Raw genomic sequence first — 57,671 nt, forward strand, 5'->3', positions numbered from 1 at the left:
CCCAGTGAGTCTCATTAAGATGCGTTGCGGTAAACATCCATCTGCGGGGTCCCCCCAGCCCCTCTATAAGCATAGCGATTTGGTCTGTATTTTTTATTGTTTAATCCAGGTTTATTCCATTTGGCAAATACTCCTTCTTTATGAACTAAGTATGTACTAGAAAGATGAAGTAAAGTTCATATTCAGTTCATAATGAGATTCTACTAATTATTAAGATTGATTAATACAATTTGCTGGATAGCCTTAAAGGGGCTATCCAGTTTTTTTTAACTTTCAAAGTATCAGTAAAATGAAATATCGAAATAGTGTCTGGGATCGTCAATCTGGGCTGATTACGGTCAACATAGATTCAGTTGCTTGTCATTGCCAGTCACTCACATCATGGGGATTTTTAATGGAAAAACCTTAGAGATAATGGAAAAACTAAATCACATTTTATAATTCATTGACGGAGAAAACCGCTCGGAATAAGATGGGAAAAAATGAGTCAAATGGGAATGACTGACGGAAAAAAATCATCGAAGGCAATTTTGACAGCGCTATCATTCTATAGTCCCATTCTGGGAAAGGGGAAGCATGCTTACATAAGCTTCAATATAAAAAATAGATAGAGAGCGAGGAGAAACAGTGAAAAATGTGAAAAAGGGCTTTTTGTGGCTGGTTTTCTTTTTGGGCATCTTTGTGATGGGGTTATCACCCAACACTAGCTATGCCAAACAGCCAGAATCATCTTATTGGTATCCCGAGCAATTATTAAATTGGACGCCAGAGAACGATCCAGATGCTGTGTTTAACCGCAGCCAAATTCCATTGGGCAAACGGGAAGTGTTATACAAAGTCAATGACAATGCCCAGTCAGATGCAAAGGTAGTAGCTTTGTCTGCACTCAACCCTACAACGAGTGGAGTACCGTCCCAAGGCGGGAAGGAATTTTTGGCGAATACCTTTAGTTATTGGCAATACGTCGACATCATGGTGTATTGGGCAGGTTCTTCCGGTGAAGGGATTATCGTGCCGCCAAGTGCAGACGTCATTGACGCTGCCCATAAAAATGGCGTACCGATTTTGGGAAACGTTTTCTTTCCACCGACCCACTATGGCGGAAAAGTTGCATGGCTGAACCAAATGTTGACCCAACGGGAGGACGGCTCATTCCCAGCGGCGGACAAGCTTCTTGAAGCGGCCCGCTATTACGGATTTGACGGCTGGTTTATTAACCAGGAAACCGAAGGAGGAGATGCCAAGACAGCTCAAAAAATGAAGGATTTCCTTGTCTATCTTCAGCAGCATAAGAGTGAAGGCATGCATATCATGTGGTACGATTCGATGACAAAGGACGGGAGGGTTAGCTGGCAAAATGCGTTGACCAATCAAAACAGCAGCTTCCTGCAGGATGGGGAGACACGTGTTTCTGACAGTATGTTTTTAAACTTCTGGTGGCGCAACCAGCAGTCTTCTGTTAATAAAGCTCAGGAAATTGGCAGAAGCCCGTATGATTTGTTTACCGGGATTGATGTGGAAGCAAATGGGACAAGCACTAACGTTCCTTGGGATGGGATATTCCCTGAGGGTAAAGCACCATTAACTTCTTTAGGCATTTATCGTCCGGATTGGGCCTTTAAAACGGCAAGCACTATGGAGGAGTTTTATCAGAAGGAGAATGAATTTTGGGTAGGAAAGTCCAAAAACCCTGCAGTAACCAGCAATAACGGGGCATGGAAAGGGATGGCCCATTATTTTACGGCTAAAACCGCGATCGAGGAGCTTCCTTTTGTGACGCATTTTAATACAGGAAGCGGCAAGTTTTTCGCTACAGATGGAACGACGGTAAGCAAACAGTCCTGGAATAACCGCAGTCTCCAGGATATCCTTCCGACCTGGCGCTGGCTGAAAGAGGGCGGGCAGGCTGTTAACGTCGATTTCGATTGGGATACAGCCTATTACGGCGGCAGCTCGTTAAAGCTTTCAGGAACAATCGAGGCAGATAACCCAACACATATTAAGCTTTATAAAACCAATCTGCCAATTCAAAAGGATACGGAAATCTCGCTGACATACAAAACAGATTTGAAAAAGCCAAACATGAAACTTGGAGTCAGCTTTACTGACAAACCCGACCAATTTGTGTTCTTTGATGTGAAAAAACTAACGGATCAACCGTGGACTACTGATTCATTCAAACTAAAAAAATACAGTGGTAAAAACATCGCAGCCATTTCGCTTTTGGTTGAAAGTGATAAGGATGAGAAAGATTTTACGACCAATATCGGAGAAATCAAGGTTTATAACAAACAGGAAAAGCACAATTCCATCCTTGCTCCGAACGATGCAAAGGTAAATAAAAATGAGTTTAATAAAGGAATCTATGCGGACGTTGCACTTACTTGGATGCCGTCTGATTCCGATGTGAGCCACTATGAAATTTACCGGAAGCTGCTGAACAATGAAAAAGAGTTTGTTGGTGCTACCCCTAATAAGGTGTATTACCTATCCAATCTGAAGAGAAGTGGCAAAGAAAGCAGCACCACGTTGGAAATTGTTGCGGTGAACAAAGAATTCAAACGCAGCGAACCGACATCGGTTACCTTCGATTGGCCGCCATATCCAAAGCCGGAAGCCGATTTTGGTGCCGATCAAACGGTAGCGGCTCCGGGGCAGGAAATTCATTTTCTTAATCGTTCATCAGAAGTAACAGAAGAGGTGGAATGGCACTTTGAAGGTGGAACCCCAGCAGTGAGTAATGAGGAAAATCCGGTCGTCACCTATGAAAAAGAAGGCGTCTACACGGTTACCCTGATCGCGAAAAACAGCGAGGGTGAAAGTGTCCTGACAAAAGAAGCGATGATTACCATTTCTGAAGCAGCCAAGGACATTCAAAATGTGGCATTGAATAAGACCGCGATCGCCAGTGGACAATGTGCTCCGTCTGAAGCAGCGAAGTATGCGTTCGATGGCAAAGACAACAGTAAATGGTGTGCATTGGGGAATGCTCCTCATTGGCTGCAGGTGGATCTGGGCGACCAGTTTGCCCTTTCCAAGTTTGTCATTCGCCATGCACAAGCGGGCGGGGAACCGCAAGCCTTTAACACCCAGGCATTTAGGATTGAAGTAAGCACGGATGGAGTCAATTGGACCGAAGCTGTTAAGGTTACGGATAATACAGCGGCTGTTTCAGAACACAGCATCGCGTTAACAAACGCACGCTATGTTCGTTTTTGGATTGACAAACCAACCCAAGGCGGCGATACGGCTGCGAGGATTTTTGAATTTGAAGTCCATGGATTTCTGAATCCATAACCATGACCATGTGGCCATGGGGACGGTTCCGCTAGCTTTTTCCAGGTGAACCTTGGGAGAAAGCCATGAGAACCGTCCCCGCGGCTTAATTAAGAGGAGGAGCAAGATGAGGAGAAATAGAAGCAAGTTGTTCGGCCGCATTTTATCTGTATCGGCTGCTTTCATGTTACTCGGTTCACTGGATGTCCCCGGGGCAAAAGCCGCCGTTAATGGGGACGGGACGGACATCGTCAATGAAAATTATGCGGACAGGCTCAGTCTAAAACCGCTGGCACCGGCCTTCAAGGTGGAAACACTTCTGAACTGGTCGCCTGAAAACGACCCGGATGCCGAAATAGACCGTGCCAGCATTCCGTTAAACAAAAATCGCTTTAAAGGTTCCCAGGTGAATCCGCTGGCTAATCCAAAGGCTGGCATCACCTCTGCTGCGATTACGAACTGGAATCATGATGAGGCCAGCTCTGTCGGAGGCAATGATTTTAATGTCTATGCTTTCGACAACTGGCAATTACTAGATTCCTATATTTACTGGTCAGGAACCAATGAAGGAATTTTTGCGATTCCTACACCGGATATCGTCGATGCCGCCCACCGGAATGGGGTGCCTGTTTATGCTACGCTTGGTTTCCCATGGGGCAAATCCGCTGAGGGAGTCGCCGAAATCGAAAAGTTCACACAGCAGAAACAGGATGGCAGTTTCCCAGTCGCTGACAAGATGATGGAAGTGGCGGAGTACTATGGTTTTGACGGCTATTTTTTCAATCAGGAAACGTCTGGTGTCAGCAAGGCCACTGCTGAACGCATGAATGAAATGATGCGCTATATTAAACGGAATTCCAACCTAAATGTCAGTTGGTATGACGCCCAAGACAATACGGGAGCCATCAACTATCAGGATTCCATCAACAGCAAAAATGACATGTATGTGAAACCGGCAGAAGATGGGGAATATGCCGTTGATGAGTTCTTTTTAAACTATAACTGGACAACCAGTAAGATTAACACCACCGTAGAGACGATGAAAGGCCATAATCGTAGCCCATTTGATGCCTATGCCGGTTTTGAAATTCAACAGAATTCATATAATACCAAAATTAATACCGATGCACTGCTCGATGAAAAGAAACAGCCGAAAGTTTCTATTGCCCTTTATGCGCCAAACTCGACCATGGGGTTAGCGGCTGATCCGGCTGACTTCCATGAAAAAGAAAAGAATTTATGGACAGGACCACAGGGAGATCCTACCCTGGCCAATGATTCGGCCGCTTGGAAAGGAATGGCGCGTTTTGTCACGGATGCATCTGTAATCCAATCCAAGCCATTTACAACAAACTTTAACAGCGGCCACGGAAAACAATACTTTGTGAACGGAAAAACTGCCAGCGGCCTTGAGTGGAATAACCGTTCCATCCAAGATATCATGCCGACGTGGCGCTGGTGGATCCGAGGTGAAGGCAGCAAAATCAAGGTTTCCTATGATTTTGATAAAGCCTATAACGGAGGCAATTCGCTGAAATTCAGCGGTGCGCTCGAAGCGGGTTCAGTCAATGACACGATGCTGTACAGCTCCAAACTTCCGGTTACGGACACAACCAAGGTCCGTGTTGTTTATCAAAACCAATCGGGAGCAGATGTGTCATTGGGTGTGGCCTATAGTGAAGACTATGCACAAAACAACATGAAATATTATCCGCTGCCTAAGTCGGGTGATGGCTGGCAGACAGCGGTTGTTGATCTTGGAAAGGATGCTGGGAAAACAGCCTATGCGCTAAGTCTGAAAGTCAACAACGCTGAAAAATTGGAAAACTACTCAATTCATTTAGGCGAGCTGTCCGTCTATGATGCCGCAGCAGCCGTGCTGACGAAACCTGCTGATGTGAAAATTATGGAAAAGATGCCGAAAACAGCCTTTGAGGCGGAAGCTCGCCTAAGCTGGTCCGAGCAGAAGAATGTCTTGCATTATGAGGTTTACCAGGAGAATGCTGATGGTGTGGAAACACTATTGGGCGTAACACCGAATAACTATTTCTATACACCAAATATTACGAGAACGATTGAAAATGCTTCGGCCGATAACATCACGAAACTGAAAGTGGTGCCGGTCAATCAGGATTATGTACGCGGTCAAGCCTCCACATTTTCTTTTGATTGGGGCATGGGGACGGATGCAACCGAGATTGAGAAAAACCCTACATCGCCGAATGTGGCGTTAAAGGCCAAGGTAACCTCTGTCTCAGCGGAAAATGCGGCAGAACCGGCCTCTAAAGCACTGGACGGAACAGCCCTCGCAAATAGTAAGTGGTGCGCAACCAATATGAAAACCGGTTATATGACGATTGATATTGGTGAAGAGAAAACGATCCGCCGCTGGCGTGTGGAGCATGCTGAATATGGCGGGGAAGCCAATAACATGAACACCGTGGATTTTGAGCTGCTTTATAAAAATCAAAACGGCGAATGGATCAGCGCCAAACGGATTACTGATAATACGAAAGCGGTGACAGATATAGTGCTTGATCAGCCGGTAACAGCAAGGGAATTCAAACTGCAGATTTATAACAGCGGTACTTCCCCTTGGGGAGCGATCCGTATCTATGATTGGCAAATGTTTGAAAGTGCTGCTTTGCCGAGAACAGAAAACGTGATGATGCATTTTGTAAAGGCGGAAAACACCGCAGGAGCTGAAGATAAGGTAACCATTGAAAGAGTGAAAAAAGGTCAAACCGTTCGATTATATAAGTCCTTGGATGCAAAGGATATTCTGGCAGAAAAGACGGCCGACCAAGACGGAACCATCGCCTTTGAACAGTTGGATTTCGGTACTGAGGCCGGAAGAATCTATTATACCGTCCAGCAGGAGGATGAAAGAGAAAGCCTAAGGTATAGTGCCGCTTACTTGAACGAAAAGGTAACGGAAGTCATTCGTCAAATCAATGCTCTTCCTGATGTGGATCAATTGACGTTAGCTGATAAGCATCGTGTCAACGACTGCAAAGTTGCCTACAACAAGCTTCATCCAACCTTAAGAAGCCAGGTTACAAACTATGACCGTCTAGTTCAATTAATGGATCGGATGGAGGAATTAAAAAAGGATTTTAATAATGGAAATTAAATAGAGAAGGGGGCAGCCTTCATTGCAGGAAAGCAATGAGCGGCTGCCCCCATTTTTCATGAACTATTTTTAGATACACTGTAAAATCCATAGGACTTACTTGTAATCTATTGCTCGAAAATCCTGGCTTGTTAAAATGAAATCAAAGAAAATGATAGCGTTTTCGTAAAACTTAAATAAAGGAAAGCGGGTAAGATTCAATGAAAAAAACTGCACATATTATCTCCCATTCCCACTGGGACAGGGAATGGTACTTGCCTTTTGAAAAGCACCGTTACTACTTCATAAAGCTGATGAATGAGTTGATCGACCAGTTCCAAAAAGAAGGAAATAGGTTTCAAGCGTTCCATCTTGATGGTCAGACCGTTCTTTTGGAAGATTATTTTGCCGTTCATCCGGAAAACCGGGAGACTGTCAAACAATTAATCGAACAGAAAAAGCTGCATATCGGACCGTGGTATGTTCTCCAGGATGCTTTTCTAACAAGCTCTGAAGCCAATGTCCGGAACCTGCAAATCGGTTTACATGATGCCAAAGCCTATGGGCCAGTCTCAAAAATTGGCTACTTTCCTGACACTTTCGGCATTTATGGGCAAGCGCCCCAGCTTTTAAAGCAAGCGGGGATTGATACGGCGGCCTTCGGAAGGGGCGTCAAACCGACCGGCTTTAATAACACGGTGTCGGATTCTCCTGATTATGAATCTCCTTATTCCGAGATGATCTGGAAATCACCGGACGGCTCGAATGTATTAGGCATTCTTTTTGCCAATTGGTACTCGAACGGAAATGAAATCCCGGTGGACGAAGCGGAAGCGAAGAAATTCTGGGATGTAAAGCTACGCGATGCCGAAAAGTATGCGTCCACCAATCAGTTATTGTTTATGAATGGATGCGACCACCAGCCGCTGCAAAAAACGATTCCGCAGGCGATTGAAACGGCAGCTAGTTTATATCCTGATTACACCTTTAAGCATTCCAGTTTTGATGAATATACAGAAGCGTTAAAAGAAGCACTTCCTGAGAAGTTGCAGGTCATTGAAGGCGAATTGCGCAATCAGCGGACCGATGGCTGGTCGACGCTTGTTAATACCGCATCCAGCCGGATTTATTTGAAGCAATGGAACAACCACTGTCAAACCCTTTTGGAAAAAATCGCCGAGCCGCTCGCGAGCATGGCCTTTTTAGCAGGCGGGACCTACCCGAGGGAATATCTCCGCTTTATGTGGAAGTCATTGATGAAGAATCACCCGCATGACAGCATTTGCGGCTGCAGCGTGGATGAGGTGCACCGCGAAATGGTGACCCGCTTTGAAACGGTTTCGCAAATGGGAGAGGTGTTTGTATCGGAGCAGGCATCGGAGCTTACTGGTAAAATTGATACCTCGAGCGCGCCAGAGGGCGGAATTCCCCTTGTTGTCTTGAATACAACGGGGTGGAGCAAAGACGAAGTCGTCACGAAAACAGTGGATCTGGAAAAGGTGTATTTTTCGCAAATGCATTTTGAAGAAATTCCAATCTATTTACAGGATAAAGAATTGCCTGCCTACAAGCTGGTCGATCAAGCCGGCAAGACCATCGAAAGTCAGCTTGAAAGCCCTGTGGTGGAGTTTGGCTATGATTTACCGGATGACAAGTTCCGCCAGCCGTTTTTTGCCAAATGGGCCAAGCTTTCCTTCTTTGCAGAAAATGTACCGGCATTCGGCTACAAGACCTTCTATCTTATTCCGCAGGAACAGCCGGACGGGCAGCGTCCAGAACACGCGGCGGATGGCGGCATGGAAATGGAAAATGAATATGTTCACCTTCTGTTTCATGAGGATGGCACCTATGATTTAACGAATAAAGCAACCGGCAGGACCTTCCATCGTCTAGGTATTTACGAGGACACAGGGGATGTCGGCAATGAATATATGTACAAGGAAGCAAAAGGACATGAGCCGATTATGACAAAGGATGTGCCGGCCGTATTCCGTTTGATTGAAAAATCACCGCTTCGAACCGAGCTTGAGTTTACGCATATGTTAACCATCCCGGTTTCAGCGGACGACCGATTAGCTATCGAACGGAACCGCTTGATTTGGCATAAGGAAAGAGAAGCAGGCAGATCGAAGGAAACGACGACCATTACACTGCGTACCGTTGCCACTCTCGAAAAAGGAATGAAGGGGCCGGCTTTCAAGCTGACCATTGACAATCAAGCAGCGGACCACCGCCTGCGTGTCCTTTTCCCAACAGGATTGCAGACGGAAACACACCAGGCCGACAGTATTTTCGAGGTTGTGACACGCCCGAATACACCGGAAAAGGAATGGGAAAATCCAAGCTTCTGTCATCACCAGCAGCGTTTCTCCAGCATTAACGGTGACGAAATGGGCTTAACCGTGGCCACGGACGGCCTTCAGGAATATGAAATCCTGCCAGCGGATGGAACAATTGCCCTCACCGTACTTCGTTCGGTTGCCGAGCTTGGCGACTGGGGCTACTTCCCGACACCGGAGGCCCAGTGCATCGGGATTCAAACAGCCGAGTGGCAAGTGCTCATGCATGAAAAAGATGTGGTTGCATCAGAAGCATTTGTGGAGGCTTATCAATATAAAGCTCCCCTTCAGGTTATTCAGACAAGCGCCCATGAAGGGACATTGCCAGCTGACCATCAGTTTGTGAACTGGGAGTCCGAGGGCCTTGCGTGGTCATCGATGAAAGTGGCGGAAGAATGTGATGACGTGATGATTCGCTGGTTCAATCCGGCGCCAACTAGTAAAAGTCTTACGGCATTCATCCCCACCCAGAAGGATTTTACATCTTACAAGAGTACGATACTTGAAGAACAAACCAATGATTCTAGCGATCAGTATGAAGTCACAGGCTATGAAATTATCACACTAGGTTTTCAACATAAGCGATAGGAGAGGGAAAAATGACAGTAGTAATTCCAGAATCGATGCAAAAACTGATCCAACATGTGAAGGAATGCTTTCCTGGGGACGAAAAATTACACCATATGTTCGAGCAATGCTTTGTTAATACGTATACCACGACGCTGAAAAAGCTGGAAGATGGAAAAACCTTTGTCGTCACCGGCGACATTCCTGCGATGTGGTTAAGAGACTCTGCGGCACAAGTGCGCCCCTATTTGCTGGCTGCAGAGGAGGATGAGGAGCTGGCCGAATTACTCGAAGGGGTGATTCGCCAGCAATTCGCCTTTATCCTGCATGACCCTTATGCCAATGCGTTTAATGAAACGGAGAATGGCAGGGGCCATCAAACCGATCTTACCGAAATGACTCCCCATATTTGGGAACGGAAATACGAAATAGACTCGTTATGCTATCCAATCCAGCTTGCTTATCTGTTTTGGAAGTCAACCGGCCGTACGGCTTATATAAAAGAAACGCTCCAAGAAGTGCTGGAGACGATCATTCATGTTTGGAGAACGGAGCAGGATCATGAAAACAAGTCTCCTTACCGGTTTGAACGGGCCGATGTGCGCCAGTCCGATACCTTGACCCGAGAAGGAAAAGGGGGGCGTGTGGTTCCGACGGGAATGACCTGGAGCGCCTTCCGCCCAAGTGATGATGCCTGCACATACGGATACCTGGTCCCAGCAAATATGTTTGCCGTTGTCGTGTTAGGGTATGCGGCTGAAATGTGTGATGAGGTGTTAAAGGATTCTTCCTTAAAAGAAGAATGCTTAAAGCTTCGTGAGGAAATCAGGGAGGGGATTGAACAATATGCGAAATTGGATCATCCGATCTACGGTGATATGTATGTCTATGAAACTGATGGGGAAGGCCGCGTTAATTTAATGGATGACGCCAATGTGCCAAGTTTGCTTGCGGCCCCGTATTTAGGGTACCAGCCATTTGATGATGAGACGTATCTCAATACACGCGAGTTTCTTTTGAGCAGGGATAATCCCTATTATTACGAGGGTAAATATGCAAATGGCATCGGCAGCCCGCATACGCCAGATCACTATATTTGGCATATTGCCTTGGCCATCCAGGGGATGACATCGGTAAGCGAAGCGGAGAAACAACAAATTTTGTCTTATTTTAAAAACACCGATGGCGGTACGGATTTTATGCACGAAGGCTTTAACGCCGACTGTCCGGAGGAATTTACAAGAGATTGGTTCGCGTGGGCCAACACGATGTTCAGTGAATTCGTGCTGAGTTTAACCGGTAAAGCTGTAAAAGGAAGTCCGCTTTATCATCATTTAATGAAAAATAACAGCAAGTTGGTTTAAGTTCATTGGAAAGGGTGGTGCCGTATGAAAAATGGTTCATGGATGATTGTTATTTGTGAATGGATATGGAGGGCAATCTCAGCAAATTTATGCTGGATTGCCTTTACCGCCTTGGGAATCGGGGTATTTGGCTTTTTCCCGGCAACGGTTGCCCTGTTTACAATCGTCCGTAAATGGCTGAGAAAAGATACCGATGTACATGTTTGGAAGACGTTTAAGCAGGTGTATTTTAAAGAATGGAAGAGAAGCAATGGAATAGGCCTTGTTTTTTACGGCATCGGCCTTTTTCTTTTTATCGATATCAGGATTACAGAGACCTTTATGTCGGGTGTTTTTGCCAGCTTCCTTTCAATCATCCTTTACATCCTGTTGATCATCCTAATATTGGCAGTCGGCCATTTCTTTGCCGTCTATGTCCATTATGTGCTTTCAAGTAGGGAATACATCAAACAGTCCTTTCTCATCACCTTAACGGGGCTGCCTTCAACTATCTGGATTGGCGCCGGTTTTTTGGTAATTGGCTACCTGATCAATCAGGTTCCCGGCCTCATCCCGTTTATTTCTGCGGTTGCCCCTGCTTATTGGATGATGAAGGTTTGTCTTATCCGGTTTTCTCGTTTAGAAAGGGTCTGTTAAAGGTAAAATGGTAGCGATTTCCGATTCGCTGATAAAAGTGTGAAATTCGCTGATAAATGCTCCGGATTCGCTGATAAAATCAAAAATTCGCCGATAAAACATAAAAATTCGCCGATAAATCTATCAAACTAGTTTTTCTAGTGTAAAAATACACTTTTATTTCGCGTTTTTGTAGTTAAAAACAACAAATTTGACGAAAAAAGCATGAACCAGATTGGAATTCGGAGAAAAAAGGGGGAATACAAGTGGAACTGTACTTAAAGGGGGACATATCTGCTGTCGCAGATGGTCTTGAGCTTGTTTCTAAACGATTAAAGATTCAACGATCTACTGATGGATATCCAATACAAGTGAAACATCAGCAAGGGCCGTTAAGGGTTGTGAATAGAAGCGGCCAGGGAGAAATTTCATTCGAAAAGCCGGTTCATTTTTTCCGGGCGATTGGATTGTGGCTGGAGAATCATCAAAAAAGCAGCGAATTCGATATAACCGAGAATCCACAGTTTAACATGAGTGGCGTGATGCTGGATGCATCGAGAAATGCGGTTCCCACCGTTGCTGACGTAGAGAAGCTTCTGCAGCACATGGCCGTCATGGGATTAGACACCCTGATGCTTTATACGGAGGATACGTACGAGGTGAAGGAATATCCTTATTTTGGATATATGCGCGGAAGATATACATTTGAGGAGCTCCAAGCATGTGATGAATATGCCGAAAAGCTCGGGATCGAAATGATCCCTTGCATTCAAACCTTGGGCCACCTGCGGGAAGCCCTGAAATGGAATTATGCCTCAAAGATCAAAGACACCGATGATATCCTGCTCGTGGATGAGCCCAAAACGTATGATTTTTTAGAGAGCTGTCTAAAAGCGGCCTCCGAGCCATTTCGGACCAAACGGATTCATATTGGCATGGACGAGACATTTCAGCTTGGCCTAGGAAAATATTTGGAGAAGCGTGGCTATGAAAAGCATATTGATCTCATGAATAGGCATCTGCAAAAGGTAATCGCTATCACCGATAAGCTAGGTTTGAAACCGATGATTTGGAGCGATATGTACTTACCGCTGTTTGCCGAAAACAGCCCTTATAAGGATGAAAGCGGCAGCATTCGGGAGGATATTCTTGAAGGGATTCCGGAGGTCGAGCTTGTTTATTGGAACTATTACCAGAAAGAACAAGAAGTGTATGAACGAGATTTTCAAAAACATAAGCTGCTCGGCTCCACGCCGATTTTTGCCGGCGGGGCTTGGACATGGAATGGACTGGCGCCGAACTATGGCAAGGCGATTGCGACAACAGAAGCGGCACTGGCTGCCTGTAAACAGGAAGGGATCGGCGAAATCTTTGTCACATTGTGGGGGGATAACGGAGCAGAAACGCCTTTTGCAACAGCTTACCCGATCATGCAATTATTTGCCGAACACACTTACCAAAAGGAAGTGTCTATTGAAAGGGTATCAGAGCGCTTTGAATTTTGCAGTGAGGGGCATTTTGCCGATTTTATGAATCTGAAATTATTGGATGAAACTCCGGGTGTCATGGAGGATAACATGAATACCTCGATGACATCGAAAGTGCTGCTTTACCAAGATAGTTTAATAGGCTTATATGATGAGAATGTCCGCGGTCTTTCTTTAGGGAAGCACTATCAGCAGCTGGTACCCGTGCTTGAAAAAGCCAAACAGGAGAATCCAGCCTGGGAAGCCCTGTTTGATTTATATGAACAGCTGGCGAGGGTGCTGTCTGACAAAGCGGAAATCGGCCTCAAGATTCTAGCGGCGTATCAGAACAACGATTTTGAACAAATGAAATCCATTCTTATGATTTTGGATCGAATCCAAGCGAATGTGGATCTTTTAAGGCAAAAGCACCGAAACGTCTGGTTTTCAGCGTATAAGCCATTTGGCTGGGAAGTGATCGATATTCGTTATGGCGGCGTCATTACCCGGATTGATTCCGTCAAATACCGGATTCAGGAGTGGCTTGAGGGAAGGATTCCCCGGATCGAGGAATTGGAAGAAAAACGGCTGCACCATGATGGGCCATGGGAAATCGTGGATGGGCTGGTAGGCGGTAATGTCTATCATCGGATCGTCACTGCAGGCAACTTTTCATTATAAAAACTAGTTATAACGAGGTGAAAGCATGTTTTTAACAGAAAGAAAATTTGAAGAGCGCATCAGGGAATTAGAGGGTTACCGGTACCGAGACCTTAAGGGAATTCATCAATTTTTCGCCCAGGAGGATGATGGTTCAATTGGTGCCTATCCACCGGCTGCGTATGATGAACAAAAGGTGATGAATATCGGTGACTACTGGAAAGGCCGCGATCGCTATATTTGGCTTCATGCCGAGATCGATTCTCATTTGCCATCTGCCGATCAGCAGATTGTAGGACTATTCTCGTTTGGAAAAACGGGCGGGGGCAATAATTCAGGCTTTGAATCCCTTTTATTTGTCAATGGTAAACCCTATCAGGGTGTCGATTCCAACCATGAAGAAGTACTCTTCGATGACCAAACGGCCAAGGGGCCGATGCGTTTGGATTTCAGGCTCTGGTCAGGACTTGAGGGTGGAGGAGTTCCGACAGAAAATGAATTTAAGCTGCAAATGGCCGCGATCGGCTGGCTGGATCGCCGGGTAGATAATCTCTATTACACCCTATTAGCTGCTTATGAAGTGATAAAAGAAACAAGTGAGTCGGATTCCGCCTATACCATTTTAAAAAAGTTGATTTCGGATGCCCTTCATTTGATTAATTGGACCGAGCCCGGCAGCCCTGAATTTTATCAGTCCTGTTATGCGGCGGAGGAAAGCCTGACAGAGGCGATTCAGTCCTTCACCAAATCATCAGACATCACCATCCATACTGTCGGCCATACCCATATTGATGTGGCTTGGCTTTGGCGGTTAAAAAATACACGGGAGAAGTCTGCTCGTTCTTTTTCAACGGTCTTGCATTTAATGAATCAATTCCCTGAATATTTATTTTTGCAAACACAGCCTCAGCTCTATGACTATATCAAAACGGATTATCCCGAGATTTACGCTCAAATAAAGGACAGAGTGGCTGAAGGCAAATGGGAAGCTGGCGGAGCGATGTGGCTTGAGTCGGACTGTAATATTCCGAGCGGCGAATCGCTTGTCCGCCAAATCCTGCACGGGAAGAACTTTTTTAAAGAAGAGTTTGGCGTCGATTGCGAGTATTTATGGCTACCGGATGTGTTCGGCTACAGTTGGGCGCTGCCACAGATCTTAACAAAATCAGGCATTAAAACAATGATGACGACCAAAATTAGCTGGAATCAGTATAACCGGATGCCGCATGATACCTTTTACTGGAAAGGAATCGATGGTACCGAGATTTTAACGCATTTTATTACGACGCCGGAGCCATGGAATTCTCCGGACTCTTGGTTCTATACGTATAATGGTTATATTTCCGCGAAAACGGTGAATGGCGCTTGGAAGGGCTATCGTGATAAGGAGTTATCGAAAGATTTGCTTCTTTCCTATGGATATGGTGATGGCGGCGGCGGCGTCAACCGGCATATGCTTGAAATGCGCCGCAGATTTGATGCGCTGCCAGGGATGCCGAAGGTGAAAACGTCGACAGCCGGGGAATTTTTTAACAAGCTTCACGAGAATGTTGCCGAATCGGATGGCTATATCCATAAATGGGATGGCGAGCTGTACCTCGAGTACCACCGGGGCACTTATACCAGCCAGGCGTTTATGAAGCAGATGAATCGAAAATTGGAGCTTCTATACCGACGGGCGGAATTCCTCACATCATGGCTTTCTGAAAACGGCCAATGGATGGGAACGGACGAGCTGAAAAATGGCTGGAAGATCATTTTACGCAATCAATTCCATGATATTATTCCTGGTTCCTCTATCCATGAGGTGTATGAGGATGCTAAAGAAGAATACAAGGAAGCGCACGAGCTAGTTCGAAACGTGGAATCCCGTATCATTGAGCACGGAATCGAACAGGATGACCGTTCTGTCGTGCTCTTTAATGCCACTCACCACCAGGGGAAGAAAAATGTGGCGGTCCAGCAATTTGCCGATTTTGCCGGAGGCGTTTGGAAAAACAGCAAGGGAGAAATTTTAACCCATCAAAAACGGGATAACGGCTGGCTGATTGAGGTCGATACCCTTCCTTCCTTTGGGGCCAAGACGTTATATTTTGAGCCGGTGGCAGCCGTTCAGGAAATGAATTCGAATTTCAGCTATCAGGACCGGAAATTGGAAACGCCGTATTACCGAGTTGAATGGAATGAATTTGGCCAAATGACGTCCCTCTTTGATAAGGAAGCAGGCCGTGGGGTTCTCGCTGAGAATCAAAAGGGGAATATCTTGCAAATTTTCGAAGATAAGCCGCTTGCCCATGATGCTTGGGATATCGATCTCTTTTATCAAGAAAAAATGGAAGAAATCCGTGATTTAATCAGATTTGAAGTCGTGGAAAATGGGGAATTGACGTTTACGATTCTTGCTAAGTGGACTTATCATCATTCTGAAATCTCCCAGCGGATTGTCTTTTATCAAAATGATCGCCGCATTGATTTTGAAACAACGGTGGACTGGCATGAAAAGAGAAAACTGCTGAAGGCTGCTTTCCCAGTGGATATCCGTGCCACCGAGGCCACTTATGATATTCAATATGGAAATGTGAAGCGCCCGACTCATTGGAATACAAGCTGGGATATGGCTAAATTTGAAACGGTCGGCCATCAGTGGGCCGACCTGTCAGAACCAGACTATGGGGTAAGCCTACTGAACGATTCCAAATATGGCTACGACATTAAAGAACATATCATGCGTATCACCCTATTAAAATCAGCGATTCATCCTGATCCACAAGCAGATCAGGGAACCCATTCGTTCGTTTATTCGCTTTACCCGCATATCGGGGAATGGCGCAAAGCGAAAACGGTGGAGACAGCGTGGGATTTGAACGATCCTGTTGTGGCTTCTGAAGGGAAATGGGCAAAGGAAGAGTCTTTCCTCGAAATGGATTCGGACCATGTTTGGATTGATTCTATTAAGCCGGCCTATGATGGCAACGGCATCATTATCCGCTTGCACGAATATGAAGGACGAAGAGGCAAGGTTTCTCTGGATGTTGCCAGAGGCATCACCTCATGGGTGGAGACCAATTTGATGGAAGAACCAATCGGAGAAGAATCGGCATCACCTATTGAGGTTGAAATCAAACCGTATGAGATTAAGACTTTTCGAGTTTTATAGGTTTGGAAATCCGAGAGCAAGTGACGGTAACACAATGTTTTAACTGTTTTTGCTATGTAACGAGCTCAAATGGTCAACGACTGTTTAAGGAGGTGGCTAATGAGGTTAAAGAAAGTTCTGAATAACAATGCTGTCTTAGTAACCGATGGCGATGGGGAGAAGGTCGCGTTTGGAGCTGGAATTGCGTATGGAAAGAGGAAAAATGATCTGATTCATTTTCAGAAGGTTGAAAAGCTGTTTGTCATGAAGGAAAATGAAAAGCTGCAACAACTCTTGAGTCGTATTCCAGAAGAACACTTTATTATTTCAGAAGAGATTATCTCCTATGCAGAACAATACCTTGGCAGCAAACTGAGTGAGCACATTCATATCGCTTTAACGGATCATGTGTCATTTACAATAGAGCGCATAAAGCAAGGCATTCATTTAAAAAACGAATTATTAAATGAAATAAAAATCTTATATAGCAAAGAATATGAAATTGGTCTTTGGGCAATAAACCGAATTAAGGAAAAGTGTAATATTGATGTGACAGTGGATGAAGCGGCTTTTATAGCTCTTCATATCTATACAATGAGGCTTCAAGGAGCGGAGTGATATTAATTCCACTCAATAATTTGAACATATTTCCTTATTTTTGAAAAATAGGATGTTTGACCCTATGAACCTTATACACTATTGTCTATAATGCCCCATATAGGGACGAATAACGATTTCGCATGTTACTGATACGATCAGGCAGGGCGACGCTTTGTAAGGAGGACTTCCTCCTTGCTTGGTGTTGTCCTGCTTTTTTTTGTCGAATCGATGGAAGCGGTTACTAATAAACCGGAACATCTTGAAATACGAGATTCGTCCCTAAGAATTCAAAATGATAGAAGAAGAGGTGGCAAAGGTGGCAAAAAGTAAAGCATTAAAGGCAGTTGTTTCAGCCTGTTTGGTATCAGGGTTATTGGTCCCGCTGAATATTCAAGCAGCAGGAAAAGCAAAGGCAAGTGAAACCTACGAAATGACTGTATCCCCCATCCCGAAATCGTTAGAACAAACAGACAAAGGTTTCCCGCTGAATCCAAAAGTAGGATTGGTTACTGAAAGAGGAACCGATCCTGCGGCGATTGCTGAATTGAAGCAAGCCCTAAAGGAGGCAGGTGTTACCACCATTGTGGAGAGTGATATCAAGTCCCCTAATCTCCAGGCACCCGTCATCATTTGGTTGGGGGAATTCTCCGACCCGGACGAGCTGAAAACCATTCAGCAGTCCACTGGCCTGGAGGATTTGGTAATGACAAAAAAAGAGGGGTATATTGTCTCCTCCAAGCACGGCACCAAGGATAAAAAACATATTGTTATTTCCGGACATGATGAGGCAGGGACGTATTACGGGACCCAAACCTTCGAACAAATCATTGTCGAACGGAAAGGAACTGATTGGATTCCTGAGGTGGAAATTAAGGACTGGCCTACGATGCCAATCAGGGGCTCAATAGAAGGCTTTTATGGTGCGCCATGGTCACACGAGGATCGCTTGCGTCAGATCGCATTTTACGGTGAGCATAAGATGAACAGCTATATTTATGCTCCGAAGGATGACCCTTACCACCGGGAAAAATGGAAGGAGCCGTATCCTGCGGATAAGATAGCGGAGCTTACCGAACTAGTCCAGGCCGCACAAGAAAACCATGTCGCCTTTACATTCGCAATTTCGCCGGGGAATACAATCACATATTCCAGTGAGTCGGACCTGAAGGCATTGATTCAAAAGGCCCAAGCCATGTGGGATATCGGCGTGAGATCGTTTGCCTTATACCTTGATGATATTGACCCGAGCCTCCATTCCCCTGAAGACAGGGCGATGTTTGGCGGAGATCCGAACCCGCCGGCAGCGGCACAGGCGTATCTATTAAATCGATTTAACGAAGAATTTATTAAAAAACACAACGGTGCGGAGCGCTTAATCACGGTTCCGACAGACTATTATCAGGCGGGAACCACTCCTTACCGGACACGTTTTGCTGAGCTGGTTCAGTCTGACATTATTGTTCAATGGACAGGAATTGGTGTCGTGGCTCCTACGATTACGTCACAGGATGCCGATAAAATTCATGCGATTTTTAAACACGATTTGCTGATTTGGGATAACTACCCGGTGAATGATTTTGATCGCAACCGCTTGTTCCTAGCGCCGCTGACGGGTCGGGATTCGGATTTAACGCCTGAACATGGTGTGATTGGCTTAACAGCCAATCCAATGAATGAGGCAGAAGCTTCAAAAATTCCACTGTTTACCGTTGCCGATTATACGTGGAACCCTGAAGCCTATGACCCGGCTGATTCGCTGAAGCGGAGTCTGAAGGAATTTGCCGGAGCAGCCTATGAACCTTTAAATCTCTTTGTGGAAGCCTCGTATGCTACGAGTCTCAATAACAACCGGGAGCCGGTTTCGGAAAGAGTAAAGCCGCTAATCGAGCAATTTTGGCTGGCAGAGGAAGCAAAGGACAGTCAGGCAGTTTCCGTTGCTGGCAAGGCCTTGTTACAGGAATTCGGCAAGATGGAGCAGGCCGCTAAGCAGCTGCGGGAGCAGGTGGATAATCCGAACTTCTTGAAGGAGGTCGCCGGGTATTTAAATAAGCTGGAGCTATATGGACAAGCAGGTGAGTCGGCCGTTAACATGGTGCTGGCGGGGCAGAGTGGGGATACGGCTATGGCTGCTGCGGAGCGCATGGTGCTCCACCAATCGATGACAGCGATAAACGAAATCCCGCAGAAGCTGAGTATAGGCGTGGTTCCGACCTTTCTGGAGCGGGCGCTTAACGGGAAAAATATAGCGGAAGGGAAAAAAGCTGACGCTTCTTCGAGTGAAGTCAGCTGGCTGACGCCAAACCTGGCCGTAGACGGGAACAACAATACTAGATGGGCCTCCTTGTACACTGATAATCAATGGCTCAGCGTCGACCTTGGGCAAGTGTATTCCATTGATAAAGTGAAATTATACTGGGAATCTGCCTATGGAAAACAATATAAAATTCAAGTGTCAAACGACGGAAGTCAGTGGACAGATGTTTACACAGAGCTAAACAGCAACGGAGGAACCGATGAAATTCAGTTCCCTGCCGTCGAAGCTCGATACGTTAAAATGCAAGGCATCAAACGTTCAAGCAGCTGGGGCTACTCTCTGTACGAATTCAGCGTCTTTGCATCACAAAACTAAGATATGGTAACGTGGGGGACGGTTCAAGAACCGTCCTTACGGGAAGCGATTTGAGGAGGATAAACAGTATGTCTTTTTTTAAACATGGAAAACAGGTGATAGCGGTTTGTGTTACGTTCGGGCTGTGTACTCTGTCAGCGTTTCCAAATGGAACCGGACAGGCTTCGGCGGCAGGCAGAGGAGACCTTGCCTTGAATCCAACACCGCAGGAGCTAAAAATATCAGATAAAGGGTTTCCCCTGACACCAAGTGTCGGAATTGTGGTAGGCAAGAAAACGGATGAACAAGCTATCAACGAAGTTGTTGAGGCATTGGAGGCTGCGGACGTAAAACATATTGTCCGTATTCATGCCGGGGAGAAGGTAACAACCCCTGTTACCATCTGGGTCGGCGGGCCTTCGGAAAATAAGGATTCAGACGCTGTCTTAGATCAGATGGGAGTAGTAGGACCTGAATCTTTAAAGGATGAGGGATATGTACTGGTATCCAAGCAAAAAGGAAAGAATCAGATTGTTCTTGCCGGGAAGGACAAGGCGGGAACGTATTATGCGGCCAAAACGTTCAAACACTTGATTCAAAAGCGGGAAGGAAGAGATTGGATTCCGGAGGCAGAAATTCATGACTGGCCGGAAATGCCGATTCGTGGCTCCATCGAAGGGTTCTATGGCCCGCCATGGACACATGAGGACAGAATCTCCCAGCTGGAATTCTACGGAGAAAATAAACTGAATACGTATATTTACGCTCCGAAGGATGATCCTTATCATCGCGAGAACTGGCGTGATCCTTACCCAGAGGCGGAATTAGCGGAAATTACCGAGCTGATTGAAAAGGCCAAAGAGAATCATGTGAAATTCACCTTCTCGCTGTCCCCTGGTCAATCCATCTGCTATTCCGGGGATCAAGATTTCGCCTTGCTAGAAAAGAAGATGGACACGATGTGGGACTTGGGTGTCCGCTCCTATGCGATTTTTCTAGATGATATTGATATGAACTTAAGCTGTCAGCAAGATCGGGAAAAATTTGCAGGAGATACAAATCCGGTTGCTGCTGCACATGCTTATCTGTTAAATCGGTTTACAGAAGAATTTATCAATACCCATGAGGGGGCCGAGCGGTTGATAACCGTTCCGACGGATTATTCCGGAAACGGGCCATCTCCTTACCGTGATCGATTTGCTGAATTACTTGACAAGGACACGGTTGTTATGTGGACAGGTCAAAAGGTTGTGTCAGAGCAGGTCGCTGCCCAAGAAGCGGATGAGGTTCACGGAGTATTTAAACACGATATGTTATTATGGGACAATTACCCAGTAAACGACTATGACCGGAATAGCTTGTTCCTCGGTCCCCTTGTAGGACGTGATACTGATTTATCCAAGCATGGAGTTGCAGGGTTAACGGCAAATCCAATGAACGAAGCCGAAGCTTCCAAAATTCCTTTGTACACGATTGCGGATTATACTTGGAATCCGGAGGCCTATGACCCAATCGATTCATGGAAGCGCAGTATTCAATCCTTTGGTGGAGAGGCCGGAGAAACGCTTAAAACCGTAGCGGAGAATATGTATTCCTCACCGATTAATACCACAGAGTCCCTTACTTTAACGCCATTGATCGATGCGTTCTGGAAGGCCTATGTGGCAGGTGATGCCGATCAAGCAGCAGAACAGTTAATCGCTGAATTTAAAAAGATTCAGCATGCTCCAGCTAAACTTCAGCAGGAAATGGACAATAAAAAGTTCCTTCAGGAAATAGAACCTTATTTAGAAAAAGTAAATATCTATGGTAAGGCGGGGGAAACGGCTGTTCAATATATGATGGCTCAGAAAAATGGCCATACCGACCAGGCTGCTGCATATAGGAAACAGCTGATTACCTTGTTCAATCAATCCGAGCAGATCCCTCAAAAGGTGGGGCAGGGTGTCATCAAACCATTCTTAGTGAAAAGTGCTTTAGTGGTACCGCCATTAGAACTTACACTGCGGCCGGTCATTGATCAGTTCTGGAAAGCGTATGATAGCGAGGGTGGCAGCCAAGAAGCCGAGCAGTTAATTACTGAATTTAAAGAGCTGCAGCAAATTCCAGAAACTATTCGAAAAGACATTGATAATGAAGCATTTTTAACTGCCATTGATCCTTACCTTCAGAATCTTACCGTCTATGGTGAAGCTGGAGAAGTTGCTGTTCACTATTTAATGGCTGACAAAAACGGACAGAACGATGAAGCTAATTCGTATAAAGATACCTTAAAAACCTTAATGATGCAGGCGTATCAACAACCGCAGGAAATTGGAAAAGAGGTTATTAAGCCGTTCTTAATCGATAGCATGTGGAGAGACCTTGATGTGGTCGATTATCGAATGTTAGATGGGGTAAATAAATCCCGTGGAGCTGGCCAGCTGATTCAGTATACGCCTGTCTATGGAGAGACGACCCGAACAAACCCATGGGGATATGAAATCACTGTAGAAGATGGGAAAGTGGTTAAAAGAGGTGGGAATAATTCTGCCATTCCGAAAAACGGATATGTCCTAAGCATTCACGCAAATGACTGGCTGCGGGACAATACCACGATCGGAACATCCATTCAAATCGAAAACGGTGTCGTTTTGGTTATATCCCCAGAAAAGACAAACTAGCAGCAGAAGCTGTTTAGTGGCAAGGTTTCTCTGGAGATGAAGACTTTTCGAGTTTTAGAGGAAAAAAATGAACCGACTGGGGCTGCCCCAGTCGGTTATTGACTTTTTTTGACTAAATGTTGTATGATTCTAAGATTTTTGCACCTAATCCCAAATTAGTCAACTATAATTAGGTCTCTTTTCCCTATAAAATAAAGGTATGGAAGTGCTTACATAACATTCGGAAGGAGGAGAAACATGAAAAGGATATTAAGTGATCTCTATAAAAATCGAGTTTGGCTGCTTATGGTGTTACCAGGAACAATTTGGCTGCTCCTATTTTCGTATTTGCCGATGTTTGGACAGGTATTGGCCTTTAAAAAGTTCCGAATTGATCCCGATGGATTTTTTGCCAGCGTCATGAATAGTGAATGGGTTGGCTTTGACAACTTCAAATATTTATTTAGTACAAATGATGCCTGGATCATTACCAGAAATACCATCCTCTACAATCTTGTCTTTATCATATTAGGGCTGGTAACGGCAGTTGCAACAGCTATCTTGCTCAGTGAGTTAATCAATAAGAGGCTGTCGAAGGTTTACCAAACTTCTATCTTGTTCCCGCATTTTATTTCATGGGTTATCGGCAGTTATTTTGTCTTCACTTTCTTAAGTACGGAACACGGCTTGTTAAATCATATTCTTGGCTGGTTGCATGTCGACCCTATATCGTGGTATAGCGAATCGAAATATTGGCCATTTATTCTCGTATTCATGAGCATGTGGAAGGGCGTTGGTTACGGCAGTATCGTTTACTTAGCCTCCATCGTCGGGATTGACCGGACGTATTATGAGGCAGCGATGATTGATGGCGCTTCAAAATGGAAGCAGATTAAACATGTTACCCTGCCAATGCTTAAGCCATTAATGATTATCCTGACCATCATGAATATTGGGCGGATCTTCAACTCAGATTTCGGATTGTTTTATCAAGTGCCAAGAGATTCGGGAGCTCTATATGGGGTGACAAATGTAATTGATACCTTCGTATACCGGGGTCTTATGAATCTGGGGGATATCGGCATGAGTACGGCTGCAGGTCTATACCAGTCGGCTGTTGGATTTATCCTCGTGATCATTACCAACTACATTGTCCGTAAAGTGGATGAGGAAAGTGCCTTGTTTTAATGTTCATTTCTTTACGAAGGGAGGAAAAGTCGCCCGGCGGCTAATGATATGCCAAAACTAGAACAAACCCAATCAACGCTTCTTATTTCAAAACCAGTAGAAGAAATAAAAGAGGGGAAGCCTAAGGTCATCAGGAAGAAGTATCGGAACCCTCAACATATGCATCCGGCCGCAAATGCTATTATTAGTGTGCTGCTTGGGATTCTCGCATTTACGTGTATCTTTCCTTTTATCTATGTCATAATCATTTCGTTTACCAGTGAGGAAAGTATAGTCAGGAACGGTTTTCAATTGATCCCGAAGGAATGGAGCTTGGATGCTTATCATTATCTCTGGGGTATGAAGGAGTCCTTTTTCCGCTCCTATGGTGTCACAATTTTTATTACAATTATCGGTACCATCATCAGTGTGTTCATGATTACCTTTTATGCCTACGCGATTTCCAGACCGCAATTTAAGTATCGAAGATTTTTCACGTTTCTAGCATTCTTTACGATGCTTTTCAGCGGCGGACTGGTGCCTACTTACATCGTTGTCACCCAGTTCCTGCATTTGAAAAATTCCGTTTGGGCACTGATTCTGCCCCTTGCGATGAATGCGTTTTACATTATCATCATGAGAACCTTCTTCTTAAAGTCCGTTTCTGAATCGATATTGGAATCGGCAAGAATCGATGGGGCAAGTGAATGGAGAATCTTCTTCCAAATCATCTTCCCGCTTTCCTTACCGGGAATTGCCACAATTGCCTTGTTCAGTACACTGGGTTATTGGAATGACTGGTTTACAGCCTTGCTTTATATTGATAACCCTAATCTGGTGCCGCTTCAAGCTTTACTCATGAAAATTGAGGCAAATCTTGAATTTATGAGAAAAAATATGGATGTCGCTATCATGCAGACAAGTTTATTTGATACGATTCCGCAAGAATCAGCCAAAATGGCTATGGTTGTAATCGCCACCTTACCGATCGCAGTCTCGTACCCGTTCTTCCAAAAGTACTTTATTAGCGGACTGACGATTGGCGGCGTTAAAGAATAATCAACAGAAAGAGGAGAAGAGGAATGAACAAAAAGAAGTTAGGCATTATGCTCGCATCCCTACTGGCAGCTGGAACCCTTCTATCTGCCTGCACCAGCAAAGACAGTGCCACATCCGAAAAAAGCGGTAAAAATGGCCAGCCTTATGAAATTAATTGGTACACCATTGGAACCCCGCAAAAAGATACTGAAAAAGTCTTTGCAGAAGTCAACAAGTACACAAAGAAAAAAATCAATGCCACAGTGAAAATGACGCAGATTGACTGGGGTGATTGGGATCAAAAATCACAGGTGATGATCAATTCAGGGGAACCGTTTGACATTATTTTTACTAATGGTACCTCTTACGTTCAAAATGCCCAAAAAGGTGCCTTTAAGGACATTGACGGTATGTTAGAAAAAGAGGGCAAAGAGCTTAAAGAGGCTCTCAACCCGGCCCTGTTAGAAGGAATTAAGGTCAATGGAAAAATTTACGGCGTTCCTACTAATAAAGAGGCAGCAAGACAATCGGTTTATACCTTTAATAAACGCCTTGTAGAAAAATACCACTTTGATCTTTCAAAAGTAAAAACCTTGGAAGACCTTGAACCGATGCTAAAAACCATTAAAGAAAATGAACCTGGCGTCACTCCAATGGCAACATTCAAAGCCTATCTGCCATACGATTATATCTTTAATAATGAAATGCCATTTGCCTTTGCGATGGAAGGCGATCGTGACCATGTGATTAATCAATTTGAATCTGACTTAACCATGAAAACCTATAAAACCATGCATCAATATTATAAGGCTGGATTCCTTAAAGAAGATGCAGCGACAAGTAAAGACAGCTGGCCAATGGATGTAGAAAACTGGTTTGTCCGTATGGGTGATTCTCAGCCATATGCTGATTTATTATGGTCTCGCTCGGCTAAGTATGATGTTGTTTCTGTTCCGGCTGAAGATCCGACTACCATTAATGATTCTGTATCCGGTTCCATTCAGGCCATCTCAGCCACTTCCAAGAATCCTGAGAAAGCAATGGAGTTCCTGACACTGCTTAACACAGACCCATATCTTCGTAACCTTGTTGACAAAGGTATTGAAGGTGTTCATTACGAAAAAAATGACGACGGAACAATTAAAGACCTTCCAGCACGTATCGATCGTTATAATGTTCCATCTTATTCACTTGGAAACTTCTTTGTTTTGGATTTGTATGAAAATGATCCTAAAGATAAATGGGATAAATTCGAAGAGTTTAACAAATCTGCCAAAACAGCGCCAACCCTTGGTTTCCATTTTAACAGCGACTCAGTAAGATCTGAGCTTGCATCGATTACGAATATTTCAAAAGAATTCTATCCGGCATTGGCAACAGGTTCTGTTGACCCAGAAGAGTACTTGCCAAAATATAATAAGAAGTTAAAAGAAGCTGGAATTGACAAAGTCTTAAAAGAAATTCAAAAGCAATTTGACGAATGGAAGAGCAAGCAAAAATAAGAACAAAAAAGTCAAGCTGGGTGGGAAATCTCAGCTTGCTTTTATTTGAAACCGTAGGTTCCAGTGGTAGACTAGAAAAAAAAATAAGTATAATTTGAGGACATCAAAATGGGATTAAGAAGAAAAGGACGTTTTACTCAAAAAATATTTAATAAACTATTCTTGGCATCATCTATCACTATTATTTTAACCATCATTGTTTTAATCGTTACGATTACGAACTATTACTCCGAAGTGATTATTCAAAAAGAAGTGAACGTCAATACCAGAACGATGGAGCGGGTGGAGGATTATTTTTCCGCTAAAGATGCAGATATTAATCGATCCAAAAGGGATTTTTATGTTAAAGGGGAAGTCATTGATGATATGACCTTTGCCCTTCAAAACGGGTATGCGAAATATTTGGAATACCGTCTCAATAAATTTTCGGAGGGCAAGTCCTTTGTACCGAATAATATTGATACGTATTTCAATGCCTATTTCGGTCAAGATAGCGATATTAACGCGATTAGTTTACGTTCGTTGGAAACCCCTTCTGTAGAATACCTGCTCATTTTTCAAAATTTACGATGGAATAAAAGCATCATCGATCCTTCTAGGCATTTAGGCAGCCTGTATCTTTCAGAAGAGATTCCTAATCTTGGTGGGGATGTTATTCCACGAGGCAGGCAGCTAAAAGATACCTTTACCAAAAAGATTGTCGTTAACAATCCAGTGACCTTGAAAAAAATAGGTGAGATTACTATTTTTTATGCTACTAATCGTCTAGACAAAATGGTCAAAAAGCGCGATGGAGTGCCTGCTTCCTTTTTTATCATGGATGCTGAAGGCAAAATCATCTATTCCGTCAATAAGGGTGAAGTTCCCTTAGATATGATCAAACAGATCAAGCCTGAAACAAATGAGAAAAAAATAAAGTGGCAGAATGATCATTTTTATATCAGTACCATTGCGAACCAGGGGGATTATACGTATGTCAGTGTTATTCCCGATAGAGGGTGGCAAAAGCTGACGATCGTAAGGGGAACCATGTGGGGCGTCATTATATTCTTCATCGTTATTTCCATTTTAATATCCTATTCGTTTACTCGAAATTATTCAAGGCGTATTAATAAGATTGTTTCGATTATTCGTCAGGTTGAGAACGGAAATCTGGATGCCAGGATACCGGGATCCAAGCATGAAGATGAATTATCAAGGATTGCTGTCAATATCAATTCGATGTTAGATGAATTGAATAATTATATTGAACAATTTTACCTGTTAAATTTAAAGCAGCAGCAAGCGGAATTAAAAGCGCTTCAGGCCCAAATCGATCCTCATTTTTTATTTAATACGTTAGAGGCGATACGGATGGTGGCTGTCGTAGAGGGTTCAAAAACTTCTAGTAAAATGATTTTCCATTTATCAAAGCTATTCCGCTACTCGTTAGAATCAAAAGACACGGTGCCTTTATATACAGAAATTGAATATGTCAATCAGTATTTAAAATTAATGCAATTTAAATTCCCAAACAAACTACAGGTTGATATTCATATACCTAGTGACGTGGAGCAAACACCTGTGCAAAAGCTCATTTTGCAGCCGATCATCGAAAATTATTTTGTTCATGGTTTTAGAAAGGACCGTTCTGACAATGAGTTACACATTCGTGCCACTCAGCTTGGGGAAACGTTGGAAATCACAGTGGAGGATAATGGTAAGGGGATAACGGAGGAGGATCTTGCGATGATTGTCCAGCATCTTAATTGTGAAGACGGGGATGAAATGGATTCAATTGGATTGAGAAATATCCATCACCGTTTAAAACTGAAATATGGAGACGCATTCGGCATTTCTGTGAAAAGTATCAAAGATAAGGGAACGATTGTGACACTTTCTATTCCAGTAAGAGGGACCAGCCATGTATAAGGTACTTCTGGTTGATGACGAGCCGTTAATTACGATAGGCCTTCAAGCCCTCCTAGATTGGGAGGACTATGGCTTTGAAATTGTGTCGCGTGCCGAGAGTGGGGAAGAGGCTCTTACCTATCTTAAAGAACATCCAGTCGATCTCCTAATTACCGATATATTAATGGGAGAAATGTCCGGGTTGGATTTAATTGAGGAAGCGAAAAAAATCCAGCCGAAGGTGAAATGTATAATTTTAACTGGTTATCAAGAGTTTGAGTATATTAAGCAAGGTCTGTTATTAGGGATTGAAAACTACTTAGTCAAACCTGTGGATGAGGAAGAATTATTATCGACCATTCAAAATGTAGGCCGGAAAATGAATGCAGTGTCGGGAGGTAATCAGGCACAGGAACCGTCTACCCTAATGGACAATACCCTTTGGCGGTATTTAAATGGCGAGATTGAGAAGAACGACTGTCTGGAAAGATTGTCATTATATGATATCCAGTTTACTCAGCCGTATTATGCTGTTTCTATTTTAAGCTTTGAAAACTATTACAGAGTTGAGATTTTAAAGGAAATCAGAACCTTTATTGAGGAACATTGCGCAGCCGTTTGTTTATTCAGTCCAAATCAAGACTTGATCATTATTTTAGGGAGCGAAAAGGAAGAGGAACTGTATCGATATAACCAAGGCCTGGTCGAGCAGCTAAAAGATGAAAAAAGAGGGGCCGGATTATTCTATTTAGCGATGGGAAAGCCGGTAAAAACGGTAGACGTATTAGAAGAAAGTTTTATGAGAGCAAGGGAATACAGCTTATTGCAGCTATATTCATGCCCAAATGTACTTCTTTCCGAACATTTGACGATTGATAAGCATGAAGAATTAAAAAAACAGCAAGAATTTAAAGAAACGATTGTCAAGCAGCTATTGAAAGCAGAGGGAGAAGTTATTCAACGTATTGATTCTTTTTTTCAGGATCTCACCAAGAATTCCAGCTTTATCTCCCCGCCAGCTGCCAGAAAATATATCGTTGATTTACTTTCTTATATCCATTATTCGTTGCAGCCGAATGATCTCTCCTATCATACAGCTGCCATCGAAAGAATCGTGTATAGCTCTGATATTGACGAGATGAAAGCCATTTTGAAGGAATATTGCCAGGAATTAATTTTTTTAATCCATAAGCAAGTTAATAATCGCAGTCCAATTGTCCAAAATGTCCTTGATTATATCCATGCCCACTATGATGAAGGGATTTCGTTAAAAACATTGGGCCAGCAGTTTCATGTTAATGCCATCTATTTGGGGCAATTATTTCAAAAAGAAGTAGGGGCAGTTTTTTCAGAATACCTAAACCGATACCGATTGGAAAAGGCAAAGGAGCTCCTCAAAACCACCCATTACCGTGCAGGTGAAATTGGCAAAAAGGTCGGATATTCGGATACGGCTTATTTCTATAAACAGTTCAAAAAAAGTGTGGGAACGACACCAAGTGAATGGAGAAAAATTAAATAAAAGAATGGTGATAATCAATGGTTAATAGTTTGCAAGAAGATAACCTTACCTATCATTTTCCAAAAAACTTTTGGTGGGGAAGTGCCGCATCAGGCCCGCAAACGGAAGGCGCAGCGCTGATGGATGGAAGAAAGCAAAGTATCTGGGATTATTGGTACAGCATGGAACCTGCTTGTTTTCATCATGGGGTTGGCCCGGAACATACATCGGATTTCTATCATCGGTTTAAAGAAGATATACAGCTGATGAAAGAAACGGGCCATAACTCCTTTCGGACCTCGATTCAATGGTCACGTTTGATTCCGAATGGAACTGGTGAAGTAAACGGGAAGGCCGTTGCCTTTTACAACCAGGTCATCGATGAATTGATTTCTCATGACATCGAACCGTTTATGAATTTATACCATTTCGATATGCCGATGTGCATGCAGGAAAAAGGCGGTTGGGAAAGCCGGGAGGTCATCGATGCCTATGTGAATTATGCGGAGACCTGCTTTCGCTTATTTGGCGACCGAGTGAAATATTGGTTTACCTTTAACGAACCGATCGTCCCGGTTGAGGCCGGGTATTTATATAATTGGCATTATCCAAATATAGTGGATTTCAAACGGGGGGCAACGGTTGCCCACAATACCATTGTGGCCCATGCGAAGGCAGTAGAAGCCTTTAGAAAAATTAATGTGGACGGGAAAATTGGCATTATCCTCAATCTCACCCCATCTTATCCACGGAGCCAGGATGCCGAAGATGTAAAGGCTGCCCATATTTCGGATTTATTCTTTAACCGCAGCTTCCTTGATCCGGTCACAAAAGGGGAGTATCCCCGTGATTTGGTTGATATTTTAAATGAAAGAGACCTGCTTCCAGCCGTGGAGGCCGGTGATTTGGAAGTGATTAGGAATAATCCGATTGATCTATTAGGCGTGAACTACTACCAGCCGCGCCGTGTTAAAGCGAAAGAGAAGCCTGAGCCGGAGAATGTTCCGTTTATGCCGGAACATCTTTTTGATCCTTATATCATGCCAGGCAGGAAAATCAATCCGCACCGTGGTTGGGAAATCTGCGAGGAAGTTATCTATGATATTATGATTGACCTCCGTGACAACTATAGTAATCTGCCATTCTTTATTTCGGAAAATGGAATGGGTGTTGAAGGGGAAGAAAAGTTCCGTCATGTGGAAGGGTTTATTGAGGATGATTATCGGGTTGAATTTATTCAGGAACACTTGAAATGGGTGCATAAAGCGCTTGAAGAGGGAGCGAATTGCTTGGGATATCACCTATGGACCTTCATGGATAACTGGTCATGGACGAACGCTTATAAGAACCGATATGGATTAGTGGAAGTAGATTTAAAGAACCATTTAACACGAACGGTTAAAAAATCAGGGAAATGGTATAAACAGTTGTCCGAAAACAATGGGTTTTAACCATGAAATGGGCAGAGAATGAAAATGAGGTGAGTCGGATGAGAGCGTACATGGTATTCGATATTGGCGGCACCTATATAAAATATGCTGTTATGGATCAAGAAGGAAAGAAATTAGAAAGTGGGAAGTTTCCGACTCCTTGTGAAGGATTAGAAAGTTTCTTGCAAAAACTTAGCCAAGTAACAAAAGAATATTCGAATTCATTTGAATTGCAAGGCATTGCTTTAAGTTCACCCGGTGCTGTAAATGTTAAAACGGGGTTTATTGGCGGTGCCAGTGCGATTCCGTATATACATAGAGTTTGTATGACTGACCTCATAAGGGGGCGAACGGGTTTCCCGGTATCGATCGAAAATGATGCCAATTGCGCCGCTTTGGCGGAAGGATGGTTAGGTGCAGCAAAAGGCACGGAATACTATATTTGTATTGTCATAGGTACAGGAATTGGCGGCAGTATCGTCATTAACCAATCGATCTTACGCGGTGCATCTCTCCACGGCGGGGAGTTCGGTTACATGATTATGGGAGCACAGTCTAAAAATCCGCTTGATCAAACCTGGAGCAAGACTGCTTCGACCCATGCTTTAGTGGAGGAGGTTGCCAGGAGAAAGTCACTGGCAAAAGGAACGTTGAATGGTGAAGAAGTATTTCTTCTTGCCGATAAAGGTGACACGATTGCCAAGGAGAGTATTGCAGAATTTTATAAACGGCTCGCCATCGGAATTTATAATTTAAAATATGCCTTGGACCCGCAAAAAATCCTCATTGGCGGCGGCATTAGCAAGCGGCAGGAAGTGATTGACGGGGTCAATCGTGAATTAAAGAGGTTAAGGGACGACATTTCAACGTTGCGAATAGAAGTGCAAGCCTGTCAATTTGATAATGATGCAAACCTAATCGGGGCATTGTTTCATTTCCTGAAGGGCGCAGGCCGGTTTAATGAATAATTGATTAGGAGGAGCTGCGAATGCTAGGTGGAATTGAAGCTGGAGGGACAAAATTTATTTGTGCCGTTGGAGACGAAAAGGGCACGATTGTGGACCGAATTCAAATCCCTACCACTACCCCGGATGAAACGATTCCGAAGGTCATTGAATTTTTTAAAAAATACCCGATCGAAGCGATCGGAATTGGGTCGTTTGGTCCGATTGATGTTCACCGGGAAAGTCCCACATACGGGCACATCACGTCTACCCCAAAACCAGGATGGAAGGATTATCCGTTTGTGCAAGGGTTTGAGGATGAATTTGGGGTTCCCATTGGATTTAATACGGATGTGAATGCCGCTGCGTTAGGCGAGGCGACTTTTGGTGCAGCCAAAGGGATGGATAGCTGCTTGTATATAACGGTTGGAACAGGAATTGGAGCAGGAGCGCTCGTTCAGGGGCAGATGCTTCAAGGGCATTCTCATCCGGAAATGGGGCATATTTTGGTTAGGCGTCATCCGGAGGATCCATATCAGGGGCGGTGCCCGTACCACGGAGATTGTCTGGAAGGATTGGCGGCCGGCCCTGCCATTGAAGGGCGCTGGGGGCAAAAAGGAATTGAGTTAGTGGACAGAAATGAAGTATGGGAATTAGAAGGCTACTATATCGCCCAGGCACTGATGCAATATATTTTGATTCTTTCGCCGAAAAAGATTATCCTGGGCGGCGGCGTCATGAACCAGAAACAGGTATTCCCTTCTATCTGCCAGCATTTGAAGGAGTTTCTCCGTGATTATGTTTCATTGCCGGAGCTGTCAGAATATATTGTAAGCCCTGGTTTAGGCAATGATGCCGGGATTACAGGGGCGCTATTGCTGGCCCATCAGGCATTGACTGAGAGCCATAAATAATACTAATAGAAGAAACGTGCCACGTCGAAGGGTGGTACGTTTTTTTTTGTGGGCAAAAGACTTTATTTTAACCAATGAATCTATGGTTTTGCCAATAGGATGGAGGGAATCATACTGCTAAAATAATGGAAGGGCTTACATGGGTGCCGGTTTATGGCACTAAAGGAGGTGGAGTTTATCAAAAATTTTGACAACCTAATTTAACGAGTTTCGAAATATTTCTAACTTAAATCTATATAAATGTAAGGTATGTAAATTTTCAGGTTACATAAGGAGGAAAAAATGTTCGTTTTTAAAAAGTTAAAGTCGTTTTATCTTCCTTTTAAAAAGGATTTTATCTGGTCGTTGCTCTTTATGCTGCTTGTCGCTGCGATTACCGTCATCTATCCTGTCATTTTGCAGGTAACCATTGATGATGTCGTGCTTGGGCGGAAATATGACTGGGTACCGTGGATTGCCTTGGGATTTATCGTGATCATGGGGGTAAAAGCCTTCTCTACTTTCATTCAGCATTATTTGGCAGATATGTTCGGCATTAAATCCGTGTACTTGCTCCGAAATGCTCTATATGAAAAGCTGCAGCGGCTATCCTTCAGCTATTACGATAACGCAAAGACAGGGGATCTAATGTCCCGTTTGACCGCGGATGTGGAAGGTTTCCGTTTTTTTGTATCCTTCGGCTTTAGCGAGGTCCTTCGCTTTGTCATTGTCGTGGGGACCAGTCTTTGTGTGATGTTCTATTATTCCGTTTCCCTGACTTTGGTCACGATGATGTCACTGCCTTTTTTAAGTGTGGTGGTTTATAAGTTCGATAGAGCCGTCCATCCGGCGTTCCGCGGGATTCGCGAATCGCTCGGCCGCTTAAATACCATGGTGCAGGAAAATATTAACGGGATCCATACGGTTAAAGCCATGTCAAAAGAAAAGGAGGAAACCAAGCGCTTTAACTCCTCCAATCAGGAGTACAGGACCAAGCAGCTTGCTACGTCGGTGGTATGGTCGAAATATTTTCCGCTAATGGAGCTGATCGGCAATATTTCCGTTGTCGCCTTGCTGGCCTATGGCGGATTTCAAGTGATCAGTGGAGCCTTAAAGCCAGGGGAGCTTGTCGCCTTCTACAGTCTTGTTTGGTATATTATTTGGCCGATTATGAACCTGGGATTCACCATCAATATGTTCTCACAGGCAAAAGCTTCCGGCGAAAGGCTTCTTGAAGTATTGGAAGCAGATGAAACGATTATGGATGGCGATGACATCAGAAATACCGGCAGAATGGCAGGAAAGGTGAACTTCAATCAGGTCACGTTCCACTATCAATCGGAAGAGGCGGCCGCACTTAAGGAAATCACTTTTTCCGCGCCTCAAGGAACAACCATTGGGCTTATTGGTGCAACAGGTTCTGGAAAAACCAGCATGATTCAGCTTCTGTCCCGTTTTTATGAACCGACGGCAGGAAAGATTGTGATTGATGATCGACCTATTCAGGAATACGGGTTGAAAATGCTGCGTTCGCAAATTGGCGTTGTCTTACAGGAAACCTTTCTGTTTTCATCCACTATCAAGGCAAATATTGCTTACGGAAGGCCAGATGCGGCGATGGAGGAAATTATCGATGCGGCCAAACGGGCACAGGCTCATGATTTTATTATGGAGCTGCCTGATGGATATGATACGAAGCTGGGTGAACGGGGAATGGGGCTCTCCGGTGGGCAAAAACAGCGGATTGCGATTGCACGCGCCATTTGCATGAATCCGGCGATTCTTATTTTAGATGATTCCACAAGTGCGGTCGATATGGAAACTGAATTTCATATTCAAAAGGCCCTCCGTGAGGTCATGAAGGGGAGAACGACGTTTATTATTGCCCATCGTATTTCATCGCTTAAGCATGCCGATGAAATTTTGGTTCTGGATCAGGGAGGAATCATCGAACGCGGCACACATGAACAGCTGCTCGCCCATGGTGGAGCGTACCGGCGTATCTACAATATCCAATATCAGGATCAGGCAGCCATTATGCAAAAGGCGGGAGGATAAGTGAAACATGGAGGAACAACGAAAGAAACAACTCATCCTCGAGCGGTTTCATTACTCTCAGGATGAAGTGATTGATAAATCGTTTAACTGGCAACAGATGTGGCGCTTGCTGCAATACTTAAAGCCCTATACAAAAAATTTACTGCCTCTTTCATTTATGACAGTGATCATTTCAACAGCCATCCGTTTAATCATTCCGATTTTAATTGGCGTCTATACCCTCGACAAGGCGATTGTTGAAAAAGATACAACCTTATTGCTCCAGCTGGTTTTCATCATTTCAGGGTTGTATGTTTTATCCTATTTTGTCAATTTGCTAAGAATCCGCTGGATGAATAAGCTTGGGCAAAATGTCATTTATGATTTGCGGCAGCATTTGTTTACACATGTACAGTCCCTATCACACAGGTTCTTCGACCAGCGTTCGGGCGGGTCGATTCTTGTGAGGATTATGAATGATATTAATTCCCTGCAGGAGCTGTTTACAAGTGGTGTTATTAATCTATTAACCGATTTTCTCCTATTGCTGTCGGTTATTATTATCTTATTTTCTTTGAATGCCAAATTAACGATTGCGATTATGGTGATTTTGCCGATCATGTTTTTCATCTCCACCAGCCTGCGAAAAAAAATCAGGCTGCAGTGGCAATCGGTTCGGCTCGTCCAGTCGAAGCTCAATTCCCATTTAAATGAAAGCATTCAAGGCATCCGCGTCACGCAGGCCTTTACCCAAGAAAAAGAAAACATTCAATTTTTTAAGGGAGTCAACCAGGAAAACTTTGAAACTTGGAAACAAGCAGTCCATAAAAATGCCATGTTTGGACCGTTTGTCGAGGTCACCAATGCTTTGGGGACGGCCATTCTCATCTGGTACGGGGCTTTTCTTGTTTCGGGAGGTGCAAGTACAATCGGGGAATTTGTCTCCTTTGCCTTTTATTTAGGGATGTTCTGGGAGCCGATTTCGCGTCTTGGCCAGTTGTATAATCAGCTGTTGATTGGAATGGCCTCTTCGGAGCGGATTTTTGAGTTTTTAGATGAAAGACCGCTTGTGTCGGAGGCCTCCAAACCTATGATTCTCTCTTCTATTAAAGGGAAGATTGATTTTGAGGATGTGGAATTTTCCTATGATGGATCAAGAAAGGCGCTAAACGGTATTTCTTTTTCAATAAAAGCGGGAGAGACGTTTGCGCTTGTCGGCCATACGGGCTCCGGGAAGACGACCATTGCTAACTTGATCAGTCGCTTCTATGATGCTACCTCGGGTGTTGTCAAAATCGATGGCCATCCCATTGACGAATTGTCGATTGTGGGTCTCCGCTCGCAAATAGGTGTGGTCCTGCAGGACACGTTTATCTTTTCAGGAACGATTATGGAAAATATTCGTTTTGGAAATCCGGGAGCCAGTGACGAGGAAGTGATCGCTGCCGCGAAGGTAGTAGGAGCCGATTCGTTTATTAACCAGCTTGCGAATGGCTATCAAACGGAGGTGGAAGAGCGGGGCAATATCTTGTCGGTGGGTGAGCGCCAGCTCCTTTCTTTCGCCAGGGCCCTTCTCGCTGAGCCAAAAATTCTCATTTTGGATGAAGCCACCGCAAGTATTGACACGGAATCAGAGGTCAAGATTCAAAAGGCATTAAGAACGTTATTAAAAGGAAGAACAGCAATTATGATTGCCCACAGGTTATCAACAATCCGGGAAGCCGACAACATCCTGGTTCTTGATCACGGTGATATCCTGGAGCAGGGAAATCATGAAAATCTCATGGCTAAACAAGGAATCTATTATGAATTAGTGAAAGCCCAATACAAAATGCTTGACCATGGGTGACCATGAGTGGGTCATGGGGACGGTTCTTGTGGCCTTTTTGGGGCCGGGAGAACCGTCCCCGAGCTATCAAATTTACATCATTAGGAGGAGGCTATTTTGCAGCCATTAATATTAAAACCTGTTTTTAAAGAGAGAATTTGGGGCGGAACGGCATTACAAAAGGAATTTGGATATGAAATTTCATCAGAACTAACAGGAGAATGCTGGGCTATTTCTGCTCATCCAAACGGCCCTTCGGTCATTGAAAACGGTCCATATGCCGGCATGACCTTGGACAATCTCTGGAGTGAGCATCCTGAGTTATTTGGAAGTCAAAAGAAAGAGGTATTTCCGCTGCTTACCAAGATTTTGGATGCCAATATGGATTTATCCGTACAGGTTCATCCCGATGATGCCTTTGCAAAGGTGAATGAAAACGGTGAGCTTGGAAAGACAGAATGTTGGTATATTATCGACTGCAAAGAAGAGGCGGATATAATCTTTGGACATAACGCCCAATCAAAGGAAGAACTAATCCAGCATATTAATGAGGGGAAATGGAACGGCCTGCTGCGCCGTGTTAAAATCAAGCCGGGTGACTTTTTCTATGTCCCAAGTGGAACGATCCATGCTTTGTGTGAAGGAACGCTCGTATTGGAAACGCAACAGAGTTCTGACACTACCTATCGGGTTTATGATTTTGATCGCATGGATGCGGAAGGGAACCTGCGTGATTTGCATATAGAAAAGGCGATTGAGGTAACGAAAGTGCCTCATCACAATGCAATGAATTCGCCGCGAGTGGAGGAATTAGAAAATGCCATGGTTACGACTTTTGTGGATTCGGAATTTTTCTCTGTTTATAAATGGGATATCCATGGGAAGGTATCCTTTTCATTTGATGAGCAATACTTGCTTTTCAGTGTGATTAAGGGACAGGGATCACTCATCCATAATGGTGAAAAATATGAATTAGGGAAGGGAACCCATTTTATTATTCCTGTTGGGTTTGGAGAGTTTGAGTTGGATGGAGAATGCGAGATCATTGTTTCGCATACTTAATTTTTAAATCCTTTTTCAATAAGCAAAAGTAAAATAAGCGGAGCTTTTCCGGTTAAATGCAGAATGGAGCTCGTTTAGGGGCAAATAAGGGGAGGTTTTCCGATTAAGCAAAGCAAAATCTCTCATTTTCGAATTTTTCGAGTGAATAGGTGGAATCTCTCCGTCTATTTAAGCTTTTTTTAGTCGTAATTAATAATTAAGCGGAATTTTTCCTTCTATATATCATCTCGGGTGCTTAACCTGATCCCCCAAATCAAAAGAGTGGAGGCTCGGGCCCCCACTTAATAAAGAATAAAAATAAAAAGCCTATTATATGCAAGTTTTCATACACTACTTGCGTATTTTGGCTTTTTTTACATTCATAAAAGATCCTGCCAATAAAAAAATGCCCGAAAACTCACCAGCAATGTAAAACAGCTTTAAGTCTACGGACAGTTTGGCTTTTAAGATTTCAACTTCTTGTTTTTTCGAGGCTTATAGATTTATAGGGCTCATATTTTGAATAAAGATCTTCACGGCGGGTGCGGTCTACAAAGGTAGTTGCGGCACCTGTTTTTCTATTTTCATATAGTTCATCAATGTCAACGGTACCAGTGACTACGGTATGTTTATTTGTTTCGGCTTCTGCCACAATTCCGTTCGGCGTCCAAGCCAGGTCGCAGGGACTGAGTATGGAGGAACGGCCAAAGCCATTTGGCAATGGAGCCCCAGGCTCACCTACAGTCGGACAGTGAACAAAATATACTTGATTTTCGATTGCGCGTGCCTGTGCCGAGTGGCGTACCCGCCAGAATCCTGCTTCCGTAAATGTGTAGGATGGACAGAAAATGATTTCCGCTCCATTTGCACTTAAAATTCGGGACACTTCAGGAATTTCCGCTTCATAGCAAACCGCCAGCCCGATTTTCGCAAGACCAATAGAAAATACCTCTAGCGTATCTCCTTCGGATGTTTGCCAATTTGCCTCAGCAGGAAAAATGTGCGTTTTTTTATGTTCTACATAAGACCCATCTTGATCAAAAATATAGGCGATATTAAAATATTTATCTTCTCGCTTTTCTAGATGAGAGCCGGCGATGATGATTTGTTGTCTGCTTTGTGCAAGACGACGGAACAATTCCTTATACTGAACGGTGTAATCATCTATCTTGGTTAATTCCGCAGCTGTTAACTTATCTGCATCCGGGAAACTTGCGAGGAGTCCTACTGTAAAAAGTTCTGGGAATACGACGTAATCTGTATCAGAAGGAACTTGGTCAATTAGTTCCAGCACCTGTTTTTCAAATTCTTCAAATGAATCTACTTTTTCTACACGAAATTGGCATGCACTGATTTTAACTTGTTTCAACTTAAGCCCTCCTAAGAAGAATTGTGTTTTATTAATAAAAGTGCCTGACACCACCCTAATTCATCAACATGATTCGGGGAGTGACAGGCACTGTCTGTATTATTTATTACTAGGGAATGCAAATGACAAACTACTGTTTTCACTTGCTGATAACCAGCGTTCTGACACCGTTTTTGTCTTCGTATAGAACCGTGCTTGATCTGGTCCAAACATTTGTCCGTCGCCAAATCTTGAGCCCTTAAAACCAGCAAAGTTATGATAACCTACTGGAATAGGAATTGGTACGTTTACACCAACCATTCCTACATCAATTTCAGTGGTAAATTTCCTGGCTGCCAGTCCATTATTGGTATAGATCGTAACACCATTTGCTAATTCTTGCTGATTAATTAGTTTGATTGCTTCCTCTAAAGTATCAACACGGACAATATTACGAACAGGACCGAAAACTTCTTCCTCATAAATTTTCATTCCCGGTTTAACATGGTCAAGTAACGTTGGTGCCAAAAAGAATCCTTTGTCATTTTTGGTAATGTCTTTATTACGGCCATCACAAACGATTGTTGCCCCTTCTTCTTCGCTGCGATCAACTGCTTTTATGATGTTTTCTTTCGCTTGAGCAGAAATAACCGGGCCATAATCAGCACCCTCTGAAAAAGCACCTACTTTTAAGCGATCAATCTTTTCTTTTAAAATTTCTACCAAGCGATCAGCAGTTTCTTGTCCAACCGGCATTAATGTAGAAATGGCCATACACCGTTGTGAGGCAGCTCCATACCCTGCACTGATGAAAGCATTCGCTACTTGTTCTAAATCAGCATCCGGCATAACCACCATATTATTTTTTCCGCCACCTAAGGCAACAACACGTTTGCCATATTTAGCGCCAGTTTCATAAATATAGTGGGCTACTGGTGTAGACCCAACGAAGGAAATAGCCTGTACAGCTGGATTTTCAAGTAGTTCATTTACTGCCTCTTTATCACCATTAATTACTGTCCAAATACCATCAGGCAGACCTGCATCTTTCCATAATTCACTAATATATAAAGCTGTCATAGGTACGCGCTCCGAAGATTTTAAAATAACAGCATTCCCAACTGCTACAGCCATGCTAGTTTGCGCTAAAGGCACCATGATTGGAAAATTAAATGGAGAGATAGCTGCCACTACACCAAGTGGATATTTAGCTGAATAGGCATTAATTTGTCCACCTACATTTACGGAGTATTCACCCTTCATGAAATGAGGTGCATTAATAGCTAAATCTACTGATTCTAATCCACGCGTAATTTCACCCATTGCGTCTTCTTCTGTTTTACCGCTTTCGATGCAGATTAATTCGATTACTTTATCTTTATTTTCCTTTAGCAAGTTTCGGAAATTCAGGACAATTTCCGCACGCTTAGCTACAGAGAGATCACGCCATGCAGGAAAGGAAGCTTCTGCTTTTTTTATTGCATCTTTCACTTCATTTGAGGAAGCTAATGGTACTTTAGCAATAACCTCGCCTGTTGCCGGATTAAACACTTCCGAAAAACGGCCGCTTTCCCCTTTGATCATTTTTCCATCAATAAAATGTGTAAGTTCTTTCACGTCAGTCATGTTTGGCATCTACCTGTTCTCCTTTCGATTTAAAAAGCTGCTCTGCTATTTTTATAAAGATTCAATTGCTTGAACTAAGGTTGATAATATAAAATCTTTTTCCTCCAACGTAATATTTAATGGTGGAGATAATGTTAATACGTTGTTATATCCTGCTACGGTTAAACCATTTTTTCCAATAATTAGTCGTTGCTCTTTACACTTTGCAATCACTTGATTGACCTTCTCAACAGGTAAAGGATTTTTTGTATCGCGGTCTTCGACTAACTCGATTCCAATAAGCAATCCTTTTCCGCGAATATCACCAACGTGAGGATGGTGTGAAATTTTAGCGTTTAATTCTTCTATTAAAATCGAACCCATTTGGGTAGATTGTTCAAATAAATTTTCTCGTTCCATAATTTCTAAGTTTTTTAGTGCAACTGCACATGCCGCCGGAGAGCCTCCAAATGTATTGATATGGCGGAAAAAGTCATAATTGCCGCTTTTAGTGAACTCTTCATAAACTTCTCTCTTTACTGCGGTTGCTGAAAGTGGCATATAAGCGCTGGTAAGTCCCTTTGCCATAGTAATAATGTCTGGCTGAACTCCATAATGTTGATGGCCAAAGGCTTTACCTGTACGTCCAAATCCACAAATGACCTCATCTACAATAAATAAGGCACCATGCTTCTCGCAAACTTCTTTTACACCTTTTAAGTAATCATCTTGAGGCATAATGACCCCGCCACCTGTAATAATCGGCTCCAATATCATCGCAGCAATGGTTTCTGAATGCTCCCATGTCATGATTTCGTCTACCGCTTTAACGGATGGTAAATCGCATGGATTCTTATATCCATCCTCATAGGAGCGATATTGATCGGGCGCTTTCACATGAATAAAACCTGGTGCTAATGGTTCGTATTTGTATTTCCTTTCTGCTTGACCAGTTGCTGCGAGAGCCCCCATTGAATTCCCGTGATAGGCTCGATAACGAGAGACAATTTTATAACGGTTGCCTTGCCCTTTTTGCTGGTAATACTGCCTGACGATTTTAAATGCTGTTTCATTTGCCTCAGAACCGCTATTGGAGAAAAATACTACATAATCTCCACCTAATAAATCGCTGATTTTTTCAGCAAGTAAAATTGCTGTAGGATGCCCATTTGTTAATGGTGTATAGTTGTTCTCTAGAAGTTGGTCATAAGCAGCTTTTGCAATTTCTTCTCTGCCATAACCAACATTTACACACCATAATCCCGACATTGCATCTAAATAACGATTACCTTCAATATCTGTCAGCCAAGCTCCTTCGGCTTTTTGAATGATACTAGTAGCTTGTGGGTTATACGGCTTCATTGAATGCCATAGATATTTCTCATCTTTCGTGACTAAATTTTCACCTATTTGAACATTACCCATCCTGAGTCACTCCTTTACAATTTGTTTCTTCTATCTTTATTGTGAAGTGTTATGATCCTATTATCATCAGACACAATGTAAAATGTTTTGAAATACCGTTTCACATATTGCCAACCTATTTTTACGACAAAAAATCCCTCTTACTATTTAGAAGAGAGATTCTCAGAATCGGTAGACTGGAAATTAAATTGAGTGGCGAGTACCATAAATTCAACAGCAAGACGCTTAGGCGGAAGCATATAATCACTTCCTATTAAGCTTTCAATTTTTGATAAACGATGATATAACGTTTGACGAACAATAAATAGCTTTTCAGATGTCTCATTTTTCTGACAATTGCATTGAAGATAAACCTGTAATGTTACAATCAAATTACCATTATGTTTAGCATCGTATTCATAGAGGGGCTCTAAATACTTTTTGGCTATATCCATAATGGCTTTATTTTTTTGCATCTGAAGAACTAATTGATGTAAGTACAGATCTTCGTAAAAATAAGAAAAATGGGCAGCCTTACTTCGGATTAACAATGTATCCTGTGCCGTTTCGTAACTTTGATGGACTAATTTATAATGATTTACAATCTGCCCGACAGCAGTAGTGACAGATAGATCTATATATTTATGATTCTTTCTAAAGTTCTTGATTTTCTCTATGCATTCTATTATACGGGGTTTTATATCATTTCCATAGATATCCGCAATAACATAAATTAGCCTTTGTTTCTCCTCTAATAGAAATAAAACGAATCCTTTTTTTTCAAAAACATTCCGAGAGTATAATTTGTAATAATTTAAATCATTTTCTTTTTTTGATTTCTTTATCTGATCAATTAATACAAAGTAAGAGCAATTTAATAAATGGTGAAAACTCTGTTCCAGTAGGAAGGAAGTGATCACAGAATCTTCAACTGATCCACTTAACCAGGATTCTAATAACATTCGAGAGTGCATATTTTGTTTCTCTTCTATGTATAAGCTGCGTAACAAATATTGTGATAGGGCAATAACAGTTCTATCCAATACTAACAATTCAAACTCATTTATAGTGCGATCCTCTGTGAAAATACATACTTCCCCATAACGTTCTTCTAATATATTTACATCACATTTTGCAAAATGCTTTGATCTCCCTTTTGTTACATATTTGTCCCTTAAGTTCCTATATATTTGGTGTTTCTCATTGGGAATAAACAACGGTTGCTGGCCGTTAATGATAAAGGCAACGTTAACGTTTAAATATTTATTAAGTCTCATTAAAATATGTTCGAAATGAGTGATTTTCAAAGTTAATTTGTTGATTTCTTGTGAATAATTCTCCAACCGTTTGATCATTTCATACTGTTGATTAATTAATATACTATGTATTTCTTGTGTTATTTCAATAAATGGAACCATTTCGCTAAACACAAGAATCGGGAAAGAATGTAAATCAGCCAACTCGATTACTTGATGAGGTACTGATTGAATATGTTCACCAAACTCAATGCATAATCCGGCTGCTTCTTTTGCTATTAGTTGTTCTACAAAATTGAATAGAGTCTTTTCCTCAATGAGTTGGATTCCTGTGGTTAAAATTAATTCGTTGCCCTTTATTAAACTAGTGATTTCTTTCGATTCTAGTATATGAACCCACTTAATTGTATTAGATACTCCGCCATAACCTGCTATGATTTCCACTTTTTGAAAATGTTTTTTATCAAATAAATCTTGAACTGTTAGCGAATATGACATTTTGACCCTCCCCCCCAAAAAATACTTTATACAGAATAATATAACATAATGTAAAACGGCAAATAGAACTTCTTTACATTATGTTTATATCAAGTTGCTAAAAAGTTATGTTATATTTTTTAGTGTATTCTAAAAATTGAGATAAGGGAGTGAATCAATGAATCAGACAGCTTTAATAAACGGAGAAGTCATTTCAGTGAATAGTAGAAACGAAGTCTTTGAAGCATGTTTGATAGAAGATAACAAGATTGCAGCAATAGGAACAACAGAAGAAATAAAAAAGCACATATCCTCCTCAACAAAAGTCATTGATTTGCATGGAAGATCGGTTTTACCTGGTCTGATTGATGCTCATATGCATCTTTTTTTATACGGCAATACATTAATGCACCTCAACTGTAAAGAACCCGCAATTAACTCAATTCAAGAACTATTAGAAAAATTAGCCGCCATTGTCCAAAAGACGAAAAATGGACAAATTATACGCGTTTTTGGATTCAATGAGTTAATGGTAGAAGAACAACGTTATCCCACCATTCAGGAACTTAATAAACTAACAGAAGAACACCCGATAGTCATTACCCGTACCTGTGGGCATATCGGCGTGGTGAATTCAGCTGCCTTAAAGTTAGCTGATATTGATGCAGCAACCCCTAATCCTCAAGGCGGAACGATAGAAAAAGACAGGAGTGGCAAATTTACTGGCCGCCTCATCGAGAATGCCTTTTTACAATTCAATCAATATGCGACTTATAGTCAGGAAGAATTATTTAATGCGCTAACAAAAGCTCAAGAACAATTATTTGCATTTGGAATTACAAGTGTCCACGATGCAGGAGGTTTTGATGAAAACAGCTTTAGAATAATGCAAATTGCTTCAAATAAAAAGCAAGTAAAAGTCAGAATTTATGCGATGATTGCTAGTTTAAGTGATTGTGAGAACTTTACTAAAAACATGTTAAAGGCTGGTGTAATGACCCATACCGGCAATAACTTTTTCAAAATTGGACCTGCAAAACTATTTACTGATGGCAGCAGTACAGGACCGACAATTGCTACTCGTGAGCCTTACACAAGTGATGGCAACAATTACGGTTATTTGATGTATACAGAAGATGAACTTTTTTCTATCTTCTCTAAAGCACATCAAAATGATTATCAAATTACCGTACATGCCCAAGGGGATAAGGCGATTGAGCAATATTTGAGTGTGATTGAACGTTTATTACATGAACATCCGCGCCAAGGACATCGCCATCGTGTAGAGCATTTAGGAATATGTCCGCCGGATTTGCAAGAAAAAGCTAAGGCGCTAAATGTCATTCCGATACTCAATCCATCATTCCCGTATGAATTCGGCGAAAGTTATATTCGTAATTATGGTGAACGAACTCATTATATGTATGCAGCAAGGGACTTACTGAACCACGGCATAATCACGGCAGCTGGCTCAGATGCACCAATAACAACAGTTAACCCATTCGTAGGTATTTACACAGCAGTTGCTCGATTAACCCGGCAAAATACAGCTTTTGGACAGCAACAAAAGGTGTCTCTAATGGATGCCATTCGAATGTATACGTATAATGCGGCCTATGCAAGCTTTGATGAAACGATTAAAGGTAGCATTGAAGCAGGTAAATTGGCAGATTTAGTTATATTAAATACTTCTCTATTAAACTGCCCGATCGAAAAGATAACCGAAATTAAAGTGGATGTAACAATGCTAGATGGTGAAATTGTTTATGAAAAAAGTGATTATAGGAATGGAGTGTGAATCAAGTGAGAAAGTATTCACAATTATTACTGATTATTCCTTTTATAGGGATGTGTGTCCTTCTGCCAGTAGCTAATCGCATTGAACCGTATATTTTAGGATTACCATTCTTACTATTTTGGATTGTATTATGGATGATTCTATCATCGGTTATTCTGTTTATCGTATATAAATTAGATCCTGCAAATAAAGGAAGTGAAGTTTAATGAACAGTGCCTTGATTATTATTTTTTTCGTAGCTTTAGTCGCTTTATACTTAGGAATTCGAGCAACCCGTGGAAAAGAAATGAACGTCAATGAATTCGCGGTAGGGAATAAAGGATTCGGCACACTATTCGTCTTCCTGCTTATTGCTGGTGAAGTATACACAACCTTTACCTTTTTAGGCGGCAGCGGATGGGCCTATTCAAAAGGTGCGGCAGCTTACTATGTTCCGTCCTATATTTGCTTGGCATATGTGCTTTCCTATTGGATTGTCCCTAAAATTTGGCGCTTTTCCAACAAGCATCAAGTAATTTCACAGCCCCAATACTTTATGAAAAATTATAACAGTAAAGCTCTGGGTGTCGTTGTCGCTTTCATCGGGTTAATCGCGCTAATACCATATATCGTGATCCAATTAAAAGGATTAGGAATTATCGTATCAGAAGCTTCTTATGGAACCATTTCACCATTAATGGCTTCTACGATCGGTGCTATAATTGTGACGATTTATGTTACTATCTCTGGTATCCATGGATCTGCTTGGAATGCTGTATTAAAGGATGCCATGATTTTATTTGTGATTGTATTCTTAGGTATCTATATTCCTTATCATTATTTTGGCGGCATCAAGCCTTTATTTGAAGCCATTCAAACCGTTAGACCAGAAGCGTTAACCTTCGCATCTGAAGGCTTAAGTAAGTCATGGTTCATTTCTACCATCGTATTAAATGCTTTTGGTTTTTACCTATTACCACAGTCGTTTACTGTAGTATTATCAGCTAAAAGTGAACGTGCATTAAAGAAAAATGCAATCACTCTGCCGTTGTATACCATTTTAATTTTATTTGCCTTCTTTATTGGATTTTCAGCGATTATTCAAGTACCGGGATTACAAGGTGCTGACGGTGATCTTTCACTGTTACGTCTCACGATGCAAACATTCGATCCTTGGTTTGTAGGAATTGTTGGTGGGGCCGGCTTACTTACGGCGTTAGTACCGGTATCCGTTATGGTTATGTCAGGAGCAGTCGGGTTAATGACAGGGTTTTATAAGTTGATTAAGCCAAATTCAAGCGATCGTCAGCAACTAACCGTAGCTAAACTATTTGTCTTATTCATTATATTAATTGCTTATGTTTTCAGTATAATAGGCGGAGATGCATTGGCTATTCTAAACATCATGTCATATGGATTAATTACACAATTAGTGCCAGCGCTGATTTTCGGATTCTTTAATACAAAATTTATGAATGCGTACGGTGCTATTGCCGGTATTATAACAGGGGTTTCCATCGTATTATTTAATTCAATCACTTCATTTAAATTAGTAAATATGTTTCCAAATATTCCAAGTGTTATTAATGATATCAACATTGGTTTTGTAGCAATTGCTGTTAATATTTTCATTGGAGTGAGTGTAAGTTTAATAACTTACATATTTGTAGCAAGAGAAAGTTCCAAGGTAATCGAAGAATTAGTTAAATAATTTAAAGGGGGGGCTTCTTTTGATAAAGTGTAATGCTAATCGACTTCAAAAATTAATTGATTTATTTAGTTTGTTTGGCAAAACAGAGAACAATGGAGTAACTAGGCTTTCATTATCTGCTGAAGATATAGGAGCACGTAAGAAATTCCAAACATTATGTGAAGAAATAGGAATGACCGTAACATACGACGATATGGGGACAATGTATGCAACATTACCAGGAAAGCAAAACTTGCCGCCTATTGTAATAGGTTCTCATTTGGACTCTGTTGTCAAAGGCGGACGTTTCGATGGTGTCCTAGGTGTCCTAACTGCTTTAGAGACTGTCTATACTATAAAGGATGAAAAGATTGAGTTAGACAATCCAATTACGATTGTCAATTTTACAAATGAAGAAGGAGCCCGATTCGAGCCATCCCTAATGGCATCCGGTGTATTATCTGGTAAATTTGATAAAGCGAAGATGATTTCTTCAACAGATAAAAATGGGATTTCATTTGCTCAAGCTTTAAATGAAAGCGGTTTCGAGGGCTCTGAGGAAAATCGTTTAAAAGAAGCGAGCGCTTATATCGAACTGCATATTGAACAAGGACCCGTACTTGAGAGGAAAAACTTAGATATCGGTGTTGTAGTAGGTGTACTAGGAATGGTATGCTACGAAATCTCTGTCTATGGAGAATCTAATCATGCAGGTACAACACCGATTAACATGCGTAAAGATCCAATGTTCACTACTGCTAATATGATTGCAGATATGCAAAAACAATTACAGAGACTAGATCCAGATCTTGTTTACACAATCGGAAGGATAAATGCATATCCAAATATTCATACGGTTATTCCTTCAGAGGTATCCTTTACTTTAGAGGCGAGACATCAGGATCCCGAGGTGATTGCAGAAGTAAGCCGAATAGTGGAGCGATTACCTAAAAATTCAAATGGGTGTTCAATAAAATCAACACTTCTATGGGATCGGGAAACTGTTGACTTTAATGAAGAAGTAGTAAATGCTTTGGAATACACTTGTAAAGAGTTAGGCTATAAAGAAAATCGAATGTATAGCGGTGCTGGACACGATGCTCAATTCATCGCCTCTTATATACCAACTGCAATGATTTTTGTACCAAGTATAAATGGTTACAGTCATCGCGAAGATGAATTAACTTCATATGAGGACTGCGCTAAAGGTGCTAACGTTTTGCTTAATGCTGTATTAACTATATGCCGTGAAAAAGTCAGATAAAGGTAATGTATAACACTATAAAAAGGAGATGCCTTTTTATGTCCGGCTAACGGGGATCTTCCTTTTAAAAGTAAAGCTCTGTGGAGGATAATCTCTGCAGAGCTTTTTCTTTTATTAATGAATACGGATTTGTCGAATCAAAAAGAAAATATATTTTTGGCTTTAATAAAGGAGGATCAGCATTCGTTACATTAACAAGCCCTTCTAATTAAAAATTAAAGGAAAAGTAAATGTAACGAAAGCTGCCCAAAGTGCGTAGACCGGCAAATACTTAGTGACCGCATCTTGGATGGTTGAGTAGCAAGTTATTTACTAAGACAAATATTTAAGTTCCCCCAAACCCGTCCCCATTTTCCGCCAGGGCGTGACAGACAGGCAATTTTATATGGTAATATAAAAACAGGTAAATTAGCACCATATTGTTTATCTTTATAGTAGAATTGAATAAATAAAAGGAGTATGTATGAAGGATTTTTATACTCAATTAAATAAAAAGTTATATTATTTTACAGTTGTGATTGTAATAGCGATCATGATAATTGGTTTGTTAATGGGTAATCCACGTTTTGGTAAGTTTGACGCTGGTTATATTTTTCATACCGGACTTGTTATCATTCTATCTGCCTGTTTATTGCTTTATCCTAAGTATATAACTCATGTTTTTAGACTAATCATCATTACCGCAGCGTCCGCTTACTTTTATACGCTGTTCTTTCTATATCCGGATACTTGGTCGACCTTTATTTTTCTATGTTTTATTCCTGCCATAGCGATTCTGTTTTTTGATTCAAAGCTGTTTTATTTTTCATTACTATTAAACAGTGTGGCCATCATGTTTACATTTGGTTATATTATGCTTTTTGATAATGGATATCCCTATATAAAACAGGATCTATTCGGAAATGTTATCAACTTTATCGGGAGTCAAGTAATTATCTATTTTATTTTTTATTTATCGCAAGGAAGAATCAAAAAACAGCTATTATATTATGAACAAATTCAGCAAGCAGAGCGTTTGAAGACAACGGGACAACTGGCAGCTGCTGTTGCACATGAAATTAGAAATCCTTTGACCGTTGTGAAAGGATTTTTACAGTTATACCAAAAAGACGCTAGATTTAGTGAGGATATAAAAGGGAATTTTACATTGTTGATTGATGAATTAAATATTGCCGAACAGGTAATTACTCAATTCTTATCTGTAGCCAAGCCTAATAAAGAAACAGAAATAGAAACGGTAAATTTAAAGGTAGTTCTCCAGAGTGTAACCGATCTACTTCATTCCTATGGGCTTTTACATGATAATAAGATTGAATTAATTAGGGTGGAAGATTGCTATATCGCTGCAAACAACATAGAGTTTAAACAACTTTTAATAAATATTATTAAAAATGCCATTGAGGCCTCCAAAATTGGTGATTCGGTATTTGTATCAGCTGGCAGGAATAAAGGATTCGTCGAGATTAGAGTAGTTGATTATGGTCAGGGGATGTCAGAAGCAGAAATTAAGTCGCTTGGTACTCCTTTTTATTCTTTAAAAAGTAAAGGGACCGGATTAGGTATGATGATTTGCTATAATATCGCAGCAAAATATAATGGAACTATTGACTTCGAAAGCACGAAAGGCGAAGGAACCACCGTCACCATACGCTTTCCATCAAAAAATTCCTGAATCCGTAGGGACGGTTATGGTTATTAATGAGGTTTAGTGCCAATCACAAGAACCGCCCCCTGTTTCGGTGAAAAAATTCATAGAGCTCAAGTAAAACATGATTAATAGCTTTTATTAAAACTGAACATAGAATTTGTCCTTCATCGAGTGGATGAAGGACATTTTTTTGTTCCACATAGAGTAGAGTGATAGTATCCTCTTGTGTTGATTAGCTGATGTAAAATTGCAATATTTAAGATAGAGGACCGTGGAAAAAATTTTTTTATAAAAAAAACAAGTCTTATTGTAAAAGGAAATACTGATTTTTATTATTTAAAAGTCTCCATTAATATCTATATAAGGCGAGCAAGGTTTGTGTTGTTGTTTTCTTGCAACAGTTCAACAATATCAGCCCGGAGCACAAGAGAATTTTTGAACTGTAGTTTTTTGGTGTAGAAATTACGGCTGAAATAGCATGATTTTTAAAATGATCATTGTGAACGTTGGTTTTGATTTAGGCAAAAAATCCACAATCAAAGGCAGCTATTTTAAGGTTTTTAGCCTGGTTGACTTGGATAAGTTTCTATCATAGGATGTTAGTGAAATGATTCACAAACATTACCAACAGCTTACAAAAAAGAAAAAGCCATTTTTTTTATTGAATATTGTGAAATGATTCACAAACAGAAACTTACAGTAAAACTAAAACTAAATTAGGAGTGAATGACATGTCAAAAGTAATTTCAGCTGCAAAAGCTGCCGAGTTGATTAAGGATGGCGATACCTTAGCCGCAACTGGTTTTGGATTGTCTTGCTGGGCAGAAGAAATGGGAATTTCCATTGAGGAACGCTTTTTACAAACAGGTTACCCAAAGAACTTAACGGTTATGCATTCAAGTGCAGTTGGTAACCGCCGTGATAAAGGAATGAGCCATCTAGGTTATGAAGGATTAGTCAAACGCTGGATAGGCGGAATTGCGATTGCCTCTCCGGGCATGGCGAAATTAATCGAAGAAGACAAATGTGAAGCATATAACCTGCCGCAAGGTGTTATCACCCAGTTATACCGGGAAATAGCAGCAAAACGACCTGGTGTTATTACAAAAGTAGGAATGGGAACATTTGTTGATCCCCGTCTTGAAGGTGGAAAGATGTCGCCTTCTACTAAAGAAGATATCGTCAAGGTAATCGAGATTGAGGGAGATGAGTGGTTATTCTATAAATCATTTCCGATCCAGGTCGGTCTTATCCGCGGAACGGTAGCGGATGAGAATGGCAACTTAACACTTGAAAAAGAAGGATTGCACATGGAGGTACTGCCTGTTGCTCAAGCCGTACACAACTCCGGAGGAATCGTCATTGCTCAAGTTGAGACAGTGGCTAAAAATGGCACATTAAATCCAAAGGATATTAAAGTACCGGGGATTTTAGTTGATTATATTGTCGTAGCGAAACCGGAAAATCATTTCCAAACGGAAAACACTTATTATAACCCAGCCTTTTCCGGCCAAGTAAAAGTACCAGTGGATGGGATTGAAGCACTTCCGCTTGATGAACGGAAAGTCATTGCCCGCCGTTCCGCTGCTGAACTTCAGCCCAATACGATATTAAATCTTGGTGTGGGCATCCCAGTCTGCGTTGGAACAATAGCAGCTGAAGAGGGTGTGAACGATCAGCTTATGCTGACAACCGAAGCCGGGTCTGTTGGCGGTGTTCCAGCCGGTTTGAAGGACTTTGGCCATGCGTTTAACTCTGAAGCAATAGTAGACCACGATTCTCAGTTTGATTTTTATGATGGCGGCGGTATTGACCTATCCGTTCTAGGATTGGCTCAGACGGATGAATTTGGCAACGTAAACGTAAGTAAATTTGGTACTCGTGTCGCCGGATGCGGCGGATTTATTAATATTTCTCAATCTGCCAAAAAACTAGTCTTTGCAGGAACTTTTACAGCAGGCGGTCTGCAGGTGAAGGTGGAAGATGGCAGATTGCATATTTTACAAGAAGGTAAAGCTAAGAAATTTATTAAAAAGGTTCAGCAAGTCACTTTCAGTGGTTCCTATGCTTCACAAATCAATCAGCCAGTCGTCTATGTGACGGAGCGTGCGGTATTTGAACTGATTGACGGCAGAGTTACCTTAACAGAAATGGCACCAGGTGTAGATTTACAGAAAGATATTTTGACGCAAATGGAATTTACTCCTGTCATTTCAGCAGAACTAAAAGAAATGGATACGGCGATGTTCCAAGAAAACTGGGGCAAATTGAAAGAAATTATTAAAGAGAAGAAGGTAACCAGTAACGAGCCTGAGTTGGTTCCAGCAGGGTAGAAATGAATAAATCAGTTGGCAGGGCAGTAAGTAGGTTGCCTTGCCGACTAATCCAAAAAAGGAAGGAATCAAAAGCGATGAACATTCAGATTAACCGTTGGAAGATTCTTATTGCATCCACGATTATTAACATTTGTGTTGGAGCCATTTATGCATTCAGTATTTTCGCCATGCCTTTAACAAACGTATTCCATGTGACAATGCCGGAAATCATGCTTGCTTTTACTATTAATGCTGCGATCTCACCTATCCCGATGATCTTGGGAGGAAAACTAGTCGATAAAGGCGGGGCCAAAACAGCGATTATCCTTGGTGGTTCAATGTTTGGTTTAGGATTTATCCTATCAGGCTTAGCTACGGCTCCTTGGATGTTGTACATTACCTACGGTGTTATTACCGGTTTGGGCCAGGGGATTGTTTATTCAGCAACGATTGGCAACTCTGTTAAACTGTTTCCCGACAAAAGAGGTCTTGCAGCCGGAATTGTCACAGCAGGGTATGGTGGTGGAACCATTGTGATAGCGCCAATTGCCAACGCCATAATTACAAGTAACGGTGTTCAGTTCGCACTTATTACGCTTGGAATAGCTTTCTTAGTAGTCATTTTAAGCTGCAGCTTTCTAGTAAAAGCTTGTCCGGCCGGGTTTATTCCAGCAGGATGGGCTCCACCTGAAGCTGCTGGTCCGAATAAAGGCGGCATCAATATTCCTTGGAATGAAATGATTAAAAAACCAATCTTTTACGTGATTGCAAGTTTGTTCTTAATCGGTGCACTTTCCGGAATGATGGTTACCTCAAATGCTTCCGTTATTGGACAGACCATGTTTGGCCTAACACCTGCAACTGCGGCATTATTTGTAAGCTTATATTCATTAAGTAACTGTACAGGACGTGTCTTCTGGGGAGCAATCTCTGATAAGATCGGCCGTACAAAATGTCTAATGATGATCTATATTGTTATTGCCGCGATGATGTTAACAATCGCATTATCCACTTCTGTTGCCGGCTTTGCGGTTGCGATTGTGGGAATCGGCTTATGCTTTGGCGGTACAATGGGAATATTCCCTTCGATTGTTGGTGAGAAATTCGGCATGAAATATTACGGTGTCAACTATGGAGTGACCTTTATTGGCTACTCAGGTGCAGCATTCTTCGGCCCTAGAATTGCCAATACAGTGGCTGCAGCAAACGGTGGTCAATTCACCAATGCTTTCTATATCGCGTTAGTGATCTCACTTGTAGGCTTCGCATTAACTTTTGTGTTCCAAGCAATGGACAAGAAGAAACAAATAAACACAACTACATCAAAAGTGGCTTAACTATAAAACTATTAACTTATTGGAGGAAAAGGACATGAATATCACAAAATTATTAGGAATCAAATATCCGATTTTTCAAGGAGGTATGGCGCAAATCGCGCTTGCCCCATTAGCTGGTGCGGTATCCAATGCCGGTGGTTTAGGAATAATCGGTTCTGGCGGACTTACTGCCGATCGCCTTCGTGAAGAAATCAGAAAAACCAAAGAAATCACCAACAAACCATTTGCAGTTAATTTAATGCTAATGATGAAGAATATCCCGGAACTAATTGAAGTAGTCATTGAAGAAGGCGTAAAAATTGTTACAACAGGTGCAGGTACACCAGCTCCTTATATGCCAATTTTCAAAGAATATGGCATTACAGTCATTCCAGTTGTTCCTTCTGTAAAAATCGCAAAAAAAATGGAAGCATTAGGCGTAGATGCCATTGTCTCTGAAGGTACGGAGGCAGGCGGTCACGTAGGTGAAACAACAACTATGGCGCTCTTACCTCAAGTAACCAGTGCGGTTTCCATCCCTGTTATTGGTGCGGGTGGTATTGCAGATGGACGCGGTATTGCGGCAGCATTTGCTTTAGGTGCACAAGGTGTTCAAGTGGGAACACGTTTCTTAGCAACAGTAGAATGTCCAACACATGAAAACTTTAAACTTGCAGTAATCAATGCAGATGATACAAGTACTACTGTTACAGGCCGCAGCCTTGGCGGACCCGTGCGAAGCATTAAAAACAGCATGATTGCAGAATTCCAAGAGCTTGAAAGACAAAATGCTTCTCGTGATGAACTAGAAAAAATCTCATTAGGGTCATTACGTAAAGCCGTGTTTGAAGGTGATACAGATCGTGGATCGGTAATGGCCGGGCAGATTTGTGGTTTAGTCCGGGAAATTACAACGGTTGAAGAAATGATTACTAGTATGTTTGCAGAAGCACAAGAAGTATTAAATAACCTTGGTAAAATCACCGTTATGGAAGAAGAAAAAGAGTTAGTACTAGTTTAATTGTTTTGTTTTAAATCAAACAGTGCCTTAAGCCTAAGGTACTGTTTTTTTAGCATTTAATGATTTTGTCATAATATATCTACCGTCATGATAGTGCTTTATCTTTATAATAAAGGAATGAAGAATAGCAGGAGGGTGTTGATAAGAATGAAGAAAAAGGTGATTGAAAAATCTAAAAGTAACTTTAAGGTTCAGGATATCAACGATTTGCCTTCTACCTTATTCGTAACGGATGCAAAGGGAAATATTCTGATATCCAATGATTTTACCGCACTGACAATTGGTATCTCACTGGATGAATTATTAAAAATGAACGTTCAAGATTTAGTGAAGGCCGGTTATTATAAACGTTCTATTACAATGGAAGCAATCGAAACCAAGCAAAGGGTATCACGAACTGTCGATACAAACCAAGGGTTCCATATTAAATCAACGGCAACTCCTATCTTTCAAAAGGATGGAGAGCTCCAGCTTGTTGTCACCACCTCAAATGAATATAACGGAAAATTCCCTATAGTCACTGAACCCACTAATATACTAAATATAAATGGTAAAAGTAAGACAGATAAATCGGACACTGGAGTAGAAATTAGTTTTGTCGCCGAGAGCTTGGCGATGAAGCAAATTGTTAAGGTCTGTAATCAAATCGCCTCCTATGACAGCAAGGTATTAATTTATGGCGAATCAGGTACCGGGAAGGAAGTAGTTGCCCGCTATATCCATCAGAAAAGTGATCGCTCTCAAGGTCCTTTTGTTACTATCAATTGTGCGGCAATTCCGCCAACTTTATTTGAACAAGAGCTGTTTGGCTATGAGAAAGCTGCCTTCCTTGGGGCAGATGTGGAGAAAAAAGGCATCATTGAGTTGGCGAATGATGGCGTTTTGTTTTTAGATGAAATTGCTGAAATGTCGCTCGATATGCAAGCGAAATTTCTGAGGGTAATCGATAATAATGAAGTTAGACGAGTTGGCGGCGTGCAAAATGTGCCCATCAATTGCCGGATTATTGCTGCGACTAACCGCGATTTATGGAAGATGGTTAAAAAAGGAATGTTCCGTGAGGATTTATATTACCGGATTAACGTCATCCCTATTCATATTCCACCACTTCGTAATCGGAAATTGGACATTGTTGGATTGATATCCTACTTCTTAGCGGAATTTAATGATAAATATCAAGAAAAGGTCGTCCTTAGTGCAGATGAGTTTCAAAGAATGCTTAAATCTGATTGGCCTGGAAATGCGAGAGAACTAAGAAATTATGTCGAGCGTCTGGTTGTCATTGAGCAGCAAAGCATCGAACAGTCTGCGGAGGATGCTGTGACCGATTGGTTTGCAATTGACCATTTTATTAAAAGGAATCTGGATAAACAATGTACATTAAAAGATTTTACATCGATCGTTGAGGGAAGATACATTAAACATGTGCTCGACGCGTACAGCGGAAATGCTACAGAAGCCGCAAAAAAATTAGGCGTTGATCGATCGGTTATTTATCGAAAGTTAAAGAAGATGGATAACGCCCTTGGTAAATAGCCTTATTTCGAGAAATTAGAAGAAACAAAAAAGACTCTGTCTAAGCCGCAGTCAGGAAAAACAACTCCTGACTGCGGCCTTTTTATTTTTATATCTGGGTACCAGCACTTTAACATTAATAGGTAAATTCCCCTGGTATTAAAGAAACTGGAAAAAGGTTGTGGGAAAACACACATCTAATATCCTATAATCCATGTTAATATGTATATATATAATTTTTTGGGAGGTTAAGAAACATGCAAATTACTTTGGAAAACCCGAATACGGCCCAAAAGGACAAACTGGTTCAAACAACCTTTTCAAGAACAAATCCGTTTCAAGCGAGAGTTCTTCGAAATGTTAATTTAAATGGATCAGACTCTAATAAAGAAACAAGGCATATTGAATTATCACTAGAAGGATCAGGTTTTTCTTATGTACCGGGTGATGCTCTTGGTATTATTCCTTCCAATGATCCAGACCTGGTTGCTTCGATTCTTGAGGAAATGCACTGGGATGAAGAAGCAGTTGTTACGATCAATAAGCAAGGGGAAACTTTGCCATTAGCGGAAGCGCTTACCAATTATTTTGAAATAACTTTACTTTCAAAAAAGGTTTTACAGCAGGCAGCTGCATTTACAGAAAACGAAGAGTTACAAACGCTTCTCCTGATTGAAAATGCAACTCAATTGAAAGCATATTGCTATGGCAGAGATTTGCTTGATATGTTACGTGAATTCGGTCCATGGAAAGCTACTGCCCAAGAAATGGTCGCTATCTTAAGAAAAATGACTCCGCGCCTCTATTCAATTGCAAGCAGCATGGCAGCGAATCCGGAGGAAGTTCATTTGACTATCGGTGCTGTTCGCTACACAGCGCATGGACGGGATCGTAAAGGGGTTTGTTCTATTTCATTTGCTGAACGGTTGAAAGAAGGAGATACAATTCCAGTCTTTGTTCAAGCAAATAAACATTTTCATCTGCCAGAGTCTTCTGACCAAGATATTATTATGGTGGGACCTGGGACAGGTATTGCACCATTCCGTTCTTTTTTACAAGAGCGTGCCGTGAATAAAGGAACAGGACGGTCATGGCTGTTTTTTGGAGACCAGCATGTGGCTTCAGATTTCCTTTATCAAGATGAATTGGAAAAATATCAACAAGATGGGGTACTGACTAAACTAGATGCGGCATTCTCCCGCGACACAGCTCAAAAGGTCTATGTTCAAAATAAAATGCTTGAACATAGTAAAGAACTGTTTGAATGGCTTGAAAAAGGTGCTTATTTCTACGTTTGTGGAGATAAGGAATATATGGCGAAAGACGTCAACGAAACACTGATTAACATAATTGAAAATGAAGGTTCAATGAGCCACGAA

The 57,671-nt window shown here is 42.0% G+C and carries 36 protein-coding genes (1 of these 36 running past the window's edge); 32 read left to right on the forward strand and 4 right to left on the reverse strand.

Annotated features, from left to right (window positions below; genetic code table 11):
• Window positions 1–627 precede the first annotated feature (627 nt).
• The 22 genes from BDR01S_RS07235 (at window position 628) to manA (ending at window position 37,677) form a co-directional block, all read left to right on the forward strand.
• Window positions 628–3,297: an endo-beta-N-acetylglucosaminidase gene (locus tag BDR01S_RS07235; RefSeq protein WP_235846509.1), complete on the forward strand. Its 2,670-nt coding sequence runs from the start codon at window positions 628–630 to the stop codon at window positions 3,295–3,297.
• A 286-nt stretch (window positions 3,298–3,583) separates the two neighbouring features.
• A complete protein-coding gene (locus BDR01S_RS07240) occupies window positions 3,584–6,409 on the forward strand; it encodes an endo-beta-N-acetylglucosaminidase (protein ID WP_169801418.1) in 2,826 nt (941 codons plus the stop codon).
• Between the two features lie 200 nt (window positions 6,410–6,609).
• Window positions 6,610–9,315, forward strand: a complete 2,706-nt coding sequence (locus BDR01S_RS07245; RefSeq protein ID WP_066250249.1) for an alpha-mannosidase — start codon at window positions 6,610–6,612, stop codon at window positions 9,313–9,315.
• 11 nt (window positions 9,316–9,326) lie between these two features.
• Entirely contained in the window at window positions 9,327–10,658 is a 1,332-nt protein-coding gene (locus tag BDR01S_RS07250) for a glycoside hydrolase family 125 protein (RefSeq protein ID WP_066250253.1), read from the forward strand.
• 24 nt (window positions 10,659–10,682) lie between these two features.
• Entirely contained in the window at window positions 10,683–11,294 is a 612-nt protein-coding gene (locus BDR01S_RS07255; RefSeq protein ID WP_066250255.1) for a YesL family protein, read from the forward strand.
• A 245-nt stretch (window positions 11,295–11,539) separates the two neighbouring features.
• On the forward strand, window positions 11,540–13,420 hold the full coding sequence (locus tag BDR01S_RS07260) for a beta-N-acetylhexosaminidase (protein ID WP_066250258.1): 1,881 nt from the start codon (window positions 11,540–11,542) through the stop codon (window positions 13,418–13,420).
• Between the two features lie 25 nt (window positions 13,421–13,445).
• On the forward strand, window positions 13,446–16,556 hold the full coding sequence (locus tag BDR01S_RS07265; protein WP_066250260.1) for an alpha-mannosidase: 3,111 nt from the start codon (window positions 13,446–13,448) through the stop codon (window positions 16,554–16,556).
• Window positions 16,557–16,655: 99 nt separating this feature from the next.
• A complete protein-coding gene (locus BDR01S_RS07270; RefSeq protein ID WP_082797337.1) occupies window positions 16,656–17,153 on the forward strand; it encodes a PRD domain-containing protein in 498 nt (165 codons plus the stop codon).
• A 174-nt stretch (window positions 17,154–17,327) separates the two neighbouring features.
• A complete protein-coding gene (locus BDR01S_RS25250) occupies window positions 17,328–17,465 on the forward strand; it encodes a hypothetical protein (protein WP_157406119.1) in 138 nt (45 codons plus the stop codon).
• Window positions 17,443–19,764: a glycoside hydrolase family 84 protein gene (locus BDR01S_RS07275; RefSeq protein WP_169801419.1), complete on the forward strand. Its 2,322-nt coding sequence runs from the start codon at window positions 17,443–17,445 to the stop codon at window positions 19,762–19,764. Before BDR01S_RS25250 ends, BDR01S_RS07275 begins: the two co-directional genes overlap by 23 nt.
• Window positions 19,765–19,832: 68 nt before the next feature.
• A complete protein-coding gene (locus BDR01S_RS07280; RefSeq protein WP_082797339.1) occupies window positions 19,833–22,406 on the forward strand; it encodes a glycoside hydrolase family 84 protein in 2,574 nt (857 codons plus the stop codon).
• Window positions 22,407–22,643: 237 nt separating this feature from the next.
• On the forward strand, window positions 22,644–23,573 hold the full coding sequence (locus tag BDR01S_RS07285) for an ABC transporter permease (RefSeq protein ID WP_066250266.1): 930 nt from the start codon (window positions 22,644–22,646) through the stop codon (window positions 23,571–23,573).
• A gap of 159 nt (window positions 23,574–23,732) precedes the next feature.
• Window positions 23,733–24,611, forward strand: coding sequence for a carbohydrate ABC transporter permease (locus tag BDR01S_RS07290; RefSeq protein WP_051633567.1), 879 nt, complete (start codon window positions 23,733–23,735; stop codon window positions 24,609–24,611).
• Window positions 24,612–24,634: 23 nt separating this feature from the next.
• Window positions 24,635–26,092, forward strand: a complete 1,458-nt coding sequence (locus BDR01S_RS07295; RefSeq protein WP_066250269.1) for an ABC transporter substrate-binding protein — start codon at window positions 24,635–24,637, stop codon at window positions 26,090–26,092.
• 162 nt (window positions 26,093–26,254) lie between these two features.
• Entirely contained in the window at window positions 26,255–28,003 is a 1,749-nt protein-coding gene (locus BDR01S_RS07300; RefSeq protein ID WP_169801420.1) for a sensor histidine kinase, read from the forward strand.
• A complete protein-coding gene (locus BDR01S_RS07305; protein WP_066250273.1) occupies window positions 27,996–29,504 on the forward strand; it encodes a response regulator transcription factor in 1,509 nt (502 codons plus the stop codon). The genes BDR01S_RS07300 and BDR01S_RS07305 overlap by 8 nt, the downstream gene beginning before the upstream one ends.
• 17 nt (window positions 29,505–29,521) lie before the next feature.
• Entirely contained in the window at window positions 29,522–30,934 is a 1,413-nt protein-coding gene (gene gmuD, locus BDR01S_RS07310) for a glycoside hydrolase family 1 protein (RefSeq protein WP_066250276.1), read from the forward strand.
• Window positions 30,935–30,936: 2 nt separating this feature from the next.
• Window positions 30,937–31,881, forward strand: coding sequence for an ROK family protein (locus BDR01S_RS07315; RefSeq protein ID WP_235846510.1), 945 nt, complete (start codon window positions 30,937–30,939; stop codon window positions 31,879–31,881).
• A 20-nt stretch (window positions 31,882–31,901) separates the two neighbouring features.
• Window positions 31,902–32,771, forward strand: a complete 870-nt coding sequence (locus BDR01S_RS07320) for an ROK family protein (protein WP_066250279.1) — start codon at window positions 31,902–31,904, stop codon at window positions 32,769–32,771.
• A 282-nt stretch (window positions 32,772–33,053) separates the two neighbouring features.
• The gene (locus BDR01S_RS07325; RefSeq protein WP_066250281.1) at window positions 33,054–34,808 is read left to right on the forward strand and encodes an ABC transporter ATP-binding protein; all 1,755 of its coding nucleotides are present in this window, start codon (window positions 33,054–33,056) and stop codon (window positions 34,806–34,808) included.
• Between the two features lie 7 nt (window positions 34,809–34,815).
• Complete coding sequence (locus BDR01S_RS07330) at window positions 34,816–36,636, forward strand: ABC transporter ATP-binding protein (protein ID WP_066250284.1); 1,821 nt, start codon at window positions 34,816–34,818, stop codon at window positions 36,634–36,636.
• A gap of 93 nt (window positions 36,637–36,729) precedes the next feature.
• Window positions 36,730–37,677 carry a mannose-6-phosphate isomerase, class I gene (manA, locus tag BDR01S_RS07335; protein ID WP_066250289.1) on the forward strand — a complete coding sequence of 316 codons (948 nt, stop codon included), beginning with the start codon at window positions 36,730–36,732 and terminating at the stop codon, window positions 37,675–37,677.
• 451 nt (window positions 37,678–38,128) lie between these two features.
• Here the strand turns inward: manA and BDR01S_RS07340 are convergent, their stop codons facing one another.
• The 4 genes from BDR01S_RS07340 to BDR01S_RS07355 form a co-directional block, all read right to left on the reverse strand.
• Entirely contained in the window at window positions 38,129–39,025 is an 897-nt protein-coding gene (locus BDR01S_RS07340; protein WP_066250292.1) for a carbon-nitrogen hydrolase family protein, read from the reverse strand.
• Between the two features lie 99 nt (window positions 39,026–39,124).
• Window positions 39,125–40,639 carry a CoA-acylating methylmalonate-semialdehyde dehydrogenase gene (locus tag BDR01S_RS07345; RefSeq protein ID WP_066250297.1) on the reverse strand — a complete coding sequence of 505 codons (1,515 nt, stop codon included), beginning with the start codon at window positions 40,637–40,639 and terminating at the stop codon, window positions 39,125–39,127.
• Between the two features lie 42 nt (window positions 40,640–40,681).
• Complete coding sequence (locus BDR01S_RS07350) at window positions 40,682–42,034, reverse strand: aspartate aminotransferase family protein (RefSeq protein WP_066250299.1); 1,353 nt, start codon at window positions 42,032–42,034, stop codon at window positions 40,682–40,684.
• A 143-nt stretch (window positions 42,035–42,177) separates the two neighbouring features.
• A complete protein-coding gene (locus BDR01S_RS07355; RefSeq protein WP_066250302.1) occupies window positions 42,178–43,767 on the reverse strand; it encodes a PucR family transcriptional regulator in 1,590 nt (529 codons plus the stop codon).
• A 157-nt stretch (window positions 43,768–43,924) separates the two neighbouring features.
• Between BDR01S_RS07355 and BDR01S_RS07360 the strand changes: the two genes are divergently transcribed.
• The 10 genes from BDR01S_RS07360 to BDR01S_RS07405 all read left to right on the forward strand — a co-directional run.
• Window positions 43,925–45,544 carry an amidohydrolase gene (locus BDR01S_RS07360; RefSeq protein WP_066250304.1) on the forward strand — a complete coding sequence of 540 codons (1,620 nt, stop codon included), beginning with the start codon at window positions 43,925–43,927 and terminating at the stop codon, window positions 45,542–45,544.
• 5 nt (window positions 45,545–45,549) lie between these two features.
• Entirely contained in the window at window positions 45,550–45,750 is a 201-nt protein-coding gene (locus tag BDR01S_RS07365) for a DUF3311 domain-containing protein (protein WP_066250307.1), read from the forward strand.
• Window positions 45,750–47,234: a sodium:solute symporter family protein gene (locus BDR01S_RS07370; protein ID WP_066250311.1), complete on the forward strand. Its 1,485-nt coding sequence runs from the start codon at window positions 45,750–45,752 to the stop codon at window positions 47,232–47,234. Before BDR01S_RS07365 ends, BDR01S_RS07370 begins: the two co-directional genes overlap by 1 nt.
• A 19-nt stretch (window positions 47,235–47,253) precedes the next feature.
• Complete coding sequence (locus BDR01S_RS07375) at window positions 47,254–48,477, forward strand: Zn-dependent hydrolase (RefSeq protein WP_066250313.1); 1,224 nt, start codon at window positions 47,254–47,256, stop codon at window positions 48,475–48,477.
• A gap of 463 nt (window positions 48,478–48,940) precedes the next feature.
• The gene (locus BDR01S_RS07380; RefSeq protein WP_066250316.1) at window positions 48,941–50,149 is read left to right on the forward strand and encodes an ATP-binding protein; all 1,209 of its coding nucleotides are present in this window, start codon (window positions 48,941–48,943) and stop codon (window positions 50,147–50,149) included.
• 707 nt (window positions 50,150–50,856) lie between these two features.
• Window positions 50,857–52,458 carry an acyl CoA:acetate/3-ketoacid CoA transferase gene (locus BDR01S_RS07385; RefSeq protein WP_066250319.1) on the forward strand — a complete coding sequence of 534 codons (1,602 nt, stop codon included), beginning with the start codon at window positions 50,857–50,859 and terminating at the stop codon, window positions 52,456–52,458.
• A gap of 77 nt (window positions 52,459–52,535) precedes the next feature.
• Window positions 52,536–53,777, forward strand: coding sequence for an L-lactate MFS transporter (locus tag BDR01S_RS07390; protein ID WP_066259647.1), 1,242 nt, complete (start codon window positions 52,536–52,538; stop codon window positions 53,775–53,777).
• A gap of 34 nt (window positions 53,778–53,811) precedes the next feature.
• Window positions 53,812–54,777: a DUF561 domain-containing protein gene (locus tag BDR01S_RS07395; protein WP_066250322.1), complete on the forward strand. Its 966-nt coding sequence runs from the start codon at window positions 53,812–53,814 to the stop codon at window positions 54,775–54,777.
• Between the two features lie 147 nt (window positions 54,778–54,924).
• Window positions 54,925–56,313 (forward strand): sigma-54 interaction domain-containing protein, encoded by a 1,389-nt coding sequence (locus tag BDR01S_RS07400; protein WP_066250324.1) that lies wholly within the window; start codon window positions 54,925–54,927, stop codon window positions 56,311–56,313.
• A 236-nt stretch (window positions 56,314–56,549) separates the two neighbouring features.
• Window positions 56,550–57,671, forward strand: partial view of a sulfite reductase subunit alpha gene (locus BDR01S_RS07405; protein WP_066250327.1) — the 5' portion only. It continues 63 nt past the right edge of the window; the window shows 1,122 of its 1,185 coding nt (coding positions 1–1,122); its start codon is at window positions 56,550–56,552; its stop codon lies off the right edge, out of view.

Origin of the sequence: Neobacillus drentensis NBRC 102427 (assembly GCF_001591445.1) — a bacterium.
Taxonomy (GTDB): Bacteria; Bacillota; Bacilli; order Bacillales; family Cytobacillaceae; genus Neobacillus; species Neobacillus drentensis.

Coding starts and splice junctions, on each gene's coding strand:
- BDR01S_RS07385 (WP_066250319.1), top strand. CDS start 50,857: ATGTCAAAAGTAATTTCAGCTGCAAAAGCTGCCGAGTTGATTAAGGAT.
- BDR01S_RS07395 (WP_066250322.1), top strand. CDS start 53,812: ATGAATATCACAAAATTATTAGGAATCAAATATCCGATTTTTCAAGGA.
- BDR01S_RS07330 (WP_066250284.1), top strand. CDS start 34,816: ATGGAGGAACAACGAAAGAAACAACTCATCCTCGAGCGGTTTCATTAC.
- BDR01S_RS07270 (WP_082797337.1), top strand. CDS start 16,656: ATGAGGTTAAAGAAAGTTCTGAATAACAATGCTGTCTTAGTAACCGAT.
- BDR01S_RS07360 (WP_066250304.1), top strand. CDS start 43,925: ATGAATCAGACAGCTTTAATAAACGGAGAAGTCATTTCAGTGAATAGT.
- gmuD (WP_066250276.1), top strand. CDS start 29,522: ATGGTTAATAGTTTGCAAGAAGATAACCTTACCTATCATTTTCCAAAA.
- BDR01S_RS07265 (WP_066250260.1), top strand. CDS start 13,446: ATGTTTTTAACAGAAAGAAAATTTGAAGAGCGCATCAGGGAATTAGAG.
- BDR01S_RS07390 (WP_066259647.1), top strand. CDS start 52,536: ATGAACATTCAGATTAACCGTTGGAAGATTCTTATTGCATCCACGATT.
- BDR01S_RS07350 (WP_066250299.1), bottom strand. CDS start 42,034: ATGGGTAATGTTCAAATAGGTGAAAATTTAGTCACGAAAGATGAGAAA.
- BDR01S_RS07400 (WP_066250324.1), top strand. CDS start 54,925: ATGAAGAAAAAGGTGATTGAAAAATCTAAAAGTAACTTTAAGGTTCAG.
- BDR01S_RS07280 (WP_082797339.1), top strand. CDS start 19,833: ATGTCTTTTTTTAAACATGGAAAACAGGTGATAGCGGTTTGTGTTACG.
- BDR01S_RS07295 (WP_066250269.1), top strand. CDS start 24,635: ATGAACAAAAAGAAGTTAGGCATTATGCTCGCATCCCTACTGGCAGCT.
- BDR01S_RS07255 (WP_066250255.1), top strand. CDS start 10,683: ATGAAAAATGGTTCATGGATGATTGTTATTTGTGAATGGATATGGAGG.
- BDR01S_RS07355 (WP_066250302.1), bottom strand. CDS start 43,767: ATGTCATATTCGCTAACAGTTCAAGATTTATTTGATAAAAAACATTTT.
- BDR01S_RS07320 (WP_066250279.1), top strand. CDS start 31,902: ATGCTAGGTGGAATTGAAGCTGGAGGGACAAAATTTATTTGTGCCGTT.
- BDR01S_RS07325 (WP_066250281.1), top strand. CDS start 33,054: ATGTTCGTTTTTAAAAAGTTAAAGTCGTTTTATCTTCCTTTTAAAAAG.
- BDR01S_RS07345 (WP_066250297.1), bottom strand. CDS start 40,639: ATGCCAAACATGACTGACGTGAAAGAACTTACACATTTTATTGATGGA.
- BDR01S_RS07245 (WP_066250249.1), top strand. CDS start 6,610: ATGAAAAAAACTGCACATATTATCTCCCATTCCCACTGGGACAGGGAA.
- BDR01S_RS07380 (WP_066250316.1), top strand. CDS start 48,941: ATGAAGGATTTTTATACTCAATTAAATAAAAAGTTATATTATTTTACA.
- BDR01S_RS07290 (WP_051633567.1), top strand. CDS start 23,733: ATGCATCCGGCCGCAAATGCTATTATTAGTGTGCTGCTTGGGATTCTC.
- BDR01S_RS07370 (WP_066250311.1), top strand. CDS start 45,750: ATGAACAGTGCCTTGATTATTATTTTTTTCGTAGCTTTAGTCGCTTTA.
- BDR01S_RS07305 (WP_066250273.1), top strand. CDS start 27,996: ATGTATAAGGTACTTCTGGTTGATGACGAGCCGTTAATTACGATAGGC.
- BDR01S_RS07250 (WP_066250253.1), top strand. CDS start 9,327: ATGACAGTAGTAATTCCAGAATCGATGCAAAAACTGATCCAACATGTG.
- BDR01S_RS07315 (WP_235846510.1), top strand. CDS start 30,937: ATGAAATGGGCAGAGAATGAAAATGAGGTGAGTCGGATGAGAGCGTAC.
- BDR01S_RS07285 (WP_066250266.1), top strand. CDS start 22,644: ATGAAAAGGATATTAAGTGATCTCTATAAAAATCGAGTTTGGCTGCTT.